Source organism: Streptomyces sp. NPDC107454, assembly GCF_055582885.1.
Genome location: NZ_JBVJPA010000011.1, coordinates 344273 through 401943 on the forward strand (window position 1 = coordinate 344273; position 57671 = coordinate 401943).

Below are 57671 nucleotides of genomic sequence, written 5' to 3' on the forward strand. Positions count from 1 at the left end.
CGCCCTGAAGGCCAAGGAGCACTTCAAGAAGGACAAGGACTACGTGGTCGTGGACGGCGAGGTGCTCATCGTCGACGAGCACACCGGCCGCATCCTCGCGGGCCGCCGCTACAACGAGGGGCTGCACCAGGCGATCGAGGCGAAGGAAGGGGTGACGATCAAGGACGAGAACCAGACCCTCGCCACGATCACCCTGCAGAACTTCTTCCGTCTCTACGAGAAGCTCGCCGGCATGACCGGCACGGCGATGACGGAGGCGGCCGAGTTCCACCAGATCTACCAGCTCCAGGTCGTGCCGGTCCCGACCAACCGGCCCCCGAAACGCGCCGACGACCCCGACCAGATCTACCGCACCGCGGACGCCAAGTACGCCGCGATCGTGGAGGACATCGCCGAGCGGCACGCCCAGGGGCAGCCGATCCTCGTCGGCACCACGTCGGTGGAGAAGTCCGAACTGCTCTCCGCGCTGCTCAGGAAACGCGGTGTCCGGCACGAGGTGCTCAACGCCAAGAACCACCAGCGCGAGGCCCAGATCGTGGCCCAGGCGGGCCGCAAGGGCGCGGTCACCGTCGCCACCAACATGGCGGGCCGCGGCACCGACATCATGCTCGGCGGCAATCCCGAGTCCCTCATAGCCGCCGAGCTGGAGAAGAGCGAACTCACCGAGGAGGAGCACCCCGACGCCTGCCGCGAGGTGCGCGAGCGCGTCACCGCCGCGGTCGCGGTGGCGTACGAGGAGGTCAAGGAGCTCGGCGGGCTCTATGTGCTGGGCACCGAGCGCCACGAGTCCCGCCGTATCGACAACCAGCTGCGCGGCCGTTCGGGGCGCCAGGGCGACAACGGCGCCTCCCGTTTCTACCTCTCCCTGGAGGACGACCTGATGCGCCTGTTCCGCGCCCAGGTCGTGGACCGCGTGATGGCCATGGCGAACGTCCCCGACGACATCCCCATCGAGAACAAGATGGTCACCCGCGCCATCGCCTCCGCCCAGGCCCAGGTCGAGCAGCAGCACTTCGAGTCCCGCAAGGACGTCCTGAAGTTCGACGAGGTGCTCAACCGGCAGCGCACCCTCATCTACGCCGAGCGCCGCCGCGTCCTGGCGGGGGAGGACCTGCGCGAACAGCTCCTGCACTTCATGGACGACACCGTGCGGGCGTACATCGGACAGGAGACCGGCGAGGGCTTCCCCGAGGAATGGGACCTGGAGCGGCTCTGGGGCGCCTTCAGGCAGCTCTATCCGGCACGGGTCACGATCGAGGACCTGGAGGAGGAGGCCGGCGACCGTGCGAACCTCACCGCCGAGGACCTGGTCGAGGCCGTGACCCGGGACATCCACGACCGCTACGAGGACCGTGAGACCGAACTCGGCCCCGAGGCCCTGCGCGACCTCGAACGCCTGGTCGTCCTCAACGTCCTCGACCGAAAATGGCGCGAGCACCTCTACGAGATGGACTACCTCCGCGACGGCATCGGTCTGCGCTGGACGCTCGGCCGGGAACCCATCGTGGAGTACGAGCGTGAGGGATTCGACATGTACGGCGCGATGACCGACGCCATCAAGGAGGAGTCCGTCGGCTACGTCTTCAACCTGGACGCCTCCAGCGGTGCGCCCGGGACCCTCGAACGCCGCGACCGGGTCGAGGACCTGCACTTCACGGCCCCCACCATGGACACGGCGGAGGGTGTGGTCGAGGGTGACTTCGCCCCGGCGGACGCCGAAGCGCCCGCGACTGCCCCCGCGCCCTCACGCGGCGGCGCGCGCCCCGGCAGGTCCAAGGCGCGGCGCCGCCGCAAGCGGTGAGGACACGGGGGCCGGCAGCGGTGGCAGGGGCTAGCAGTACTTGTCGCTGGGGTCCCGGGTCGTCCACGAGCACGCGTCGACCTTGCCGCCGTTCGCCTTGGTGAGCGTGGCGGTGTCGCTGGTGTTGTTCCAGACGTACGCGCGGCGGTTCTGGTACTTGTCCCCCGCGGTGTCCCGGCCGCTGCCCGTGTGCACCTTCATGGTCTTGTGCGCCCCGATCTTCACGTTCGGGAAGGTGTACCTGTGGTTCGAGACGTCCTTCAGGATCCAGCCCTTGAGCGAGATCGATGTCGAACTGGTGTTCTTGATCTGCACCCACTCGGCGTTGAGGCTCGCGTTGGAGCGGTTGTCCGAACCGGGGCTGTCGAACCAGACGTGGTAGATGGTCACACCGCCGGCCGCCTGCGCCGGAGTGCTGAGAAGGAACGTGCCCGTCAGTGCCACGGCGCCCGCGAGCGCGGGCAGGGCAGCGCGTATCCGCATGAGAACCCCCCAGGGTGTCGCCCCCCGGCCGGTCGTCCACCGGCCAGTGAGAGTGACGACGTGCATGAAGTGCTATCACATGATCTTCACGCTGGTTTCACAAAGGGTGATTTCGCTTCCTCCGGTACGTCGGGGTGCTAATGGGGCCAGAAGAGAGGAGAAGCGAGGAGAAGTGGGGAGCCCTGTCCTGCGCGGGTCGCGCAGCGGCCACAATGGGGGGATGAGCGACAGTCCAGCCCCCCTCGCTGATCCGCATCTCGTCTTCGACCCCGTGGACGGAGTCCGGGACGTCGTGATCCTCGGCTCCACCGGCTCGATCGGCACCCAGGCCATCGACCTCGTGCTGCGCAACCCCGACCGGTTCCGGGTCACCGCGCTCTCCGCCGCGGGCGGCAGGGTCGGACTGCTCGCGGAGCAGGCCCACCGGCTGCGCGTACGCACGGTCGCGGTCGCGCGCGAGGACGTCGTCCCGGCGCTGCGGGAGGCGCTCACAGCCGAGTACGCACCCGGCGAGACCGTTCCCGAGATCGTGGCCGGCGCGGACGCCGCCACCCAGCTCGCCGCCTCCGACTGCCACACCGTCCTCAACGGCATCACCGGCTCCATCGGCCTCGCCCCCACCCTCGCCGCCCTGGAAGCGGGCCGCACCCTCGCGCTCGCCAACAAGGAATCGCTCATCGTCGGCGGCCCGCTGGTGAAGGCGCTGGCCAAGCCCGGCCAGATCATCCCGGTCGACTCCGAGCACGCGGCGCTCTTCCAGGCACTGGCGGCCGGTACGCGCGCCGATGTGCGCAAGCTGGTCGTGACCGCCTCCGGCGGACCCTTCCGGGGGCGTACGAAGGCGGAGCTGGCGCACGTCACTCCCGCCGAGGCGCTCGCGCACCCCACCTGGGCCATGGGCCCGGTGATCACCATCAACTCCGCGACCTTGGTCAACAAGGGGCTGGAAGTCATCGAGGCGCACCTCCTCTACGACATTCCCTTCGATCGGATTGAGGTGGTCGTGCACCCGCAGTCGTATGTCCACTCGATGGTTGAGTACACAGACGGATCGACACTGGCCCAGGCGACGCCCCCCGACATGCGGGGACCGATCGCCATCGGTCTCGGCTGGCCCGAGCGCGTCCCGGACGCGGCGCCCGCCTTCGACTGGACCAAGGCGTCGAGCTGGGAGTTCTTCCCGCTCGACAACGACGCGTTCCCCTCCGTGGGGCTCGCCCGGCACGTGGGGCAGCTCGCGGGCACGGCCCCGGCGGTGTTCAATGCCGCCAACGAGGAGTGCGTGGACGCGTTCCTGGGCGGCGCCCTGCCGTTCAACGGGATCATGGAGACCGTCACCCGGGTGGTCGAGGAACACGGCACACCCGAAACGGGAACTTCCCTGACCGTCGCGGACGTCCTCGAAGCGGAGACCTGGGCGCGCGCCCGGGCCCGTGAACTGACCGCACAGACTGCACCGACAGCGCCAATGGCACAGACGACAACCGCGGAGGCTCGTGCATGACGACCCTGATGATGATCCTCGGCATAGTCGTCTTCGCGGTCGGCCTGCTCATCTCGATCGCCTGGCACGAGCTGGGACATCTGTCGACGGCCAAGCTCTTCGGTATCCGGGTGCCGCAGTACATGGTCGGCTTCGGGCCGACCATCTGGTCACGGAAGAAGGGTGACACCGAGTACGGGGTGAAGGCGGTTCCGCTCGGCGGCTACATCCGCATGATCGGGATGTTCCCGCCCGGCCCGGACGGCCGTATCGAGGCGCGCTCCACCTCCCCCTTCCGGGGCATGATCGAGGACGCCAGGTCGGCCGCCTTCGAGGAGCTCCAGCCCGGCGACGAGACCCGCCTCTTCTACACGCGCAAGCCGTGGAAGCGCGTGATCGTGATGTTCGCGGGCCCGTTCATGAACCTCATCCTGGCCGTCGCGATCTTCCTCGGCGTGATGATGACGTTCGGGGTGCAGACCCAGACCACCACGGTCGGCAAGGTCTCGGACTGTGTCATCCAGCAGAGCGAGAACCGGTCGAAGTGCGCGGCGAGCGACCAGGCCGCGCCCGCCAAGGCCGCCGGGCTCCAGGGCGGCGACAAGATCGTCGCGTTCAACGGCAAGGCGATCGGCGACTGGGCGGCGCTGCAGTCCGACATCCGCTCCAACCCCGGCAAGGACGTCACGCTCACCGTCGAGCGCAAGGGCCAGAAGGTCGACCTGACCGCTCACCTGATCAAGAACCAGGTCAGCAAGACCGACGGCAACGGCGGCTATGTCGAGGGCAAGTACGTGTACGCCGGCTTCCTCGGCTTCACGCCCGCCTCCGGCATCGTCCAGCAGTCGTTCGGCCAGTCCGTGAACCGCATGGGCGACATGATGCAGAACGGCGTCGAGTCGCTGGTCTCGCTGCCCGGCAAGATCCCCGACCTGTGGAACGCGGCCTTCGGCGACGGCCCGCGCAAGGCGGACTCCCCGATGGGCGTGGTCGGCGCGGCCCGTATCGGCGGTGATGTCTTCACCCTCGACATCCCGGCATCGCAGCAGGTCGCGATGATGCTGCTGCTGGTCGCGGGCTTCAACCTCTCCCTGTTCCTGTTCAACATGCTTCCGCTGCTCCCGCTCGACGGCGGTCACATCGCGGGCGCGCTGTGGGAGTCGCTGCGGCGGAACGCGGCGAAGGTGCTGAGGCGGCCGGACCCGGGCCCGTTCGATGTGGCGAAGCTGATGCCGGTGGCCTATGTGGTGGCCGGAATCTTCGTCTGCTTCACGATCCTCGTCCTCATCGCGGACGTTGTTAACCCGGTGAAAATCTCCTAGACGGTCTCTTGGCGGGACACCGTTCGTGGCGGCCGGGCACCCTGGGTGTCCGGCCGCCATCCGTTGGATGGGTTTAGGGGCGTGATGTGCTCGGGCGTGCGCCGGTGCCGTAATCTCGGAGCCTGGAGCCCACGATTCCGGGACCTTGATCCACAACTTGGGGTTGCACAGCAGATGACTGCGATTTCTCTCGGCATGCCGTCCGTTCCGACCAAGCTCGCCGAGCGTCGGAAGAGCCGGCAGATCCAGGTCGGAACCGTGGCCGTGGGTGGAGACGCACCCGTCTCGGTGCAGTCGATGACGACCACGCGTACGTCGGACATCGGTGCCACGCTGCAGCAGATCGCCGAGCTGACGGCCTCCGGTTGCCAGATCGTGCGGGTGGCGTGCCCGACCCAGGACGACGCCGACGCGCTCGCCACGATCGCCCGAAAGTCCCAGATCCCGGTCATCGCGGACATCCACTTCCAGCCGAAGTACGTCTTCGCGGCGATCAACGCGGGCTGCGCGGCCGTCCGGGTGAACCCCGGCAACATCAAGCAGTTCGACGACCAGGTCAAGGAGATCGCGCGGGCCGCGAAGGACACCGGCACCCCGATCCGGATCGGCGTCAACGCGGGCTCGCTCGACAAGCGGCTCCTCCAGAAGTACGGCAAGGCGACCCCCGAGGCGCTCGTCGAGTCCGCCCTCTGGGAGGCGTCCCTCTTCGAGGAGCACGACTTCCGGGACATCAAGATCTCGGTCAAGCACAACGACCCGGTGGTCATGGTCAACGCGTACCGCCAGCTGGCGGCGGCGTGCGACTACCCGCTGCACCTCGGTGTGACGGAGGCGGGGCCCGCCTTCCAGGGCACGATCAAGTCGGCGGTGGCGTTCGGAGCGCTGCTCTCCGAGGGCATCGGCGACACGATCCGGGTGTCCCTGTCGGCGCCGCCCGCCGAGGAGGTCAAGGTCGGTCTCCAGATCCTGGAGTCGCTGAACCTCAAGCAGCGGGGCCTGGAGATCGTCTCCTGCCCGTCCTGCGGGCGTGCCCAGGTCGACGTGTACAAGCTGGCGGAAGAGGTCACCGCCGGTCTCACCGGCATGGAGGTCCCGCTCCGCGTCGCCGTCATGGGCTGCGTCGTGAACGGTCCGGGCGAGGCCCGCGAGGCCGACCTCGGCGTCGCCTCCGGCAATGGCAAGGGGCAGATCTTCGTCAAGGGCGAGGTCATCAAGACGGTCCCCGAGTCGAAGATCGTCGAGACGCTCATCGAGGAAGCGATGAAGCTCGCCGAGCAGATGGAGGCCGCCGGCATCGCCTCCGGCGAGCCTTCGGTATCGGTGACGGACTGACCCACGGGCGAAACCCCGGTTTCTCGCCCCCGCCGCCCCTACCCGTCCCATCCCAACCCGGGGGCTCCGCCCCCAGTCCCCCCGCATCGGCCTGAACGGCCTCGCCCTCAAACGCCGGACAGGCTAAAGGCCAAGCAGGGTTTCCGGGGCGCAGCCCCGCCTTCAGGGGCGCGAGGAACTGCGCGCCCGGCCCCCGTGCCCCCGCAGTCGAACGATTCCGGGCGGCCGGGGTCTTCGGGGCGCAGCCCCGCCTGAAGGGGCGCGGGGAACTGCGCGCCCGGCGGTCGCGCACCCGCAGACGGGCAACTCGGGGCGGCCGGGGTTTTCGGGGCGCAGCCCCGCCTTCAGGGGCGCGAGGAACTGCGCGCCCGGCCCCCGTGCCCCCGCAGTCGAACGATTCCGGGCGGCCGGGGTCTTCGGGGCGCAGCCCCGCCTCAAGGGGCGCGAGGAACTGCGCGCCCGGCCCGTCGCGCACCCGCAGACGGACAACTCGGGGCGGCCGGGGTCTTCGGGGCGCAGCCCCGCCTGAAGGGGCGCGGGGAACTGCGCGCCCAGCCCGTCGCGCAGCCGCAGACAGGCAACCCGGGGCACGTGGGGTTTTCGGGGCGCAGACCCGTCCGTGGGGCGCGGGAAACTTCGCGAACCGTTGTCACCGGCCCGCGGCCGAAGCCCAGGCCGGTACAAGGGGCGGCGAGCCACAACCTCGCCAGGTACAGTGCGGAGATCAGCAGACCGTATGGTGAGGCCCCCGCACGTGTTGACCCAGACCACCACCAGGGTCCTCGAACCGAGTGACCTGGACGCCGCGCTCGCCGTCCTCGACCGCGACCCGGTCGCGAACGCATTCGTCGCGTCCCGGGTACAGGTCGCGGGCCTCGACCCCTGGCGGCTCGGCGGCGAGATGTGGGGCTGGTACGAGGACGGCATGCTGCGGTCCCTCTGCTACGCGGGCGCCAACCTGGTCCCGATCTGCGCCACCCCCCGCGCCGTCCGCGGCTTCGCGGACCGGGCGCGCAGGGCCGGCCGCCGCTGCTCCTCGATCGTCGGCCCCGTCGAGGCCACCGCCCAGCTGTGGCGGCTGCTCGAACCCAGCTGGGGCCCGGCCCGCGAGGTCCGCGCCCACCAGCCCCTGATGGTCACCGACCGCCTCCCCGCCGACATCGCCCCGGATCCGTACGTCCGCCGCATCCGCAAGGACGAGATGGAAACGATCATGCCGGCGTGCGTGGCGATGTTCACCGAGGAGGTGGGCGTCTCACCGCTCGCCGGTGACGGCGGCCTGCTCTACCAGGCGCGGGTCGCCGAACTCGTCGGCACCGGCCGCTCGTTCGCCCGTATCGACCAGAACGGCAAGGTCGTCTTCAAGGCCGAGATCGGCGCCGCCACCCGGCAGGCCTGCCAGGTCCAGGGGGTGTGGGTCGCCCCCGAGTACCGGGGACAGGGGCTGGCGGCCCCGGGTATGGCGGCCGTCATGCGCTACGCCCTCGCCGACGTCGCCCCGCTCGTCAGCCTCTACGTCAACGACTTCAACACCCCGGCCCGGGCGACGTACCACCGCGTCGGCTTCCAGGAGATCGGCGCGTTCATGAGCGTGCTGTTCTAGGGTCGGCAGGGGCCAGGGGGACTCCTCGACCGGCCTCGGGCCGACTCCCGATCGCCCCCCGGCCCACCCGCACCCGACACAACCCCCCGTAGTCCCGGCGCAATCCGGCGAAGCGCCCGGGTAGTCTCCCCGGCATGCTGCGCTTTCCCGGTCAGGGCCCCCGCAACCCCGACGACGTGGTCGTCGGCCCGCTGGATCTCGCGGCGCGCGTCGACGAGGCGCTCGCCGTGCAGGCCCTGGCCTTCGGGCTCGGCGCCGACGAGGTCGCCGTACGTCGGCAGATCGTGCTGCGGCACCTCACCTACCCGGGAGCCCGCGCACTCGGCGCGACGACGGTCGGCGGACGGCTCGTCGGCTTCGTCTACGGCATGCCCAACGACCGCACCCACTGGTGGTCCACCGTCGTGGAACCGTATCTGCGCGCCCAGGGACGCGACGCCTGGCTCGACCACTCCTTCGTGATCACCGAACTGCACGTCCACCCGCACTACCAGAACCACGGCGTGGGCCGGTCCCTGATCACCGGCATCACGGACAGTGCCACCGAACCCCGCTCGATCCTCTCCGCCATCGACACCGACAGCCCGGCCCGCGGCCTCTACCACTCGCTCGGGTACGAGGACCTCGCGCGGCAGGTTCTCTTCCCCAGCGCACCCAAGCCGTACGCCGTCATGGGAGCTCCGCTGCCCCTGCGCAGGCGCTGAGCGCCTGCGTCCGCCACCCCGGCCGGGCGCCAATCGATTTCCACCGGGATGGGCCGCCCGGCTAACCTCCTAGCCATCACCCTTACGCAGCAGGAGTCGAGAATCATGGCCCAGGTCCAGCGCATGTCCCGTTTGATGGTCAAGACACTGCGTGACGACCCGGCGGACGCCGAGACGCTCAACCACAAGCTGCTCGTCCGCGCCGGCTACGTCCGCCGCAACTCCGCCGGCATCTGGACCTGGCTGCCGCTCGGCAAGAAGGTCCTCGACAACATCTCCCGGGTCGTACGCGAGGAGATGGACGCCATCGGGGCGCAGGAGGTCCTCCTGCCGGCCCTGCTGCCCAAGGAGCCCTACGAGGCCTCGTCCCGCTGGGAGGAGTACGGCGACCTCCTCTTCCGTCTGAAGGACCGCAAGGGCGGCGAGTACCTGCTCGGCCCGACCCACGAGGAGATCTTCACGCTCATCGTGAAGGACCAGGTCGCGTCCTACAAGGACCTGCCGGTCATGCTGTACCAGATCCAGACGAAGTACCGTGACGAGGCCCGCCCGCGCTCCGGAGTGCTGCGTGGCCGCGAGTTTCAGATGAAGGACTCGTACTCCTTCGACACGACGGACGAGGGCCTCGCGCAGTCGTACGCGCTGCACCGCGCCGCCTACCAGAAGATCTTCGCCCGCCTGGGCCTGGACTACCGCATCGTGTCGGCCGTCTCGGGCGCCATGGGCGGCTCGGCGTCCGAGGAGTTCCTCGCCCCCGCCGCGGCCGGTGAGGACACCTTCGTGGACTGCCCGTCCTGCGACTACGCGGCCAACACGGAGGCCGTCACCTTCGCCCTGAAGCCGGTGGACGGCTCCGGCGTCGGCCCGGTCGAGGAGCTGGACACCCCCGACACCCCCACCATCGAGACGCTCGCCGCGCACCTCGGCGTCCCGGCCTCAGCCACCCTCAAGAACCTCCTGGTCAAGGTCGACGGCGAGATCGTCGCCGTGGGCGTCCCCGGCAACCGCGAGGTCGACCTCGGCAAGCTGGGCGAGCACCTCGCCCCCGCCGTCGTCGAACTCGTCACCGCCGAGGACTTCGAGGGCCGCGGCGACCTCGTGCGCGGCTACGTCGGCCCGCAGGGCCTGGAGAAGGTCCGCTACATCGCCGACCCGCGGGTGGCCCCCGGCACGGCCTGGATCACCGGCGCCAACAAGACCAACACGCACGCGAAGAACGTCGTGGCCGGCCGCGACTTCGAGGTCGACGACTACCTGGACGTCGTCGTGGTGGAAGAGGGCGACCCGTGCCCCAAGTGCGGCACCGGCCTCAAGCTGGACCGCGCCATCGAGATCGGCCACATCTTCCAGCTCGGCCGCAAGTACGCCGACACCTTCCAGCTCGACGTCCTCGGCCAGCAGGGCAAGCCGGTCCGCGTGACCATGGGCTCGTACGGCATCGGTGTCTCCCGCGCGGTCGCGGCGCTCGCCGAGCAGTCGGCCGACGAGCAGGGGCTGTGCTGGCCCAAGGAGATCGCTCCCGCCGACGTCCACGTCGTCGCCGCCGGCAAGGCCCTGCAGACCGAGCTGGCCCTCGACGTGTCGGAGAAGCTCGGCGCGGCGGGTGTACGCGTCCTCGTGGACGACCGCGCCGGGGTCTCGCCGGGCGTGAAGTTCACGGACGCCGAGCTCATCGGCGTACCGAAGATCCTGGTGGCCGGGCGCCGCTCGGCCGAGGGCGTCCTCGAGCTGAAGGACCGCCGCACCGGCGAGCGCGAGGAACTGACCGTGGACGAGGCGATCGCCCGCCTGGCGGCCGAGTAGCCAAACTGCTTGAAGTCTGAAATCAAAGACGTCTCTCAGAGACTTCTTCCGAGGCGTACGGCTGCCTCACAGACTTTCCTCAGGCTGCTCCCCGACCGTAGGACGTGACACAGCGTCATTCGGAGGGGAGCAGCCATGACAGGCAGCGAGCGGGGGGCCGCCGCGGCGGTCCGCAGAGGAGCACGGCGTACGGCAGCCGCCGCGGCGGCGGTCACGCTGGCGGCGGCGGCCGGGGTCTTCGCCCTGGTCGGCACGATGCAGGCGGACGCGGACACGACGGCGAGCGGCAGTACGACGAGCACGGGTTCGTCGAGTTCGAGCAGCGGCACGGACTCCTCGGCGACCACCTCATCCATGTCATCCGCTTCGTCTTCTACGTCATCGACGTCATCCACCTCGTCTGCGCCGAGTTCCTCCTCGGACTCGACCCTCCAGTCGCCGTCCGCCGCTCCCACAACCTCCAGCGATGGCTCGGCCGACTCCACGTCGGGGGCGTCGTGACGGCCACTGCGACCCGCCGCACCACGGCCGCCGCCGACTGGCGCGCCCTCGGCACCAGCGTCCGACTGGTCACCACCGACCCGGCCCTGCTGGACTCCTGCAACCTGCTGCTCGCCCGGCACCTCGCCGAGGTCGACGCCGCGTGCAGCCGGTTCCGTCCGGACTCGGAGCTGGTGGCCCTCGACCAGGCGCGGGGCCGCCCGGTCAGGGTCAGCCCGCTGCTCGCCGAGGCACTGGCCGTCGCCCTGCGCGCCGCCGCCGCGACCGACGGGGCCGTCGATCCCACGGTCGGCTCGGCCATCGGCGCCCTCGGCTACGACCGTGACTTCCGGCTGGTCCCGGACGACGGCCGCCCGATCCGGCTCACCGTCCGAGCGGTCCCGGGCTGGCGCGCGGTCACCCTGGACCGCGCGACCGACACGGTCACGGTCCCGGCCGGGGTCCGCCTCGACCTGGGCGCCACGGCCAAGGCATGGGCCGCCGACAAGGCCGCCGACCTGCTCGCCGAGGCGGCGGGCTGCGGAGTCCTGGTGAGCCTCGGCGGCGACACGGCCGTGGCCGGCGAACCCCCGGCGGGCGGCTGGCGCATCCGCGTCCAGGACGTCACCGGCCCGGTCGACGAGACACCCGCGCCGGGCACGTACGCCACGGTCGCCATCCGCAGCGGCGGCCTCGCGACCTCCGGCACGACGGCCCGGCGCTGGCGCCGGGGCGTCCACGACCTCCACCACATCGTCGACCCGTACACCGGCCTGCCCGCCCAGACCCCCTGGCGCACGGTCTCCGTGGCCGCCGCGACCTGCGCGGACGCCAACGCGGCCGGCACGGCGGCCCTGGTCAAGGGCGAGGGCGCGCAACGGTGGCTGGCAGGGCTCGGCCTGCCCGCACGTCTGGTGGCGAACGACGGCACCGTGGTGACGACGCCGGGCTGGCCGGCTTCCGCCCCGGCCTGGTCCGGACCCGAGGCCGCCGCATGAGCGACCCCTCCCTCCTCTGGTACGCCAACAGAGCGACCGGCGCGGTCAGCCTGGTCCTGTTCACCGTCGTCGTTCTCCTGGGCATCGCCGTACGCCTGCGCGGCAGACTCCCCGGCCTCCCGAGGTTCGGCACGGTCCAGCTGCACCGCACCCTCTCCCTCTCCGCCCTCGTCTTCCTGGCCCTGCACATCACGGCCGCGGTCGTCGACAGCTATGTGAGCATCAGCCTCCTCGACGTCCTCGTCCCGTTCGCCTCCACCTACGAACCCCTTTGGCTGGGCCTCGGCACAGTGGCCCTCGATCTGATGCTCGCGGTACTGATCACCAGCCTGCTCCGCGCCCGCATCGGGCACCGCGCCTGGCGTGCCCTCCACTGGCTGGCCTGGGCCTCCTGGCCGATCGCGCTCCTCCACGGCATCGGCATCGGCACGGACACCGGCTCTGGCTGGATGCTGTGGCTGACGATCTCCTGTGTGGCCGCGGTCCTCACGGCCCTCGGCATCCGCGTCGCCCACGCGGCCCGCGCCTCCGGGCGAACCCCGTCCACCCTGCTCCGTACGGCCGAAGCCCGTACGCCCGAAGGAGCCCGCCCATGACCGCGACCAGGACCGTGACTGCGGCTGTGACGACGACCATGGCCACCACCTCCACGGACATCTACATGCCACCGCGCCTGCTCGCCCCCGGCGGCGCCCCGGCCGGCTTCACCACCCACGAGCAGCGCTACGGACCCGTGGCGCACGGCGACCCGGCCCAACTGCTGCGCACGCTCGCCGAGTCCGGGCTCACCGGCCGCGGCGGCGCCGCCTTCCCCACGTACCGCAAGCTGGTCTCGGTCGCCGAGGCGGGCCGCCGCACCGGTCGCACCCCGGTCGTCGTCGCCAACGGCGCGGAGGGCGAGCCCGCGAGCGCGAAGGACAAGACCCTGCTGCGACTGTCGCCCCACCTCGTCCTGGACGGGCTGCAGTTGGTGGCCGAGGCGGTCGGCGCGGGGGAGGCGTATCTTGCGGTCGAGGACCACGCCACGCCCCTCGAAGCGGCGCTCGCCGAGCGACGTGACCCGCTGCGGGTGCGCACCGTACGCGTCCCGAAGCGCTTCCTGTCCGGCCAGTCCTCGGCCCTCACCCAGCACGTCTCCGGACACGCGGCCCTGCCGCGCCACCAACGGCCCCCGGTGCGCGAGCAGGGCGCGCACCGCGCGCCGACGCTCGTCCAGAACGTCGAGACGCTCGCCCACCTCGCCCTGATCGCCCGCTACGGCGCCGACTGGTTCCGCTCGGTGGGAACCCCGGCCGAACCGGGCAGCGCCCTGTGCACGGTGCATGTGCCAGGCCGCGAGGTACGGGTCGTCGAAGCCCCCTTCGGCATGCCGCTGCGCCGTCTCCTTCCACTCGACGGCATCGTCGCGGTCCTGGTCGGCGGCTACCACGGCACCTGGCTCCCGGCCGCAGACGCCGCGACCCGCACGCTGACCGTCTCCGACCTCGGCGCGGGCGTCCTCGCCGCGCTGCCCCTGAACCGCTGCGGCCTCGCCGAGACCGCCCGTGTGCTGCGCCATCTGGCCCTCGAATCGGCGGGCCAGTGCGGACCCTGCCTCAACGGTCTGCCCCGTATCGCCGCCGCCTTCCAGACCCTGGCCGCGCCGGGGCCGCAGGGCGGCACCCGCGAGGACATCGCCCGTTGGGCCGGGCTCGTCGAAGGCCGCGGCGCCTGCCATCACCCCGACGGCACGGTCCGCCTGGTGCGCAGCGCACTCGCGACCTTCGCCGCCGAACTCGACGCGCACGCCGCGGGACACTGCACGGCGACCGACCACTCCCCGCTGCTGCCCGTCCCCGCGAACAGGAACTGACATGGCCCGCCACGCCCACCGCACCGACCGTGCGGACCGCACGCACCGCCTGGATGTCGACTGGACCGCCTGTCAGGGCCACGGCCTGTGCGCGGAACTGCTCCCCGAACACATCACGCTCGACGAGTGGGGCTACCCGCTCCTGGGCGAGGCACCCCTTCCACCCGCCACCCTGAAACGCGCCCGCAGAGCCGCCGCCGACTGCCCGGTACTGGCCCTCAAACTCGCCACCGCACAGGGAAGTTAGGGGTCCGGGCGGTCAGAGCCAGCTCGCGAACTCCAGCAACAGCTCCGCGTCCTGCGGCCGCCCGACCCGCCCCGCCCGTACGCCGGACTCGACCGCCCGGAACAACGTCCAGCCCCGCAGCCGCTCCTGGTCCACCTCCAGGGACTCGGCGAGCCGCTTCACCCGCCGCCGTGTGATCGACGACCCCGAGGGGGACGCGATCAGGTCCTCGACCCGGTCCCGGACCAGCCGGGCCAGGTCGAAGGCGCACTCGCCGACCACCGGGTCCGGGCCCACGGCCAGCCAGGGCATGCGCTCACCGGCAAGCACCTTGCTCTGCCGGAAGGTGCCGTGCAGCAGCCGTTCCTCGGGCGGTCCGACGAGGAGTTCCTCGCGGGCCGCGAGCGCCGCGTCGACCAGTGGCGCGACCTCGGTGTCGACGCTCGCCGCCGCCCGCATCGCCTCGGCCTGCCGCCCGGTCCGCTCGGCGACGGTCTCGAAGACATGGGTGGCGGGCGGTTCGACCCACAGCCGCCGCAGCGTCCCGGCGGCCTCCAACAGGGCCTTCGCCTCCGGCAGCGAACGCACGGACAGATCGGGACGCAAGCGCTCCAACAGCAGTACGCCGTGGGTGTCGCCCTGCGCGTCCGCGGGGTTGAGGAGCTGTACGGCACCCCGTCCGTCCCAGTGGGCGAGCGCCGCCCGCTCGCTCTCCGGACGGGCCCGTGGCGGCGCCAGCTTCAGCACGGCGGGCGTCCCGTCGGCCTGCCGGACGAGCAGGACGAGGCTGCTGCGACCGCCGGGTGCCTGCACCCGCTCCACGGTCAACTCGCGTAGATCGACGGCCTGTTGCGCCAGCACGGGCAGCCTGTCCAGCCACTCGCCCGTCCCGTTGGACCCGCCGGATCCGTTGGACCCGCTCCGCTGCGTCTCGCCGAGTGCCCGTACCAGGCGCCGCGGCGGTTCGAAGGCCATGCGCGAATCCATTGCGCGAAGTGTTCCTTTCCAGCTGGTCCAGGTCGTCCAAGTCGTCCGGGTCGTCCGGGTCGTCTTGTCCGGGCCGTCAGGGGCGCGTCACGAGGGCGACGGCGTCGCCGCGGCAGGGGTGGCCGAGGCGGCCGCACGCTCGGCGAGACCAGGGAAGGCTACGCTCTCGCCGCGCCAGCGCACCGCCCGCACTGCCGCCTCCCGCAGCGCCTCGGCGGCCGAGCGCCGCCGATCGCCCGAGGAGGCGCGTACGAGGTCGGAGTACACCCCGGCCACGCGTTCCTCCAAATCGGCGGCGAGCTGGACGGCCGCGGCGGCGTCCTTCACGTCGAACGGCAGCGCGTACGCCGCCGCGGAAACCGCCGGCTTGCCCCCCAGGTCCCGTACGGCGCGCGCGAGTTCGTCGCGCCGCGCCCGATGGGCGTCGTACGCCGACCGGGCCTCGCCCCGGCGTGCCTGGTCGATCCTGCCGCCGACGACTCCGTACCCGTAGACGGCGGCGTGCTCCGCGGCGAGAGCGGCCTGCAACGCGCCGAGCTCGGCCTGCTCGGCGTCCTTGGTGCTTTTCGTGTCCTCGGTTGTGCTCACTTGGCACCCTCCGTCAGCAGGAACGCGTGTGCGGCTCCGGCCGCGGCCACCGAGGCGAGCAGCCTGGCCAGCTCGCCCGGGACCGTCAGCAGGGCCTTCGTCCGCTGGTCGGCCAGGGCGCGCTCGGCGGTCGCGAGGTCGGCGAGGGCGTCCTTCTCCTGGGCGGGCACGGTGGGGGAGGAGCTGGGGTGCGCAGAAGCAGAAGCAGAAGCAGAAGCAGAAGCAGAAGCGGAAGCGGAAGCCGAGGGCGAGCCGGAGGGCCGGCTGCCGGCGGTGCCGCTGCCCCCGAACGCCTGCATGTGCCGTACGACCTCCGCCCGCAGTGGCTTCAGCCGGGCCGCCAGCGGGGGATGGGCGGTGATCACGGCGGCGTAGCGCGCCGCGAGCGACTCGCTGTCGCGGGCCGCACGTGCGCGTGCGAGGTCCGCGGCCGAGGGGCTGTGGACCGTGGATTCGGTGGACGGCTCGGGGGCGGAACAGCCCACGAGCACGAAGGCGCCCGCGGCGGAGGCGAGCAGGCTCCTTCGGCGCGGCCCCGAGGGGGTACGCGGCGGCAGGGTGAACGGCACGGCAGACGTCCTCGGAAGGCTCGTACGAAAGGGAGGGCGGCACGCCCGTGATCACGGTACCCGTGCCCCACGCGATCGACCCCCATGGGCTCGCCACCGCCGCTCGGCCCCGGACTCGGCCGGTGCGCGGTTCCCCGCGCGCCTCGGGAGAGCCCCGTCGGGAGCGGCAGACGGTGGACGGCAACACCCTCCGCGACCGGATACCCTTTGACCAGACACACGACCAACCCACAACAGCACACGCGGCCGAGGAGTCACCCGGATGAGCACCACCCAGAGCGAGAGGCTGCGAGTACTGCTGGAACCGCTCGTCAGCTCTCAGGGACTCGACCTCGAAGAGGTCGAAGTGGACTCGGTCGGACGCAAGCGTGTGCTGCGTGTAGTCGTCGATTCGGACGAAGGCGCCGATCTGGACGCGATCGCCGATGTGAGCCGCGCGCTCTCGGCGAAGCTCGACGAGACGGACGCGATGGGCGAGGGCGAGTACACCCTCGAGGTCGGAACCCCCGGTGCCGAGCGTGAGCTGAAGGAGCACCGTCACTACGTACGCGCCACGGACCGCCTGGTGAAGTTCCAGCTGGGAGACGGCGGCGAGTTGGTCGCGAGAATCCTCGACGTGGACGAAGAGGGAGTCGATGTCGAGGTGCCGGGCGTGAAGGGGCGCAAGCCCACCGCCAAGCGGCTCGTCTTCCAAGACATCGCCAAGGCCCGCGTCCAGGTCGAGTTCAACCGTAAGAACAAGAACGAAGAGAACGCAGAGGAGGCGTAGCCGTGGACATCGACATGAGTGCCCTGCGGGGCTTGGTACGGGAGAAGGAGATCTCCTTCGACCTGCTGGTCGAGGCGATCGAGTCGGCCCTCCTCATCGCCTACCACCGCACCGAGGGAAGCCGCCGCCACGCGCGCGTCAAGCTCGACCGGGAGACCGGCCACGTGACCGTGTGGGCGAAGGAGGACCCCGAGGACCTGGAGGAGGGGCAGGAGGCACGCGAGTTCGACGACACCCCGTCGGGGTTCGGCCGGATCGCCGCGACCACCGCCAAGCAGGTCATCCTGCAGCGCCTGCGGGACGCCGAGGACGACGCGACGCTCGGTGAGTACGCCGGGCGTGAGGGCGACATCGTCACGGGTGTCGTGCAGCAGGGGCGCGACCCCAAGAACGTGCTCGTCGACATCGGCAAGCTGGAGGCCATCCTGCCGGTGCAGGAGCAGGTCCCAGGAGAGACGTATCAGCACGGGCTGCGGCTGCGCTCGTACGTCGTTCGGGTGGCGAAGGGCGTACGCGGTCCGTCCGTCACCCTGTCGCGCACGCACCCCAATCTGGTGAAGAAGCTCTTCGCGCTGGAGGTTCCGGAGATCGCCGACGGGTCCGTCGAGATCTCCGCGATCGCACGCGAGGCCGGTCACCGTACGAAGATCGCCGTCCGGTCCACCCGTTCGGGTCTGAACGCCAAGGGTGCCTGCATCGGCCCCATGGGCGGCCGGGTGCGCAACGTGATGGCCGAGCTGAACGGCGAGAAGATCGACATCGTCGACTGGTCGGACGACCCGGCCGAGATGGTGGCGAACGCGCTCTCCCCGGCCCGCGTCTCCAGGGTCGAGGTCGTGGACCTCGCGGCCCGCTCCGCGCGCGTGACCGTCCCGGACTACCAGCTGTCGCTGGCGATCGGCAAGGAGGGCCAGAACGCCCGCCTCGCGGCCCGCCTCACCGGCTGGCGCATCGACATCCGTCCGGACACCGAGCAGCCGTCCGACGAGACCGCTCGGCGCGGCGCGGACCAGCACCGGGAATAGTTCTGAGCCGTAGGTGGCTTAGATCACGTCAGTTCTATGCGCGGCAACTGTTCGATTCTTGCCCCAAAGGGGTGAGGTCGGTGCGGGGAGGTAGACTTAAGGGTGTCTGGCCGGACGCGAGCCCGCGCATGCCCTGAACGCACCTGTGTGGGGTGCCGGGAGCGAGCGGCCAAGACTGATCTGCTGCGGACCGTGGCGGTCGAGGGCGAATGCGTCCCCGATCATCGCGGTACGCTGCCCGGCCGGGGCGCTTATGTGCACCCCGCCCTGGTCTGTTTCGACCTGGCGGTACGCCGCCGGGCGTTCCCAAGGGCGCTGCGTGCCCCGGGACCGCTCGACACAGCGGCGTTGCGCCTCTACGTCGAGCAGGCAACACCGTAAGGAGCGTCGTACGGAACCCCCGTGCGGCCCTGGTACCCCGCGAGTTGGAAGTAGGTCGAGATTGCGATGAGCACTCGATGAGCACGCGATGAGTACGCCCATGAAGTAGCGACGGTCCGGACGCAACCCGGACCTAAAAGGAGCGAAGTGGCTAAGGTCCGGGTATACGAACTCGCCAAGGAGTTCGGGGTTGAGAGCAAGGTCGTCATGGCCAAGCTCCAAGAGCTCGGTGAATTCGTCCGTTCGGCGTCCTCGACGATCGAGGCGCCCGTTGTACGCAAACTGACTGACGCCCTGCAGCAGGGCAGCGGTGGCGGCAAGCCCGCCCCCGCACGTAAGGCTGCCCCGGCGAAGCCGGGTGCCCCCTCTCCGGCGCAGGCTGCCCGTCCGGCCGCCCCGCGCCCGCCGGCCCCGAAGCCGGCCGTGGCCGAGCGTCCCGCCGCTGCTCCGGCAGCTCCGGTGGCTCCCGTCACCCCGGCTGCCGCAGGTCCGCGCCCGACCCCGGGTCCCAAGCCCGCCCCGAAGCCCGCTCCGGCGGCTCCGGCTCCGGTCGCGGCCGAGTTCACCGCGCCCCCGTCGGCTCCCGCGGCTCCCGCCGCAGGTCCCCGTCCGGGCGCCCCGCGTCCCGCAGGCCAGGCCCCGCGTCCCGGCGGTGCCCGCCCGGCCGGTGGTCCCGGCCAGGGTGGTCAGGGTCGCGGCGACCGTCCCGAGCGCGGCGACCGTCAGGGCGCCCCGCGTCCCGGCGGCCAGGCCCCGCGTCCCGGCGCTCGTCCGGCCGGCCCGCGTCCGGGCAACAACCCGTTCACCTCTGGTGGCTCCACCGGCATGGCGCGCCCGCAGGCGCCCCGTCCGGGCGGTGCCCCGCGTCCCGGTGGTGACCGTCCCGGCGGCGCTCCGCGTCCGCAGGGCGCGGGTCAGGACCGTGGTCCCCGTCCCCAGGGCGGTCCCGGCGGCGCTCCGCGCCCGCAGGGCGGTCCGGGCGGTGCCCGTCCGACTCCGGGCGGCATGCCTCGTCCGCAGGGCGGCGCTCCGCGTCCCGGCGGTGGCCCCGCCGGTAACCGTCCCAACCCCGGCATGATGCCGCAGCGTCCCGCTGCGGGCAGTCCGCGTCCCGGCGGTGGCCCCGGTGGCCGCGGTCCCGGTGGCGGCGGCGGTCGTCCCGGTGGTCCCGGTGGCGGCGGCGGTCGTCCGGGTGGCGGCGGCTTCGCCGGTCGTCCCGGTGGCGGCGGTGGCGGTTTCGCCGGTCGTCCGGCCGGTCCCGGCGGTGGCGGCGGCGGTTTCGCCGGTCGTCCCGGTGGTCCCGGTGGTGGCGGCGGTGGCCGTCCCGGCTTCGGCGGTCGTCCGGGTGGTCCCGGTGGCCGTGGTGGCACGCAGGGTGCGTTCGGCCGTCCCGGCGGTCCGGCGCGTCGTGGTCGCAAGTCGAAGCGGCAGAGGCGCCAGGAGTACGAGGCCATGCAGGCCCCGTCGGTCGGCGGCGTGATGCTGCCTCGCGGCAACGGACAGTCCGTCCGCCTGTCGCGCGGTGCGTCCCTCACCGACTTCGCGGAGAAGATCGGCGCCAACCCGGCGTCGCTCGTCGGCGTGATGATGAACCTCGGCGAGATGGTCACTGCCACGCAGTCCGTCTCCGACGAGACGCTGAAGCTCCTCGCGGACGAGATGAACTTCGTCCTCGAGATCGTCAGCCCCGAGGAGGAGGACCGCGAGCTGCTCGAGTCCTTCGACATCGAGTTCGGTGAGGACGAGGGTGGCGAGGAGTTCCTCGTCGCGCGTCCGCCGGTCGTGACCGTCATGGGTCACGTCGACCACGGTAAGACCCGCCTTCTCGACACCATCCGCAAGACGAACGTCGTCGCGGGCGAGGCCGGCGGTATCACCCAGCACATCGGTGCGTACCAGGTCACGACTCAGGTCAACGACGAAGAGCGCAGGATCACCTTCATCGACACCCCGGGTCACGAGGCGTTCACCGCCATGCGTGCCCGTGGTGCGAAGTCGACCGACATCGCGATCCTCGTGGTGGCGGCCAACGACGGTGTGATGCCCCAGACGATCGAGGCGCTGAACCACGCCAAGGCGGCCGACGTGCCGATCGTGGTCGCGGTCAACAAGATCGACGTCGAGGGTGCCGACCCGACCAAGGTGCGCGGTCAGCTCACCGAGTTCGGTCTGGTGGCCGAGGAGTACGGCGGCGACACGATGTTCGTCGACATCTCCGCCAAGCAGGGCCTCAACATCGAGGAGCTGCTGGAGGCCGTGGTCCTGACCGCGGACGCCTCGCTCGACCTGCGGGCCAACCCGGAGCAGGACGCGCAGGGCATCGCGATCGAGTCCCACCTCGACCGTGGCCGCGGCGCCGTCGCGACCGTCCTGGTCCAGCGAGGCACCCTGCGGGTCGGCGACACCATGGTGGTCGGCGACGCGTACGGCCGTGTCCGCGCGATGCTCGACGACAAGGGCGAGAACGTGGAAGAGGCGGGTCCCTCGACCCCGGTCCTCGTCCTCGGTCTCACCAACGTCCCGGGCGCCGGCGACAACTTCCTGGTTGTCGACGAGGACCGCACGGCGCGTCAGATCGCCGAGAAGCGCGCGGCGCGTGAGCGCAACGCCAACTTCGCCCGCCGGGGTGTCCGGTTCTCCCTGGAGAACCTGGACGAGGCCCTCAAGGCCGGTCTGGTGCAGGAACTCAACCTCATCATCAAGGGCGACGCGTCCGGTTCGGTGGAGGCTCTCGAGTCCTCGCTGCTCCAGCTCGACGTCGGCGACGAGGTCGACATCCGTGTCCTGCACCGCGGTGTGGGTGCGGTCACCGAGTCGGACATCAACCTGGCGACCGGCTCCGACGCGATCGTCATCGGCTTCAACGTCCGCGCTGCGGGCCGCGCGGCGCAGATGGCGGAGCGCGAGGGCGTCGACGTCCGGTACTACTCGGTGATCTACCAGGCCATCGAGGAGATCGAGGCGGCCCTCAAGGGCATGCTCAAGCCGGAGTACGAGGAGGTCGAGCTCGGCACGGCGGAGATCCGCGAGGTCTTCAAGTCGTCCAAGCTGGGCAACATCGCCGGTGTCCTGGTCCGCTCGGGCGAGGTCAAGCGCAACACCAAGGCGCGCCTCGTCCGCGACGGCAAGGTCATCGCGGAGAACCTCAACATCTCCGGGCTGCGTCGCTTCAAGGACGACGTCACCGAGATCCGCGAAGGCTTCGAGGGTGGTATCAACCTCGGAAACTTCAACGACATCAAGGTCGACGACGTCATCGCGACGTACGAGATGCGCGAGAAGCCGCGGGCGTAACGCAGTGGCTCGAGCTGGCCGACGGTGATTACTCATCGTCGGCCAGCTTGCCGTTTGGAAGATCGCGCAGTTCCCCGCGCCCCTTTCAGGGACGCGGGGAACTGCGCGAACGGCCCTCGCCGGTGCGGGGGCGAAACTCCGTCGAGCGAGCCAGGGGTTCGTTGTACGGTTCTGATGTCCCTGCCAAGCGCATTGGCAGGCCATCTATCCCGTACCGGCGGGACATCCGGTTACACATGTATGTGGGGACGCTGTCCTTCGATCTGCTCCTCGGCGATGTGCACTCGCTCAAGGAGAAACGCTCTCTCGTCCGGCCGATCGTCGCTGAACTCCAGCGGAAGTACGCGGTGAGCGTGGCGGAGACGGGCAACCAGGACCTTCATCGCAGGGCCGAGATCGGCCTGGCGGTGGTCTCCGGAGACACCGAGCACCTCACCGACGTACTGGACCGGTGCGAGCGGTTCGTCGCGGCGCGACCGGAGGTGGAGCTGCTGTCGGTACGGCGCAGACTTCATACAGACGAAGACTGACGGAACAAGCAAGGCGAAGAAGGAGACGGACCAGTGGCCGACAACGCGCGTGCCAAGAGGCTGGCGGACCTCATCCGAGAGGTGGTGGCCCAGAAGCTGCAGCGTGGGATCAAGGACCCGCGGCTCGGCACCCATGTCACCATCACGGACACCCGGGTCACCGGGGACCTCCGGGAGGCGACCGTCTTCTACACGGTCTACGGGGACGACGAGGAGCGCGCGGCCGCGGCCGCGGGCCTGGAGAGCGCCAAGGGCGTGCTCCGCTCGGCGGTCGGCGCGGCGGCGGGCGTGAAGTTCACACCGACGCTGACCTTCGTCGCGGACGCCCTGCCGGACACCGCCAAGACGATCGAGGACCTGCTCGACAAGGCGCGGGCCTCGGACGCGAAGGTGCGCGAGGTCTCGGCCGGTGCCACCTTCGCCGGTGACGCGGACCCGTACAAGAAGCCGGGCGAGGACGACGAGACGGACGGCGACGCCGCGGAATGACGCAGAAGACCAAGACGCCCGACGGGCTTGTCATCGTCGACAAGCCGTCGGGCTTCACTTCGCACGACGTGGTCGCCAAGATGCGCGGGATCGCCAGGACCCGCCGCGTCGGACATGCCGGCACCCTCGACCCCATGGCGACGGGCGTGCTCGTCCTCGGCGTCGAGAAGGCGACCAAGCTCCTCGGGCACCTCGCGCTCACCGAGAAGGAGTACCTGGGGACCATCCGGCTCGGCCAGGACACGCTGACGGACGACGCCGAGGGCGACATCACCTCGTCCACCGACGCCTCGCGGGTGACCCGGGAGGCCATCGACGCCGGGGTCGCCAAGCTCACCGGCCGGATCATGCAGGTGCCGTCCAAAGTCAGCGCCATCAAGATCGACGGTGTGCGCTCGTACAAGCGGGCGCGCGAGGGCGAGGACTTCGAGATCCCGGCCCGCCCGGTGACGGTCTCCTCCTTCGCGGTGTACGACATCCGGGACGCCGTGGCCGAGGACGGCACGCCGGTGCTCGACCTGGTCGTCTCCGTGGTCTGCTCGTCCGGGACGTACATCCGGGCGCTCGCCCGGGACCTGGGCGCGGACCTGGGCGTCGGCGGTCACCTCACCGCTCTGCGCCGCACCCGCGTCGGCCCGTACAAGCTCGACTCCGCGCGCACCCTCGACCAGCTCCAGGAGGAGCTGACCGTGATGCCGATCGCCGAGGCCGCCGCGGCCGCGTTCCCGCGCTGGGACGTGGACGCCAAGCGGGCCCGGCTGCTGCTCAACGGCGTACGCCTGGAGATCCCCGAGGAGTACGCGGGGGTCGGCGCGGTGGCCGTGTTCGACGCCGAGGGCCGGTTCCTCGCGCTGGTGGAGGAAGAGAAGGGCAAGGCGAAGAGCCTCGCCGTGTTCGGCTGAGGACGAGGCTGAGGCTGAGGCCGAAGCCCCTTCATGCTCGGGCGCCTGCCCGTGGAGCGGCGGTCACGGGGTTTCGTGCCCGCCGCTCCACGGTCCCCCCTCGGTTCCCCCACCCAAGGGTGTATCCATCCGCCCTGCCCTATTCACCCCTTCGGGCAGGCGCTCGGAGTGAACCGAGGGAGCAGAAGGGGGCGCGTTTCTCGCGTGATCTGTCCCGCTGATCATTTGGCGCCTACCGTCGGAAGAAGGAGCACGGCGGGGAGGTTCGAGCATGGCGGGACGGGGCCCGCGGAGCGGGCACGAGCAGACACCGGACGACGCCCGCCGCGCGCGGGAGGAGACTCTGGTGCGCGTCTGCGACCTGGCCGGACGTCCGCGCGGTACGGGTTTCGTCGCCGACCACCACGGCACGGTGATCACCAGCCACGAGGCCGTCGACGGTCTGGGCCGCCTCGTGCTGCACGCGCCCGGCGGCCGGAGCTGTGTGGTGACCGCCGGCGCCGTGACCCCGCTCCCCGAAACCGATCTGGCGCTCGTACGCACCGAGGGCCTCGGTCTCGACCCGCTGCCCGTCACCGTGCGCGAGCGGGTCGAGACCGGCACGTATGTCCGCATCCCCGCGGGCGGCTGGCGCGAGGCCCGGGTGCTGGGCAGCACCACCGTGACGTACACGGCGACCGATCGCTTCCATCTCCTCGACGAGGCACTGGAGTTGGCGATCGGCACGGCCGGCGCGGACGCGCTCCGGCTGGGCGGCGGGGCGGCCGGGGGGCCGGTCCTCGACGCCGCGACCGGAGCGGTGATCGGAGTGCTCGGCACCGCGCTGCACACCGAGCACCGGGCCGCGGGTTTCGCGGTCCTCCTGCGCACTCCCGGCGTCACGGGTCCGCTCGCCGAACTCCTCGACCGCAACGCCACGACCGTCCCCGCGTACGGGGCCGATCTCAATCCGGCAGGCGTACTCGAACTCACGGCGACCTCGGTGGGCTCGGACGGCCCCGGAGCCGCGACCTCCCCGGGCCTCGACGGCGCGGCACCCGTCACCGTCGAACGGGCCGCCCTCGTAGGGGAGTTCGCGGCCTTCGAGAGCGGCCCGGCCGCCGTCCTCGGACTCGTCGGCCCACCCGGCAGCGGCCGTACGACGGAGCTCGCGGCGCTCGCCGCCCGCCGCACCCGCAGCGCCGAGCCGGCCCCCACACTCTGGCTGCGCGGAGCCGACCTCCTCGCCACGGACACCTCCGTCGCCGACGCGGCCACCAGGGCGCTGGAGCGGGCGGGGCGGATCGTGGCGGCCCCGCAGGAGGGGGCGCACCAGGAACCGGGAGTGCTGCCGCCCGGCGGGTACGACGGAGAGCTCGGCGACATCGGTCCCGACCGGCTGGCCCGGCTGGCACGGGCCGCCGGACGGCCACTGCTGCTCCTGCTCGACGGACCGGAGGAGATGCCGCCCGGCCTCGCCCACCGGCTGCCCGAGTGGACCGCGGGCACGGCCGAGTGGCTGCGGGCGAGCGGGGCGCGGCTCGTCGTCGCCTGCCGCGCCGAGTACTGGGGGCAGGCGGGGACCCTGTTCCCGGCGGAGTCGCTGCACCGGGCCGGCGCCGGCCCGGAGCCGTCGCTTCCGCCCTGCGTCCGGCTGGGCGAGCTGACCGAGGAGGAGGCGCGGCGGCTGCGGTCGCGGGCCGGGATCCCCGAGGACGCGCTGGTGGCCGCCGACGCCCGGCATCCGCTGACGCTGCGGCTGCTGGCGGAGGTGCGCGCCGCGCTCCCGGACCAGCCGACCCGGCCACTCGACCGGGACGAGGTCTTCGCCGCCCATCTGGACCTGATGTGCCTGCGCGTCGCGGTCCGGCTCGCGGCGGCGAACGGACTGCGCGGCACGGCCGTACGAAGGCTCGCAGCCCAGGTCTCCGGCCAGGTGCACGAGGCCGCGCGGCGCTGTCTGGGGCCCGGCCAGGGCCGGCTGGACCGCGTGTCCTTCGAGGCCGTCTTCCCCTGGGGCTCCGCCCCGGGAGGCCGCCCCGGGCGTATCTCCGGCTGGGCCTCCGCCGTCCTCACCGAGGGCCTCCTGGTCCCCGCCGGGAGCGGCTACCGGTTCGCCCACGAGGAGCTCGCCGACTGGATCCAGGGCACCCACCTGGACCTGGACCCGGCCCTGCACGCCCTGGTCCACCGGCGCCGCGAAGCCTGGCGTTCCGAGCGTGTACCGGCCCAGCGCACGCCCGTACGCCCATCCGCCCAGAGCGGATCCGTGCCCGTCCCGCGTCACCGCATCGGCCCCGTCGTGCAGGCCCTCCTCCTGCTGGCCCGGCACCAGGGCGCCGGTGCGCTGGCCCGCCGCCTCGAAGACCTCGTCGAGGCCGTCGAGGACCTGCAGGCGCAGGAGTCGGCCCCGACCGAGGACGGTGGCCCGGCGAGGGACGGTGGCCCGGCCGGAGACGGTTCCCCGACCGCGGACGGCACCTGGTGGGCCACCCACCTCCTCGCCGACGTCCTGGTGCGCGTGCCCGACGCGACCCCGTACACCCGGGTGCTGAGGCTGCTCGCCGAGCGGATCGTGGCGTGGCGGACCGAAGGCCGGGGTGTGCCGGCGGAGTTCGGGCCCTCCTTCTGGGAGGCGCTGTCGTTGCCGGAGGCGGAGCGGTTCGACCTGCTCAGGCGCCTGGTCGTGGTGGACGGGGCGCCGCGACAGACGAGCCCGGCCGAGGGGTCCCGCACCACCTCCGGCGCCCACCGCCGCCGTCCCCCGGAGGCTCCGCGCTACCTGGACGCCGTCGCCCGGCTCCTCGCCGCCGACCCCACCGCCGTACAGCCTCACCTCACCCCCTGGTTCGACGACGACCGGCCGCTGCCCGCGACGCCCCACGCGACCGTGGCGACCGCCGCGCAGGCCCTGCTGTACGCGCATCGGCGGCGCGCCCTGGACGACCTCGCGGAGGCCCTGGTCGACCGCGCCCACCGGCGCGGGGACGAGCTGCTGGCCGCGCTCGCCGAGGAGGAGCCCTCGGCCGTCTGCCGGGCGGTGGACCGCTGGGCGCACGACGAGCGCCCGGCCCGGCGGGTTGCGGCGATGGCGTACGGGCTGCGCGCCGCGCCGCATGTGCGCACCGAGGCCGACCGCGAGCTGCTGCGGTACGCGGCGCTGACCCTGCTCGCCCGCCCCGCCGACTGCACGCTGCACGGCGGCGCGCTCGCCCTGCTCGTACGGGACCCGTGGACGCGGGCCCGGTACCTGCCGCAGGCGCTGGAGCGCTTCGCCGCGGGCGATCCGCGGCTGCCCGCCAGTGCGCTGGTCGCGGCGCTGAACACGCATCCCGACCCGGTGCTCGAAGCCTTCCGGGTCCGGCTGCGACAGCCGGGCGCGGACACCTCGGAGGCGCTGCGCACGCTCGCCGACGTCACCACGCCCGCGCTCGCCCGCCGCGTCGGTGTGCTGGTCAGGGAAGTGGTGGAGCTGTGCCCCGAGGCCGCCACGCACGTGGCCGCGTATGTCGACCGGCGCCTCGAACACGGTTCCGCGGCACGATCCGTCCTCTTCCCGCTGGTCACCGGACTGCTGGTGGGCTGCCCGGCTCCGGTGCGGGCGGCCCTCGCGGGCGTCCTGGCGGCGCCGGGCAGCCGGGAGTGCGGCCCGTTGCGGCGCGAGCTGCTGGACCTGCTGCTCGCGCACGAGCAGGACCCCGCCGTTCTCGACACCCTGCTGCGGGCCGCCGCGGACGGCGCGGCCCGCCGGGGCGAGGAACCCACCCGGGAGCTGGTGTACCGCACGGGCCTGCTCCTCGTCCGCGCCCCGGCCGGAGCCACCGGATTCGACCGCTGTCTGGTCGAGCTGGCACGTCAAGTTCCCGGCTTCGCGACCCTGGTGGTGCGCTGGCTGACCGGCTCTCCCGACGAGTGGGCCGGGGTGGTCGGCCCGAGCACCCGTCGCATGATCGAGAACCTCGCCGGGCCACGGGTTCCGGCCTGAACCGTGCGCGATGCGTCACACCCCGATGCCGATGCGAACCGAGCGCACTCGGCATGGCACCCTTAGAGCTGCGAATGAGGCAATCACGGACACGGGTTCGACAAGGAGCGGTCACAGTGCAGCGCTGGCGTGGCTTGGAGGACATCCCCGAGGACTGGGGGCGCAGCGTCGTCACCATCGGTTCCTACGACGGGGTGCACCGCGGACACCAGCTGATCATCAAGCATGCCGTGGACCGCGCCCGTGAGCTGGGCGTTCCCTCCGTCGTGGTGACCTTCGACCCGCACCCGAGCGAGGTCGTGCGCCCCGGCAGCCACCCCCCGCTGCTCGCCCCGCACCACCGCCGCGCCGAGCTGTGCGCCGATCTGGGCGTGGACGCGCTGCTCATCCTCCCCTTCACCACCGAGTTCTCGAAGCTGTCGCCCGCCGACTTCGTGGCCAAGGTGCTCGTCGACAAGCTGCACGCCAAGGCCGTCGTCGAGGGCCCGAACTTCCGTTTCGGCCACAAGGCGGCCGGCAATGTCGACTTCCTGCGCGAGCAGGGCAAGACGTACGACTTCGACGTCGAGGTGGTGGAGCTGTACGTGAGCGGTTCCGCCGGGGGCGGTCAGCCGTTCTCCTCCACCCTGACCCGGCGGCTGGTCGCCGAGGGCGATGTGGAGGGCGCGCGCGAGATCCTGGGCCGCCCGCACCGCGTCGAGGGGATCGTCGTGCGCGGCGCCCAGCGCGGCCGTGAGCTCGGCTTCCCCACCGCCAACGTCGAGACCCTCCCGCACACCGCGATCCCTGCCGACGGCGTCTACGCCGGCTGGCTGCACGTCGAGGGCGAGGCGATGCCCGCCGCGATCTCCGTCGGCACGAACCCGCAGTTCGACGGCACCGAGCGCACGGTGGAGGCGTACGCCATCGACCGCGTCGGCCTCGACCTGTACGGCCTGCACGTCGCCGTTGACTTCCTCGCCTACGTCCGCGGCATGGCCAAGTTCGACTCCATCGAGGCGCTGCTGGAAGCCATCGCCGACGATGTGAAGCGCTCGCGCGAGCTGATCGAGGCGTACGACGGGCAGTGACCCGTCGTACGCGACAGGGGCGCCGGTGCTCTCAAGGGCACCGGGCGCCCCTTTTCACGTACCGAGGGTCCGTCTTTCACGTACGGGGCGTCCGTCCCCGCGCCGCCCGCTTCACGTACCGAGCCGTGCCCAGTGGCACGCCACCTGTGCCTCGCCGCTGCCGTTCAGTACCTCCAGGTCCTCGCCCCGGCACGCGTCCGCGACGCCCGCCCGTTCGGCCTCTCCGCTCGCCAGGATCTGGCAGCGCGCGTGGAAGCGGCAGCCGGTGGGGATGCGGGAGGGGTCCGGGGGTTCGCCGGTGAGGACCACGGGGTCGCCCGGGGCCTCCGGGAGGACGGACAACAGGGCCTGGGTGTACGGGTGCCGGGGCGTGGTCAGGACCTTCTCCACCTCGCCGGTCTCCACGATCCGGCCCAGGTACATCACCGCGACCCGGTCGGCGATGTTCCACGCCAGCCCCAGGTCGTGGGTCACCACCAGGGCGGACAGGCCGAGTTCGGTGCGCAGCCGCAGGAGCAGGGCGAGGATCTCGCCGCGTACCGACGCGTCGAGGGAGGCCACCGGCTCGTCGGCGACGATGAGTTCGGGCTCCAGGACCAGCGCGCCCGCGATGACGACGCGCTGGCGCTGGCCGCCGGACAGCTCGTGCGGGTAGCGCAGGAAGAAGCGCTCCGGCGGGCGCAGACCGGCCCGGGAGAGGGCTTCGGCGACCGCCGCCCGCTCGTCGCCGCCGTACCTGTGGATGCGCAGCCCCTCGGCCACCGCGTCGTACACCGTGTGCCGGGGGTTGAGCGAGCCGCTGGGATCCTGCAGCACCAGCTGCACGCGCTTGCGGTAGGCCTTGAGGGCGCGTGCGGAGTAGTCGAGCGGCGCCCCGTCGAAGGTGACGCGGCCGTCGGTCGGCGGGACCAGACCGAGCAGGGAGCGGGCCAGCGTCGTCTTGCCGCAGCCGGACTCACCGACCAGGGCGACGATCTCGCCGGGGCGGATGTCGAGGTCGACCCCGTCGACGGCACGCGCGCGGGCGGCGCCGTGACGTCCGGGGAAGGCGATGTGCAGGCCCTCGGTCCGGAGCAGGGGAGCCGCGGTCACGGGGGGCGGGGTCACGGGGGTGGTGGTCATGGGGCGCTGCTCCTGGCTTCTTCCGCCGGGGTGCCCGGCTCGTGGACGGTCGCGCCGGCGTGCACACAGGCGGCCCACCGCCCCGCACCCGCCTCCCGCAGTGCCTGATCCTCGGTGGCGCAGCTGTCCAGGGCCACCGCACAGCGGGGATGGAACGTACAGCCGGACGGCAGCGCCGACGGGTCCGGTGGATCGCCCGGCAGTCCGCGCGGCGCGAACCGCGAGGCGGCGTCGCCGATGCGCGGGAACGCCGCCGACAGCGCCTGGCCGTACGGGTGCCGGGCCGCCTCGTACACCGGCCGGGCCGGGCCCTCCTCGACGACGCGGCCCGCGTACATCACCGCGAGCCGGTCGCAGGTGTCGGCGAGCACGGCGAGGTCGTGGCTGATCATGATCAGGCCCAACTCCTGCTCGGCGACGAGCTGTTCGATCAGGCGCAGGATCTGGGCCTGGATCATCACGTCGAGAGCCGTGGTCGGTTCGTCGGCGATCACGAGCCGGGGGTCGCAGGCCAGGGCCATGGCGATCATGACGCGCTGGCGCTGCCCGCCGGACAGTTCGTGCGGATAGGCGTTCGCGCGGGCGGCGGGCAGACCCACGTGCTCCAGCAGCTCGCCGGTCTTCTTCTTCGCGCCCGCCGGGGTCGCCTTCTTGTGGAGCAGGATCGGCTCGGCGATCTGATCGCCGACGCGGTGCACGGCGTTCAGGGAGTGCATCGCGCCCTGGAAGACGATCGAGGCGCCCGCCCAGCGGACCGCCCGCACCCGCCCCCACTTCATCGTCAGCACGTCCTCGCCGTCGAGCAGGATCTCCCCGCTCGTACGGGATCCCGTGGGCAGCAGCCGCAGCAGCGCGAGCGCCAGCGTGGACTTCCCGCAGCCGGACTCGCCCGCGATACCGAGCTTCTGGCCCGCGTCGAGGGAGAGGTCCACGCCGCGCACGGCGGCCGCGCCGCCCGCGTACGTCACCTCGAGGTTCCTGACCTCCAGCAGACGCCGCTTCGCCGGAGTGCTCATCGGGTCACCCCCAGCTTGGGGTTGAGGACCGACTCGACCGCGCGTCCGCACAGCGTGAACGCCAGCGCCACCACCGCGATCGCGACCCCCGGCGGCACCAGGTACCACCACTTGCCCGCGCTGACCGCGCCCGCCTCCCGCGCGTCCTGGAGCAGTCCGCCCCAGGACACGACCGTCGGATCACCGAGGCCGAGGAAGGCGAGGGTCGCCTCGGCGAGGATCGCGGAGGAGATGATCAGGGTGGTCTGCGCCAGCACCAGTGGCATCACATTGGGCAGCACGTGCCGGGACATGATGTGCCAGTGCCCGCCGCCGAGCGCCTTCGCCCGCTCGATGTAGGGTCGTGACTCCACGGCGAGGGTCTGCGCCCGCACCAGCCGGGCCGTCGTCGGCCAGGTGGTGACGCCGATCGCCAGGATGATCGTGCCGATCGAACGCGACATCACGGTCATCAGCGCGATCGCGAGCACCAGCGTCGGCATCACCAGGAACCAGTCCGTGATCCGCATGATCACGGTCGCGTACCAGCCGCGGAAGTGGCCCGCGGTGATCCCGATGAGCGCGCCGATCGCGACGGAGAGCACGGCCGCGAGCAGCCCGACGAGCAGCGAGACCCGGGCACCCCACACCACGAGCCCGAGCAGATTGCGCCCGAACTGGTCGGTGCCGAGCGGGAATCGGGCGCTGGGGCTCTCCATCGGGCCGCCCGGCGCGTCGGTCACGCTCTGCACGTCGGAGCCGACGGTCAGCGGCGCGGTCAGGGCGATCAGCGCGAAGAGGGAGAGGGCGGCCAGTCCGAAGACGCCCGCCCGGTGGGTGCGGTACTGCCGCCAGAAGCGGGCTGCGGAGTGGCGGCGGCGCCGCCAGGCGAGGGTGCGCGGGCCGACTGCGGCCATCTGCGGGGTTGCTTCGGTCGTCATCGGCCCGTCCGACTCGGTCGTGGTCATCGGCCCACCCGTGGGTCCAGGAGCGGATAGATCAGATCGGCCAGGGTGTTCATCACGATCACCGCCGAGGCGAAGACGAAGAACAGCCCCTGGACCAGTGGCAGATCGGGCACGCTCAGCGCCTGGTAGAAGAGCCCGCCCAGGCCCGGCCAGGAGAAGACGGTCTCCACGAGGATCACTCCCGCGACCGTTCGGCCGAGGTTGATGAAGATGAGGGTGACGGTCGGCAGCAGCGCGTTCGGCACGGCATGCCGACGGCGGACGAGATCGTCCCGAAGGCCCTTCGCGCGCGCCGTCGTCAGATAGTCGCTGCCCATCTCGTCGAGCAGCGCCGAGCGCGTGACCAGCAGGGTCTGCCCGTACTCGACGGCGACCAGCGTCACCACCGGCAGGATCAGATGGTGGGCGACATCGAGGACGTACGCGAAGCCCTCCTTGCCACCCGACTCCATGCCGCCGGTCGGGAACAGGCCCGGGATCGGCCCCATGCCCACCGAGAAGACGATGATGAGCAGCAGACCGAGCCAGAAGGACGGGATCGAGTACAGCGTCAGGGCCAGACCGGTGTTGAGGCGGTCGCTCCTGCCGCCGTTGCGCCAGGCCGAGCGGGTGCCGAGGAAGATGCCGAGCGCGGTGTACAGGACGAACGCCGTGCCGGTCAGCAGGAGGGTGTTCGGCAGCGCTTCGGAGATCTTGTCGATGACGGGGGCCCGGAACTGGTACGAGGTGCCCAGGTCGCCGGTGAGGGCCTTGCCGCAGTAGTCGGTGAACTGCTGCCACAGCGGCAGGTCGAGCCCGAACTCCTTGCGGTAGTGCGCGAGTTGCCCGGCGGAGACCTGGCGGCCGCCCGTCATGTACTTCACCGGATCGCCGGGGATGAGCCGGAAGAGGAAGAAGCTGGTGACGAGGACGGCCAGCAGCGAGACGGCCGCGCCGCCCAACTTGCCCGCCACGTACCACAGATACGCGGTGGTGGTGCGCGCCCGTGGTCCGCGGACCGACGGCCCGGCCTGGGCCGGACCGTCGGTCGCCTCGACCAGCGAGGGTGTTGCCTCAGCGGTCATGAACTACTCATTCGCTCGTACGTTCATGGGGTCCCCGTGGGTGTCGGGCGACGGGATACGGGGACGGCGGACGGGGAGGTCTACTCGCGGTCCTCGGCCGTGGCGCGGCGTCGCATCGCGAAGAACGCCCCGACGCCCACGAGAACGACGACGCCCGCAACGATGCCGATGATGACTCCCGTCGAGCTCGAACCGTCGGAGGACGCACCGGAGGCGTCGGCCGGAACCGCCGACCACCAGCTCCAGTAACCGTCCTGGCCGTAGATGTTGCCCGCGGCCTTGGGCATCGTCTCGATCGACTTGATCTGGTCGGTGCGATAGGCCTCGACCGCGTTCGGGTACGCCATGACATTCATGTACCCGGTGTCGTAGAGCCGCGACTCCATCTGCTTGACGATGTCCGCCCGCTTGGCGGTGTCGTACTCGGCCAGCTGCTGGTCGTACAGCTCGTCGTACTTCTTGTCGCAGATGAAGTTGTCCGTCGCCCCCGTGTCCTTGGGGGTGGCGGGCAACGCCCCGCAGGTGTGGATGGACAGCACGAAGTCCGGGTCCGGGTTGACGGACCAGCCGTCGAAGGCCAGGTCGTACTTGCCGGCCAGCCAGGGGTCGGTCACGTTGTCGAGGCAGTTGAGAGTGACGCCGATGCCGAGCTTGCCGAACCACTCCTTCACGTACTGCCCGACCGCCTTGTCGTTCGGGTCGGTGGCGTGGCAGAGGATCCGGTAGTTGATCGGCGTGCCGTTCTTCTCGACGCGCTTGCCGTCGGCGTTCTTCTTGTAGCCCGCCGCGTCGAGGAGCTGGGCCGCCTTGGCCGGGTCGTACGCGAGCTCCTGGCTCGCCGACGGCTTCCAGTAGTACGTGGAGAAGCGCGGCGGGACGTATCCCTCGCCCTCGACGGCGTGGCCCTGGAAGACCTTGTCGATGATGGTCTTCCGGTCGATCGCCATGAAGAGCGCCTGGCGCACCTTCTGGTCCAGCAGCGACTCGGCGCCGTCACCGAAGTGCTTGCCGTCCTTGGACTGGGCGCCGGGGTTGGTGGCAAGGGCGTAGAAGCGACGGCCCGGAGCGTCGTTGACCTTGATGTTCGGCTCGCCCTTGAGGGACGCCGCCTGGGCCGGGGTCAGCGCGGGGGAGCCCGCGACGAAGGAGACCTCGCCCTTGCGCAGGGCGGCCACCGCGGCGTCCTGGTCCTTGAAGTACTTGAAGACCAGCTCGTCGAACTTGGGGGCGCCGCGCCAGAAGGTCTTGTTCGGCTTCAGCCGTACATAGCTGTCGGGCTTGTAGTCGGTCAGGACGAACGGACCGTTGCCGACGATCGGGAAGCTCTGGTCGTTGTTGAACTTCGAGAAGTCCTTGACCTTCTCCCAGATGTGCTGAGGGACGATCGGCACATCGAGCGCGCCCATGGTGGCCTGCGGCTTCTTCAGCTCGATGACGAGCTGGGTGGGGCTCGGGGCGGTGACCTTCCTGAAGTTGGTGACGAAACTGCCGTTGGCGGTGGCCGCGCCCTGGTCCGTCATCATCTTGTTGAACGTCCACGCCGCGTCCGCGGCGGTGGCCTGCCGGCCGTCCGACCACTTGGAGTTCGAGCGGATCGTGTAGGTCCAGGTGAGCTTGTCGGCGGACGGCTCCCACTTGGTGGCAAGGCCCGGGACGGTGTGGTTGTCCGCGGGGTCGTAGTTGGTCAGGTACTCGTACATGAGCCGGTGGATGCTCGTACTGAGCAGGCGCGAGGCCAGGAAGGGGCTCAGCGAGTCGACGCTCTGCGCGACCGCGACGGTGAGGACCCTCTTGCTCTCCTTGGCCTGCTGGCTCCCCTTGGCCTGGGCCTGTTGCGGGGCCGGGTTGAGCGGGGTCGCGAGACCGGCGGTGAGGGTGAGCGCGGCGGCGGCTGCGGCGGCGAGGAGCCGGGGGCGCAGACGTCCTCTGTTGGGCTGATCGTGTCTGTTCATGGGTCGGTGACCTCGCGTCATCGCTCGCACAGGGATGGCTGGTTGACCTACTGGATCAGGGTGATCGGGGGGACGCCGGCGGGATTGATGTGTGTGTCTATCAGCGGCGGTCTCGGCGCGTCAACGGCGCGTGAACCCCGTGTGGCCTGCGGAAATAACGAGTTGGCGCGTATTTTTCGCTCATTGGTTCAGACCGGTGAAGCCCTCCTGGCCAGGGGGTGACGCCCTGTTTCGTGCCTGGACAGGCGAAGGCCCGCACCCTGGGGGCAGGGCGCGGGCCTCGGCGAGAAACGGTGCCCCTGAAGGGCCCGATCGGGTTATTGATGTCCGGTTGTCGACGTCCGGCGTCGATGTCCGGTTACTGCTGTGGGGGTGCGGGCGGGGGAGGGGTCTGAGGGGGCTGGCCCTGGTACGGCGGAAGGGGCTGACCAGGCTGCCCCATCGGACCCGGCTGACCGGGCTGGCCCGGGTGGAACTGCCGGCCCGGCTGCGGAGGCTGGGGAGGCCCCGGATAGTGCTGGCCGGGCTGCGGGGGTCCCGCGTACGGCTGGCCCGGCTGCGGGGGATGAGGCTGCTGCCCGGGCATCGGTGCCCCCGGCACTCCCGGCGCGCCCTGGCCCTGCGGGTAGGGGTACTGACCCGGCATCGGCGGGGCGGCCACCGGCGGCGGGTTGCCGTCGTTCGTCCACAGCCCGTGCGACTGCTGGTGCCGCACGATGTCCTCGGCGACCATCGCGGACAGGTTGAAGTACGCCTCCCGCACCTTGGGCCGCATCATGTCGAGGTCGACCTCGGCGCCCGCGGCCAGATGCTCGTCGAACGGCACTACCACGACACCGCGGCAGCGCGTCTCGAAGTGGCTGACAATGTCCTCCACCTTGATCATCTTGCCGGTCTCGCGCACCCCTGAGATGACGGTGAGGGACCGCGAGACCAGATCCGCGTACCCGTGCGCCGACAGCCAGTCCAGTGTCGTACTGGCACTGCTGGCACCGTCGACGGACGGCGTGGAGATGATGATGAGCTGGTCGGCGAGGTCGAGCACCCCGCGCATGGCGCTGTACAGCAGACCGGTGCCCGAGTCGGTCAGGATGATCGGGTACTGCTTGCCCAGCACGTCGATCGCGCGCCGGTAGTCCTCGTCGTTGAAGGTCGTGGAGACGGCCGGGTCGACGTCGTTGGCGATGATCTCCAGACCGGACGCGGCCTGCGAGGTGAACCGCCGGATGTCCATGTACGAGTTCAGGTACGGGATCGCCTGCACGAGGTCGCGGATGGTGGCCCCGGTCTCGCGGCGCACCCGGCGCCCGAGCGTGCCCGCGTCCGGGTTGGCGTCGATCGCCAGGATCTTGTCCTGTCGCTCGGTGGCCAGCGTGGAGCCGAGCGCGGTGGTGGTCGTCGTCTTGCCGACACCGCCCTTGAGGCTGATGACGGCGATCCGGTAGCACGACAGCACCGGCGTGCGGATCAGCTCCAACTTCCGCTGCCGCTCGGCCTCTTCCTTCTTCCCGCCGAGCTTGAACCGCGAGGAGCCGCCGGAGGGGCGGCCGCTCTTGGCCTTCTGCTTCTTGTTGTTGAGCAGCCGGTCGGAGGACAACTCCACCGCGGCCGTGTACCCGAGCGGGGCGGCGGCCGGGTTGGTGGGCTGACGCTGGTCGTGCTGGATGGGCTGCGGCCAGGCGGCTCCGGTACGGGGGTCCACCGGCGGCTGGGGCTGCGCCTGCTGCGCGTCCGGCTGCGGTCCCGGGTGGGGCTGCTGCGGGAAGCCGTAGCCGCCCTCCTGAGGCGCGTTGGGAGCCGGGGGCTGGGGGAAGCCGTAGCCCGACTGCGGGCCGGGGGCCTGCGGTGCGGGGGGCTGGGGCGGGCCTGCCTGCGGTGCGCCGGTCTGTGGCGCGTTGGGCTGAGATGGGGTCGGCTGGGGAGCGGGCGCGCCCGTCTGCGGGAATCCGTAGCCGCTCTGCTGCGGTCCCGGCTGGGGCGGGATGGGGGCGCTCGGCTGCGGGAAGCCGTAACCGGTCGGCGGGGCCGGGGGGTTGGGTGCGGCAGGAGCCGGAATCCCGGGGTGCGGGAAGCCGTAACCGTCCTGCGGCGCGGGCGGCGCGGGTACGGGAGCGTCGGCGACCGGAGGGGTCACGGGGCCCGGCGCGGGCGGCGTGCCCTGCGGATGCCAGGCGGCGGGTGCGGGCTGCGGAGCCTGCGGCTGGAACGGCGGCTGCGGCTGGGCGACCGGCTGCTGCGGGACCGTCGGCTGAGCCGTCGGCTGGGCGGGCGGCGGCCCCGGGTAGGGCTGCTGCTGGGGCTGCTGATGAGGGAAGCCGTAGCCACCCTGCTGCGGCGGCAGGGGCGGTTGTCCCTGTGCGGCGGCGGTCGGCTGCGGCGGGATGGTCGGCTGTCCCTGCGCGGCGGTCGGCTGTGGCGGGGTGGTCGGCTGTCCCTGTGCGGCGGCGGTCGGCTGCGGCGGGATGGTCGGCTGTCCCTGCGCGGCCGAGGGCTGCGGCGGGACGGGTACCTGGCCCTGGGCGGCCGTCGGTTGCGGCTGCTGAGGGGGCCCGGGCTGCGGTGGCACGACCGGCTGGGGGGAGGGCCACTGGGCCGCTGGGGCAGGGGCTGCGGGCTGGTAGGCGGGCGGCAGCGGCGGCAGTCCGCCCTGAGGCATCGGTGGGGGAGCCCAGGCGGGAGCGGCCGTCTGCGTGTCCTGCGGTACGTCGGTCCCGGCGTCCGGCGAGGTGTCCGGCGCGATGTCCTGGGGCCAGTCGTCGAAGTCATCGGCTTCGTGCGCCGCCGCGTCCTGGGACACGGGGGCGTCGGGAGCCGTCGCGGCGGCAACGGGCCGCTCGCCCTCCGCGTCGGCGGCACCCTCGGCACTCTCGACGTCGCCGTCAGGGGTACCCGCGGGCTCCTCGAAGCCACCATCGGCTGCGGCTGCGGCTGCGGCTGCGGCGTCCTCGGTGTCGGCGTCGCCCCCGGCGGCCGGAACCTGCGACGCCTCGGCCTCGCCGTGCGGGCCGTCTTCACCGGTCGGGTCCGTCACGTCGGCCCCGACGTCCGCGGGCTCCTGCCCGTGCCCCGCGGCGGCGTCGGTGCGGTCGCCCACGGAGCCATCGCCCGCAGCCGCGGCGCCGGTGCCGTCGTGCTCGCTCGTGCCCGCGTTCGCGTCTTCCGTCGGAGAGGGCGCTTCCCCGCCTGCCGCGGCCTCACTGGAGGCCTCGGCGGACTGCTGCTCCCCGGCCGGTACGGCGGGCGCGCTCAGCTCGAAGTCACCGCCGGTCTTGTCCTTGCTGTCCGGTCCGTCACCGACCGGCGCGCCCTCGGCGACAGCGGCGTCCCCGGCCGGGCCTGTGGACGTGTCCTCGGCGGCGCGGGCCGCGGCCTCCCGCTCCGCGAACTCACGCTTGAGCGCGGCGGCGGAGAACCGCATGGTCGCGCCGCTCTCGATGTCACCGTTCCCGGGACCCGCCTCGTCGGCCGGTGCGGTCGGCGGAACGTGCGCGGCCGGGTCGAACGACACCGGCGGAGCGGACGGCGCGGGGGGAGCCGGGGGAGGTGGGGTCGGCGAGGCCTGGGCCGAATGGCCCGACGCGTTCTGCGTGTACCAGGCGGGCGGCGCGTAGTCGATGGTGAACTCGCCCGTCGCCTCGACGGCGGACTCCGCGTCGGACTGGTCATCGCCGGGTGTGGCCCAGCCCCCGCGGATCCCGTCCCGATCGCTGTTCACAATTCCTCCTGGTGTGGTCAAGCACCCTCAATGCCGTGCCGGCGCGACCGTTCGCTTCGCGTCTGTCTTCGCGTCTCTTCGTGCGAAGCGCGGGCGGGTCCGTCGACGGGTGGGTCGAGGGATACGGGTCGCGCCCGGTCCCAGCCTAATCACCACGAGCGCCACGACGGCAGGCCCGTCCGCCCCTCCGCACAGGTCCGCTCCGTCACACCTTGCCCAGAAGCGGAGTCCGCACGCGCCAAGGGAGTTGACAAACCGGGCAATCGTGGTGAACAAGCCGGGCACGACAAGGGGGAAATCATTCCCAAAGGTCCAATTACGGACCGATGTTGAGTCGGCGATGCCCGGGGGCGCTCGGTCAGTCCATCCTGCGCGGCGTACCGAACAATCCGGTCTCGGCGTCCGTGGGCTGAGTCATCACGTACTGCCGGTCGCGGTCCGCGCACCAGAGCGTGACCCCGTCGGCGAGCGTGGGCAGTGAGTCCACATCGCCTCGGGGCAGCGCCAACGCCCGCCCTATTTCGGCGGCTTCGTCCGGTGAGACCCGCTGCACGCCGACGAGCCGCGCCTGCCGCAGCAACCGGGGGGCCACCGGGCTGAGATACGGCAACAGCGTCAGCACCGACTGCCAGGGGCCGGAGACCACACGCCCGCGCGGCGGCCGCATCCCGCAGTCACGCACCACCAGCACCGGGTTGCCGGCCGAGGAGCCCTGTGGCGGTACCCGCCCCACGTCGTGCACGCTCATGCCGTTCTGCCCGCCGCCCATGGCGTGCACCATCTGCATCCAGGCCGGCGCCCGCCCCGTCTCCACGGCCACGCGCGCCCCGGTGGCCGCCGCTCGCAGCGCGAGCACCTGCGCGGTCCAGAGACCGCCGATCAGGACGACGTCGTACGCCGTCGGCCGGTTGAGACCCAGCACGGCGGGCTGTCCCTCGGCGTCCACCCCGATGACGACCCCGTCGTCCCCGATGGGCAGCGCGAGCGAGTCGATCTGCTCCACGGACAGCGAGTGCCGTCCGTGCCGAGGCCCGAGCAGCCCGAACCCGCTGCGCAGACGCCCACGCCCCGGCTCCGGGACCGGGCCGGGGGAGCCGGCCGATCCGGCCCCCGAAGCCCCGAACCCACCCGGATTCCCGTTCCCGTACGCCCCCGAGGCGGTGGCTCCACCTGTGGTCATGGCCATCAGCGAACACCCCCGAGAGGCAGCGTGGCGAGCACACCGGGCAGCTGCTCGCGATCGAGCCGGGCCAGCCCCGTGCCGGCCTGGCGGGCGGCGTGCTCCAACGAGCGGCGCGCCGCGACCAGTTCGTCGTCACTGCGGCCGGTCACCCGCATGTGCCCGCTCAGCGACACCTCTTGGCGCTCTCCGCGCCGCAACGTCAGGCTGAAGGTGGTGGCCAGTGCGGGCACGGCCGTGAGCAGCGCGACGAGTTGCGGCAGGGAGGGCCCGCCGCCACCGCCCAGTTGGGGCCAGCGCCGCACCCAGTACGTCGTGTGTCTGCGGTTGTCGCAGCGCCAGCTGCGGCCGGACTCCTCGGTCCGCCGCGCGGGCAGGTCGGTGCGCCCCGCCTCGGCCGTCACCAGAGGGTTGGCACACGCCGAGGTCGCCACCGCGGCCGTCAACTCCTCCTCATTGAGCACCGTGGTACGAAAACCCGCCCCCGTGAGCCGACTCGCGAGGTGGTCCGCGGCGCGCACGACGCACTTCTGCGCGCCGACGAGTCCACCCCCGCGCGCGGCCACCGCCTCCGGGCACAGCTCCGGATCGAGCTTCAACGCGATCCAGGTGATGCGCACGGCGGGTGCACCGGTCTGCTCCTGGAGCGGCGCGTAGTTGCTGACGGCCACGGACTGCTGTGGCAGGTGCAGCGCGGGTGCGGGCTGCGTGTGCAGCACGATCTGGGCCGACTCCAGATGGATGTCGTCCACGTCCAGCGTGTCCCGCACCAGCCCCAGGGGGAGCGGCTGCCGGCTCCGCTCGGCGCGCAGCGCGGTCGCGTCGGCCTCCACCTGAAGGACGGCGGTTACGAACGTACCGTCCCCGATCACGCCGACCGGCCGTCGGTCCCGCGCGCTGTACGCGGAGGTTTGCAGGCTCGGGTCGCACTCCACGGCCGGGGCGAGACCGGGCTCCGTCCCGGGCGGTATCGGCGTACTCGCGGCGCGGCGCTGCCGCGCCCGCAACGCCCGTGCCGTGGCGAGCCATTCGGGCAACGAGCGGCCCCGGCGCCGCACGAAGGCGAGGAGGACGAGTGCGACCGCGACGACAGCGGCCGGCATCAGTGCGAACGGACCGACGATCCACCCGACGAGCAGCGCGGCGGCGGCGATTTCCAACAGAACGATCCGTTGCAACCGGAACGACCCCGACTGCCCGGGACGCACCTTGAGATGCAGCGCCCCCGTCTGTCCCTGCGCCCGCGAGGGCGGCGCGGACCGCTGCGACCGGGGTGCCGAGGAGCCCTGCTCCCGCGACCGGTCACGCGACCGGAACCGCGTTCCGGAAGCCATCACTGCATCCCCCCGTTTTCCTCACAACTCATTGGAACAACGCCACCACACAGGGCCCTTGAAGGCCCCGATACCCTACCCGCTCCACGAGACCGATCCCTTACCAGGCATAGTAGGGGGCCGGTCTGACAACGGAGGGCGGGGGACGGTGTACCCCCCAGCGCCGCCAGGCGATACACGGGGAGAATCAGGCACACATGGCATCTCGGCGGGACCAGCTCAACGCCTACACCTTCGCGAAGCGACGCATGCTCGCGTCCTTCGTCCAGTCGTCTCCCGACGGTTCGGAGGAGGGGGCGCCGCGCCCGTTGCGCGCCGTGCTGCCGGGCACCCTCGTCGGCGTGATCATCATGGCCGCGTTCGGGGCGTGGGGGATGTTCAAACCGACCGCGCCGCAAGGCTGGAACGCCGTCGGCGAGAAGGTGATCATCGCCAGCAAGTCCACCACCCGTTACGTGGTCCTCAAGACCGACGGCAAGGTCCAACTGCACCCGGTCCTCAACATGGCGTCCGCGAAGCTCCTGCTCAAGACGGGCAAGGGTGACGTCGTCACCGTCGACGAGTCCATCCTCGACAGGGGCACCATCCCGCGCGGGGTCACCATCGGCATCCCCTACGCCCCCGACCGCCTTCCCGCCGCGTCCGAGGCGGGCTCCGCGAAGCGCTGGGCCGTCTGCGAACGCCCGAGCGCGGGCGGCAGGTCCATCCAGAAGGCCGCGTTCGTCCTGGCCTCACGCGACATGGGCAAGACCGAGGGCAGCAAGCAGAAGCTGGGGGGCGGCGAACTGCTGTACGTCGTGGGCCCGGACAAGACCCGCTACATCGTCGACGCGAGCGGAACGTCGTACGAGGTCGACAAGAACGACGAGTTGCTGCTGCGCACGCTTGTCGGTTCCGGCCGCGAACCGCAGCGGGTGTCCAAGGAATGGCTGGAGACCCTGCACTCGGGCGACCCCATCACCTTCCCGAAGGTCGAGGGGCAGATCGGCACCGCCGCCGGTGTCCAGGGCAGCCTGTCCGCCGAGGCGAACAAGGTCGGCATGGTGCTCAAGGCGCCCAACGGCGCGACCGAGCAGTACTACCTCGTCGAGCAGGGCAAGGTGGCTCCCGTCTCGGACTTCACCGCCAAGCTGCTGCTGAACAGCAGCGACCTGGTCGGCCTCGGCCAGGCCGGCACGGCTCTCGACGTCAGCGCCGGAGCCTTCGTGCCCAGTACGGCCGGGTTCGCCGCGGACCACACCTGGCCGAGCCGCATGCCCGTTCCCGTCAACGAGGCGGACGCGTCGGAAGGGCACCGCAACACCGTCTGCAACGTCCTGCGCGACGTCGACAAGGGCAAGGGCGGGACGACGCTCAGCACTTGGGCGGGCACGGATTTCCCGGCCACCCTCCCGACCGGGTCCTCCAGCGCGTACGTCACGCCCGGCTCCGGGCAGCTCTACCGCCAGTTCCAGGGCGAGGAGACCACGGCGGGCGGTGTCTTCCTGGTCACCGACACCGGACTGCGCTACGCGATGCAGTCCAACGACGACAGCGCCACGAACGACGCGGGCATCGGCACCACGGCCAAGGAGCGCAAGCAACTCGAGCAGGAGGCTCACCTGGCCCAGATCAGCCTGGGCTACTCCGACGTGGACCCGGCGCCCATCCCCGCCGCCTGGTCCAAGTTCCTGCCCACGGGCCCCCGTCTGTCGACTTCGGCGGCACGCCAGCCGCAGGGCTCGTAAGGGGAGTCATGTCGTACGCACCGGCCGCAAGGCCTCTTCGTACCGCGGTCGTCACGGCCGCGACGCTGCTCGCTTCCACTGCCACTGTCGCCCTTGCACCGCTCGCGGCCGCGGACACGTCCACGGACCAGTGCACCTTCCCGAACAAGAAGTACGCGGGCCGCCCTTGGGCGCTGCAACGCGTCCTGCTGGACGAACTGTGGAGCCAGTCCAAGGGCAAGGGCGTGCGGGTGGCTGTGATCGACACGGGTGTGGATGTGAAGAACCCGCAGCTCACCCACGCCGTGGACACGGCGGCCGGTCTCAACCTCCTCCCGAAGAAACTGAAGGACGACAACGGAGACCCGATCGCACGCGGCAAGGAGAACGGCACGACGGACACCGTCGGCCATGGCACGCGCGTGGCGGGCATCATCGCGGCCCGGCCCATGTCCGGCACCGGATTCGTGGGCCTGGCTCCCGAGTCGACGATCATCCCGATCCAGCAGAACGACGCCGAGGGCCACGGCACGGCGGACACGCTCGCCAGGGCCATCCGGGACGCGATCCGGGCCAAGGCCGACGTCATCAACATCTCCCAGGACACCTCGAACGCGGTGAAACCGGCCCCGGACCTGAAGCGGGCGGTGGACGAGGCGCTGGCCGCCGGCGTCGTGGTCGTGGCCTCGGCGGGCAACGACGGCCTGGGCGGCAATGACAAGGACACCTATCCGGCCTCGTACCCCGGCGTCCTGGCGGTCGCCGCCTCGGACCGCAACAACGAACGGGCCTCCTTCTCGCAGTCCGGCGACTTCGTGGGCGTGGCGGCCCCCGGCGTGGACATGATCTCCACCGTCCCCAAGGGCGGCCACTGCTCCGACAACGGCACCAGCTTCTCGGCCCCGTACGTCGCCGGAGTCGCCGCTCTGATCAAGGCGAAGCACCACGACTGGACCCCACAGCAGATCGTGGCCCAGATCGAACAGACCGCCGAACGTTCGGTGGCGGGCCATGACCGTCTGGTCGGCTGGGGAGTGGTCGACCCGGTCCGCGCCCTGACGGAGGACGACCATCCCATCGAGTCCCCCGACCCCCATGACGGCCTCTCGAAGGCCGAGGCCCCGACCCCGGCAAAACTGCAACTCGGCGAAACCCCGGACGAACGGAACGCGCGCCTGGCTACGTATGTGGCTGTGGGGGCGGCGGTTCTGCTGGCGGGGCTCAGCGGGACAGCGGTGGCGGTGCGGGACGCGCGGCGGAGGAAGCGGCGGGTGGCGGGGGCGGAGTGACGGCCCGGGACATGGCTGTTCCCGACATCTCCGTTGCCTGGTCACTGACTTGACAGACCTGTATCGCGGTCATCGAAAGGACCATTCCGCGTGAGCTTCGGCCCACCTCCTTCCATGTACACACAGTCCGCTGTGACAGCGGACGGCATACAAAAGAAGCGCCGCCTGAAACTGTTCGGTGGCGTGGCAGCCCTCCTGATCGGCGCGCTGTGCGTGGGTAGTTGGCTCCTCTGGCACGGCGACGACTCGGCCGTGGCAGCCGCCAAACAAGGCGTCCCCGCGGAACAAGGCCCCCTGGACATCAGGGAGACGGTCGAGAAGCGCCCCGCGAACGTAGCCGGACGCATGGCCTTCAGGTTCTCCGCCGACGACATGCAGGCCGGCGAGTCGCACGAGATGCCGGGCATGTGGGCGACGGACAAGATCCTTGCCAAAGGCATCAATAGAACCCTTGTGGGTTTCAGGATCGGTGCGGATGCCGCTGCGGGTGACGCAAGCTGGCGCATCAGACTTGCCGGACCCATCTGTGGGACGACGCGTCATGTGACCGTTGGGGACCGCACGGCGGTCCTGTTCCGGTCCGGTGTCGACACCCATGCACCGTGCGATCACGTGGCCTTCGTCGACCTCGACACGGGCAAGAAGCTTTGGGAGGCCCGGTTCGCCAAGGTGAACGCCCTCTACGACACGCCGAGTGTGACCATGACGCGTGCCACGGTCGCTGTGGCGTGGGGCAAGGGCTCGCAGGCGTATGACATGGACCAGGGAAAACTCCTCTGGACGAGTACCCCTCCCCCTAAGTGCAAGGACGGGGGCCTGGTCGGCGGACGTGCCCTGCTCATCCGGACCGACTGCTTCGACGAGAAGAGCCTCGCCTCGTCGTATCGGGTCCGGAAGGTCGACCCCCGCACAGGCAAGGTCAAATGGACGTATCAGGTCGCCAAGGGCGTCCAGAGCGTCTACCTGGTGTCCGCCGAACCCGCCGTCCTCGCCGTGGCGGCGGGCGACGTCGAGATCACCGACCTGATCTCCCTCGACGAACACGGCAAGTACCGCGTCACGATTCGCGTCGAAGGGGGCCACTACGTCGCCGACTGTGTCGATGACGAGGAGGACGGGGCGGTGGACAACTGCCCGACGATCGTGGTCGGAGACGGTCAGGTCTTCCTGACGAGCAGGGAGGACCCCGACGGAACCATCGTGAACAACTCCAACTGGATCATCGGATTCGACCTCGTGACAGGGAAGACGGTCAAGAAGTTCGAATCAGGTCATGACCAATTGCTGCATCCCCTACGGATGAGTGGTGACCAGCTCCTGGCACTTCGCGAGAGCAGCGACCACATCACGCCCATGGGACTCGTCAGCCTGAACCCGCGAACCGGCAAGGAAACCCCGTACCTCTACTTCGATCTGCCCTCCGAAGCCTGGACGCTCACAGACCCGACACTGAACGACATCATCGTGCAGAACGGGCGGATCTTCTTCGGCACGAAGCAGGCGAGCGGGCCGAGCGACGCCAAGAAGAAGGTTTGGGAGTGGCTGGTTCTTGGGGTGGGGAGTGCGGGGTAGATCGTCGAACGGGTGCCCGTCCCTTGCGAGTTCGCAATGGCTACACAGCAACGCCGAATGAGTATGAGTACTCAGGTCCGTCGCCCTGTGGGCCACGTAGTGTCGAGTGGCGGCACGGGCCCAGGCGGGCGCGAGGGCGCGGTGAAGAAGCCGTGAAGCTTCGCTGAGCGGTAGCACAGCTGTTGCATATAGCAGTTGGGGCTGTCATAGGAAGCGACTAGAGTGATGTCGTTGCGGATATGAACGCTTGAGGGGTGCAGTCGCCCGGAGCGGGCGACAAAACGGGGAGGGAAGGCGTCATGCTTCCTGCGGACATGACAGGTGGGGCGTCGCCCAGCACAGCTGCGGACCTGAAGGTCGGCGCCGGCGTGCTGATGACGTTCAAGCAGCGCATCGACAAGCTCTTGTCCGAGTTCGAGGACTCGGCGGGCAGCGCGTCCAAGGTGGGTGCGCACCGCCTCTCGCGCACTTCTCTCAGCGGGCACGGCAGCCCCTTCCATGAGGCTGACGCCCTGTTCGCTCAGTACGAACAGGTTCACGAGCACATCACGCAGCTCTCCAAGACGCTGGGGCTCCAGATCGAGGCCATGGGCATCGCGACGCAAGGCGCGCAGAACGGCTTCGACAGCCTCGATGGCGACCAACGCCGCCGTTTCTGGGAGATCCAGGTCGAGACCGACCGCCTGTACAGCGAAGCCCAGCAGGAGAAGTCCGGCGAGGGTGAGAAGAAGCTGAGCGACGCCAAGAAGTCCACGAAGGGACTCCAGTAGTGAGCGGGGACGACAAGGCGCCGAAGGAGCTCACTGACCAGCAGCGCGTCGACGCTCAGGTCGGCCAGGTCGACGCGGTGTCCGGGGTGTCGAACGTGATGCACGACGCGTTCGGATTCAGGCGCGTCCGCCTGCTGACGTACGGGAAGGTCACGGACTTCGAGGACCACAAGCTCAACGCCATGATCGACCTGGTCCATCAGGCGAACCCCGCCGATCTGGAGCATGCCGGCGAGACGTTGGCGAAGGCGAGCAAGGCGATCAACGAAGCCGCTGCGGAGCTCCGACGTCACCTCAAGCACGCGGGTGAGGACTGGCAGGGTGAGGCCGGCAAGGCGTTTCAGAAGTGGGGAGAGGGCCTCGCCACGCACACCGAGAGCCTGGCCACGTACGCCGACGGCGCCGGGGTGCAGGTCACGGCCGCCGCGACGGGGCTCGCATCCGTGCGCAGCTCGCTGCCGCCCCGGGACTCCCGCCCTGCCCTCGACCAGAAGAAGCCGGGGCAGCTCCCGCTACTCCAGCAGTTCGAGGGCAACAAGCAGTATGCCGAGGCGGTCCGGGTCGAGAAGGACCGGCAAGAGGCGATCAACCAGATGAATCGCCTGGCGTCCTTCTACTCAGTGTCCGGGGCGGAGCTGGCGAAGCTGCAGAAGCAGGACCCGCCGGTATTTGAGGCGATGCCTTCTGTAGGGGTGCCGGACCCGTACGGGTCCCAGGGTGGCGGCGCCGATGGTTCCACAGGTAACTCCAACCCAGGTCCAGCCCACCGAGCAGTTGCCAGTGCGAGTGGAGGCGGCCACCTCGGCATGTCAGGCGACGCTTCTGGAAACAGAATTCTGGCTTCTGGACATCCGGGTACAGACGCGAACGTCGAACTGCATCGGCCCACTGTCGGTACAGAGATCAACAGCGTTGGCACGCTGCCGCCGGAAACCGCGAAGCCGACGACTGTGACTCCCACTCCGTCTGTGACGGGGCCCAACGGACCTTCCGGGCCGATGGCCCCTCCCATGGGCATGGGAACCGGTACGGTACCTCCCGCCTTCGGAGGCCCGGTCGCGCGCGCTGTCGGACTTGGCGGAGCGGCGGGCGGCAGGACTCCCGGTTCGGCTCAAGGGCGGGTTACCACCTCTGAGGGAACCACTGCCGGAGGCCGCACAGGACGCGGCCCCGCGGGACCGATCGGCCGCGCATCCGCGGTTGGCCAGCAGGGTGCCCGTGGGCCTGCATCTGCGACGGGCAGGTCGCCCATGGGGCGGGGTGTCACCGGCGGCATGCCCAGAAGCGCGGGTGCGGCTGGTTCACGCACCGGCGGTACACCCGGCGGGCGTGTGGGCGGCCTGCCTGGTCAGCCTGCGGCACGGACGGGCCCCGGAGCCACGGGTGCTGCGCGTACGGGCGGCGTGGTCGGTGGCAGGCCCACTTCTGAAGCGGGCCCGAGTGGGACTGGTGCCAGGGTTCCGCGTGGCACGGTCATCGGCGGCGAGGGCGCAACGGGTGGTCGCACAACGGGAGAAAGGCCGGGGCAGCGCGGAGTGATCGGCGCGAACAACCCGGCGTCGGGCACGGGGGAGGGACAGCCTCAGCGCCGGTCTCCAGGTAATGCGGACGGTGTGGTCGGCGCGCCCGCGAGTCGGGCCGGCGGCAGGGGCAACGGAGCCGTGTCCGGTGGTTCTGGCCTGGTGTCCGGTTCCGCGGAGGGCCGCAGCCCTGATCGTGCCGCCGGCGGGAGAACGCAGCGCCGGCAGCACTCAGCCGAGGACAAGAAGCGCTCACGTGATGACGCGCGGCGCGGCGATGCGCCGTCGGCGACCGACTGACCGAAACGACCGAGGACGTACAGAAGCATGAAGTCAGGGACTGGCGTACGCCGCATGCGGGCCGCACTGTGGGCGAGGCGTGCCCGGAGACAGGTGACCACGGTGGGCGCGGCGCTCGGCGCCTTGGCCGTCATGTCTGCTGGGCTGGCCCCTGCCGCGGATGCCGACGACATCCAGTCGCAGCAGTGGTACTTGGACGCGATGAACGCCCAGGGACTGTGGAAAGTCAGCACGGGCAAGGGAATCTCGGTCGCCGTTGTCGACACTGGCGTGAACCCGGACACGAACGCGTTGAAGGGCCAGGTGCTACCCGGAGTCGACGTCACGGGAACCACAGGCGACGAAATGGACGACTACGAAGGCCACGGCACGTCGATGGCCGAGCTGATCGCAGGGACGGGCAGTGGGGGCGGACTCAAAGGAGTCGCACCCGGAGCCAAGATCATCCCGATTCGCACGGTACTCGCTGGTATCGGCAAGAAGGGCGAGAAGCAGGGCGACACTTCCGCGAAGGCCATCCGAGCCGCTGCCGATTCTGACGCGAAGATCATCAGCATGTCGTTCGGTACGGATTTCCCGATCGATGGCGGACTTGAAGCCGTGCAGTATGCGCAGAGCAAGGGGAAACTGCTCATCGCAGGTGTGGGTAACGGCGCCGAAGACGCGAACTACATCGGATATCCCGCCAAGTACCCCGGAGTGGTCGGAGTCTCGGCGATCAACGAGAACGGTGAAGTAGCCAAGTTCTCGGAGAACGGCGCGTACGTGGACCTGGCCTCGCCAGGCGTGGACGTGCCGACCTGGTGCGACAAGACCTTCAAGTCCTACTGCCCCCAGAGCAATGGCACCAGCCAAGCCACCGCCATCACCTCCGGCGCCGCCGCCCTCATCTGGTCCGCCCACCCCAAGTGGACTGCCAACCAGGTCCTCCGCGTGATGATCGACACCGCCGGCCGGGACTGGCCGAAGAGCACCCCGAGCCGGTATCTCGGGTACGGCACGATCCGCCCTGCGCAGGTTCTCCTGAAGGGCAAGGGGGTTCCCGGAGCCGCCGACGTCGACCCCGTCACGAACAAGAAGACGCCCGGCCTGTCCGCCGACGCTTCGCCGTCCGCTTCCGCATCAACCTCGTCACAAGCCTCGAACTCCACTTCAAACGTCCAGACTTCAGCGGCAGGATCAAGCTCGGATTCGTCCGGCAACACCACGCTTTGGGTCGCTCTCGGAGCTGCGGCGGCGGTCGTGGTGATCGGCGGCGGGGCCTTCGCGGTGATTCGCTCACGGCGAGGCGTATGACTGTCATGGCCCACCACCCGTGATGGACAACGGGTCGCGCGATGAACGAGCGCCTCACCACCCGGTGCAGCGCCAGGAACACAATCCTTCTCACGAAAGGCAGTGCCGAGATGACTGACGGCCGCAAGCTAGATGACGCACACGTACAAAAGCTCCAGACGAACGTCATCGACCGGTACGACAACGTCAAGAAGCACCTTCAGAAGCTCCAGGGATGCATCGACATGATCGAGGCCAACTGGACGGGCTTCGGCGCCAACGCGTTCAAGACTAAGCAGCACGAAATCAACGAGCACATGGCCGGGATCGGCCGCATGCTCGACGACTTCCTGAACGGAATCCAGCTCACCAAGCAGGACAAGAACAAGCTCGAGGACGAACTCCACTCCACGATCTCCAGCATCGAAGTGGACGCCGGCGCGAAGACCTCGGCGCTCAACCTTTACTGACGGGCCCCGAGTCCCGCCCCCGGACCGTGAGGTCCCTCTCACATCGTCAAGGAGATGAGGAAATATGACCGGCACGCCACACCTCCAGGATCTTGCCGTCAAGTACGGCGTCCTGGACGCACTCGCAACTGAACTTGGCGGCTTGGCCAAGCAACTCGAGAGCGATCTCACCGAACTGAAGCAGGGCGTACACAACGCGGCAGAGGGCTGGGCCGGCGACGCATACGACGCCTTCCAGCGGAAGTCGAGGGAGTGGGACAACCACACCAGCGCCATCCATCAGGCACTGCTCTCCATCACGCAAAAGGTGCACCAGGCCGGCGGCGACTACCGCGGCGGCGACAAGAAGGCGGCCAGCTTCTTCGACTGAAACGGGCTGGCTTGGAAGCACCGGGGTGGGCACGCACGGGAGGTGCCCACCCTGCGTTGCGTCATCGAGACCCCTTCCAGACAAACTGTCACCTTCGAAACATCATGAGGATCCGCACGTGGCTTGGGACGAGTGGGAGCAGCTGAAGAAGCAAGCCGCTGAGCGCGCCGAACCCGGCCTGGACCATGTGACCGGTGCCATGCGGAAAGGCGCCGCCGAAGAGTCCGGGGACGCCCGGCGGCAGCCGGAGGCGCACCTCACGGGCGACTCCCCGGAGGCCGAGGCAGCCACCGGACCCGTCCACTCCGACACGGCCGAACCCGACGGTTTCGGGGCAGCGCGGCGGATGGACCGGATCAGGCACACGATCGACAGCTTCCGGGACACCACGGTCCTGGTCCCCCTCGTTCCGCTTGGCGGCGGCCGGGGATTCCTGACTGCCGACTTCGGCGGCGTGCGGTGGATCCATGTCTTCACCGACGAGTTGGCCGCCGTCAGGTTCGACGAGGCGCAGGACGCCCCGAAGGGCCGCCGAGACTTCATGGCGGTGCGGGGGTGGCGCCTGCTGGACGTGGTGATCCCGGCAATGGGCGTGCCGTGCGGTGTCGCCCTGGACGTAGGCAGCGGCGACGACGGCGTGCTCCTGCCGCCGGTGGTGGGCATCGTGCCCGACGCGGCGGCGGTGGACGCGGAAGCGAACGGAAGCGGTGAACGACCGTGGTGAGCAACGGCGGCGGCAAGGACATCAAGGCGACCGGGCTGAACGAGATCGCGCAGGGCATCACACTGACCCTGAGCGAGCTCAAGGAAATAGGCATCGACAGCGCGGCCGGGTTCGGCCGAGGGTTCTCCAACCTGGAACTGTCCGGTCTGGAACTGGGCCACGACGGTCTGACATCGGCCTTCAAGTCGTTCTGCGAGCGTTGGGAATGGGGTGTGCGGGCGTTGGTGGGAGAGGGCAACTACTTCGCCCAGGCCGTGGGTCTTTCGGCCGGCACCTTGTACGAGACTGACCAGTACGTCGAGGGCACGTTGAAGATCGGCGCGAACTCGCTGATGGGCAACCCGAACGCCTCCGAGGACGAGATCACGCGGATGAGCTGGGGCGAGCTGGCCCAGAACAACGCGCTCGCGCACGCCGACTACAGCAAGGAGTCCTTCGATCAGGCCCTGCAGAACAGCGAGCAGGGCTGGAAGGACGCCGGCCGGGATGTGATGACCTCGCACACGCTGGGGCCGATGGGACTGAACCCTGAGAACCTGCACAGTGCGTTCGGGGTGAGCGACAGCGAGTACAACCAGGTGCTTGACGACACCTTCGGCCCGTCGCCCGAGGAACGGGCCCAGGCGGCGGCTCAACAGCAGGCACAGCAGGGCGGGAGCGGCGGCTGATGGGGCTCGGTGATCTGGTCAACGCCGGGCTGGGCAAGCTTGAGGACGGCGTCGACGCGGGCAAGAAGCTCGTCGGTGAGGGCGTCGAGTGGGGCGCCCACAAGGTCGGGGACGGTCTGGAGGCCGTCGGGGCCGACGGGTGGGCCGACAAGGTCGAGGACCTCGGCGACAACATCGCCTCCGACCTGGGCGCGAGCGTCGGAGAGCAGCAGCTCGGTGAGACCGACCAGGCGAACGAGCTGGTACACGGCAATCCGGCGTCCATCCGGGCCGCCGCCAAGCACCTGACGGGCTTTCACACCGCCTTCGACTCGGTCGGCCAGGGAATGCGCTCGCTGGACTCCTCGCACTGGCAGGGCGAGTCCGCCGACACCTTCCGCGAGAAGTTCGCCATGCATCCCCCCAAGTGGCTGCACGCCGCGGATGCCTGCGAGGCCGCCGGCAAGGCGCTGGACAGCTACGCGGACACGGTCAAGTGGGCGCAGGGTCAGGCCCAGAACGCCATCGGCCTCTACAAGAAGGGCAAGAAGGCCTCCGAGCAGGCGGTGGAGGCCTACAACAAGCGCGTCGACGCGTACAACGCCGCGATCAAAGCGGACAAGGACCCCGGACCCCCTCTGGAGCAGTTCAAGGACCCCGGCCGCAGCGACATCCAGAGCGCCCGCCAGATCCTGGCGGACGCGCGCCGCCAGCGGGACGAAGCCGGTCGTGTCGCCACGCAGGGGGTCACCGCGGCCCTGAAGCACGCCCCGGCCGAGCCGCCGCCGCTCGACCGGCTGGAGTCCGACGCGCTCGACGGCTACGGCGCGGTCAACACCGAGGTCCTTCACTTCACAGGGGGAGTGATCAAGGGGAGCGCGGGGTTGATCAACTTTGTCCGCGGTCTGAACCCCGAAGACCCTTACAACATCACTCACCCAGCCGATTACCTGCAGCACGTCAGCATGACCCTGTCCGGTCTGGTCTCGACGGCCGCGCACCCGGAGCGCGTTCCCGAAGCCCTCATCGACAGCTTCAAGAAGGACCCCTCGGAAGCCCTCGGCAGGCTCGTTCCTCAGCTCATCGGCACCGACGGGGCGGGGCTGGCGGTAGGCGGTCTGCGGACCGCTGTCAGGGAGGGGGTGGAGACCGGTGCGGCGAACATGGCCACCAACGGACTGAAGTACGGCGACGAACTCGCCGCCGCGCCGAAGGACTGGAGCAATCTCGCCCGCAGCACGGACCATGTTTCCGAGAAGGCGATCCACGCCGACTCGGTGGATCCGAAACTCGCCCGGGAATTCACCGACGATCAGTTTCCCTGGCTCAAGGACGTCAATCAGACGGGACATCCCGGCTACACCCAGAACTGCAGTCACAATGTGGATGCCGTGAACAGGAACCTGGACGGCGAACAGGCCAGCGCGGCCCCGAAGCAGAGTCCCGATCACGTGCCGCCGGAGGTGCTCGGGCTCAAGGACAGGCCCAAGGGTCACTACGACATGGTCAAGAGCTACGATGACATCATTCGCGACCTGCAGGCCAGGGGCGAGGGTTCGAGGAGCGTCATGTACATCAGCCGTTCCGATGGTTCGGCGCATGTGTTCAACGCGGTGAACACCCCGCACGGAGTGGTTTTCCTCGACGGCCAGTCCGGGACCCTGGGAGTACTCGAAAAGAATGTGTCGTCGATCGGCCATATTCCATATCGCGACGGAGTCAAGTAAATGAGCAAATCCGAAGCAGTCGAATTGGCCGCCGAATTCGTCAAGGCGATGTATCCGGACAAGGTGGTTTCCTTGGTCATGCTCCCGGACAAGTGCGAGGAATACGGCTTCGGCTGGGCCATTCGGTTCGACTGGAAGGAGCACCTCGAGACAGGAAATCCCATGGATGCGCCGTTCACCTCCGTCGTCGTCGTGCCGCACCATGGTGAGGCGGCGCATTGGCCGCCGACCGCACTTCCAGTGGCCGAGTACATGCGCCGACGCGAGGTGGGCGACTGGCCGAACGCCGACCGGCGCTCCGGGGGCTACTGACATGGACCGCCCCGACCAGCGGGCCGCGGCCTGGCTGGCCCACACCTACCGCGGCCTCGTCGAACTGTCCGTCCCCCATCCGGTGCACGAGACCTCCACCGCCTGGATGTTCGCCTGCCGCACCCTGGCCCAGCCGGGCTACCCCGCCACGCCGATGCTGGCGGCCTCGGTCGTCGTCCCGAAGGACGGGAGTTCGCCGTTCCACCCTTCGGCCAGCGATCCCCTCGCGGACCTGGACCCGGCCGGTCAGCAGAAAGTAGCCGCGAGGGTCGCCGACCAGGCCCGTAGGATCAATGCGCGCGGTTGCGTGGTGACCGTGCACTCCGCCATCGACGGCGCTCAGTCGACACCGTTGCCCTGGCAGCCGTCCGACGAGGCCCCCGGCTGGTGGCCCAGGCTCACGCGGCGCTACTTCCCGGCCTTCGAGCAGGTGGCAGTGAGCGACTGGGACTCGGTGATCAGGGCGGTGGCCGAACCGGGCCCGGACACCCGCGGTCTCGTCTGGGTTCGTCGGGAACTGGGCGGCGCCGAGGCGACCGGCAATCTGCTGTACGCGCACAACCACAAGGGCCAGGTCGTGTTCCTGGACGCCCAAGTAGGGGGTCTGGCGAAGCTCGACCCGTCCGCGCTGCGCGACTTGGTCCTCATGCGAGCCGTACCTCGGGCACACCCTCCGCGCTGGCCCTGGGAAGCGGAGGCACACGACTACCCGTCCGCGCTCCGCAAGGCGCAACTCTGGCTGGACCAGGCGTATCACGGGGAGGCCGAACTGGTCGATCCCGCACCGCAGGACGAGATCCGGCGAGGCTGGGTCTTCGCGTGCAACACAAAACGCTATCTGCGCGACGGGCGCTGGCAGGACGCCATGCTCGATGCCGCGCTGGTCGTACCCAGGGAAGCAGCCGCTCCGCTCGGCCTTCCCAACTCTGACCCATGGAACTGGCTGCAACGCTGGGACGACGGCGAGACTCCCGGATCCGCGGGATTCCCCGTCTCGCCGCCTCCCGGTTACGCGGCATGGTTCGAACCCACGCTGTCCGGCCTGGGCCCCGTGCTCTCCGCGACCGAACACGCGGACTGGGCAACGGTCATGGACGAACTCTCGGGTTTCCCGGTCGAAGCCCGAGCCGTGATCTGGGCCCGTCGAGTCGACGCGCGCGGCCGGGAGTCCGTCGGCCGGCTGCTGAACGCGGTGCACACGGCGCACGGCGTGATGCTGGTCGACGGTTCCACGGATTCTGCCGTGGCGTTCGACCAGGTCGGAATTCGTGGCCTGCACGTCATCCGTTATCGCTGACGCCCACAGCGGCAGCCACGGGCGCTCACACGGACACAGCCGAGATGGGTCCTTTGGCCAGGGCAAATTACTGTGACCTGCAGTGACACCCAGGTGATTGAGTCTTGACGTCGTCGGCCTGCACTCAGCCATGGTGCGGCGGCACCTTCCTGGCCTGTGCCCGTGCGAACGGTGGAAGCTCGGTAAGGCCGCCCAGCGGGTTCCCGCTCGACGTGGACGCCAGGTCGTAGTCGTCGTCGACGACGTACACCGTCGGACCTCGCCACCAGCCGCCCTCCCGCAGCTCCTGTGCGGTGACGTAAGCCGTGGGGCGCGGCGCTGCATAGCGCTGTGCTACTGGCAGCCCTGCTTCTCCATGGCCTTCGGGAAATAAGAACGGAGGAAGGAGCGCAGGGCATCGCGCCGTTCCGAAACCTTCTCAGGAACGTTCTTCTGCAGCTGAACCAGCACGGCGAACTTTTGCTGCTTTCCCTTGTAGGTGCAGCCGGCGACCGCCATCGCTCCACGGTCGGCGATCACGGCGTCGTCGCCGATGTCGGCAGCGGCGGGACTCCCCAGGCGTACGAGTGCCCGATCCTGGACCTTGATGGGATCGGTGTCGCCGGCAACGACATCTCCCGAGAGATAGACGACCAGCTTCTGGTCCACCAGCAGACGGCAACGCGGACTCTCCGGGCCGGCGTCGTACGACTTCTCGGTGAGTTTCTTCCCGTCGGGAAGGAGGGGAGACAGCGAGTCGGAGTCGACGGTCACACCGCATGCCTTGTCCGGGACCGCGTAGTCGCGAGATCCCGAACAAGCTGTCGCCGTCAGAAGGACCACGGTCGCAGCGGCAGCGGCGGCGACACTTCGCGTACAGCGCTGAGATCCCCCCGTGCGTACGGCGGTACGTACCGCCGTACGCACCGCGAGCCGACCCAGAAGCAGAGAAGTACCGTTGTTCACTGATCACCTGCCAGTCCCTGAGCACGGCCGTTGCCGTCGAAGGCGGCGCCGTTGATCTCGGATGTAATCGTGTACCTGTTGTTGCCGTGGTTCGGGTTGGCGTCCATCCACAGGTCGGCCAGCTTCTGCAGTTGGTTCTCCCGTGCGGTGAAGACTTCGCCGTTCTGCCGGGCGGTCTCCTCGTTGATGCGCGCCTGCTCGTCCAATTGCCATTGGTAGGCCAGGGCGTCGACGCCTCGCTGCGCGGCGTCACCGACAACCGGGATGAAGTTCACGGCACCACCGAAGCCGTGATAAAGCCACTTGGCGTCCCATGAAGGGTCGTGCTTGTCCGTCTTCAGGGCCTGATAGCGGGCCTCTTCGAGGAAGCCGACGGTGTGGCCTGCCCGGAGCAGCGTTTCCTTCGGGTCGCTCGGATGGTCCGTGTAGATGTCGCGCACCATCTCCCGGTTCAGGCCGTCGTTGAGAATTCCGTAGGCGTTCTGATCGCGTGACACCTGCTTCGTCACTTCCAACAACTGATGGCGATCGAGCTGTCTCGGGTCGCCGTGATCGTCCGCGAGGGAACTTGCGGTGTGATTGACCTCGTCGCCGTAGTTCACCAGCACTTTGGCCATGTCGTCGCGCATCTCGGGAGCGAAGTCGTCGCCCACACCCGAGATGATCTGCAGTGAGCGATCGAGGACGTGCCGGTTCTCGGCCGTGTGCTCCACGGGAACGGCGTGGGGGTCGTTGGGATTGACGCCCGTGGCCGCAGCGACGAGAGCATTCCCTGTAGCGTCACGCGACTGGTTTGCGTCGTGGCTGTTCAGGGGGGTGTCGTCGAATGTGGGGCGGTCCTTGAGGACCCACTCGGCGTTGTCCTGGGGGTCAGTGCTGTTGAAGAAGTCGGTGGCGGCGTCAGGGCTGTTCGAGAGAGCTGTCATGAATCCGGTCATCGGATCCCGGCCGAACTCGTCGCCCATGAAGTTCATCTTGGGCATGGCAGGTCCGCCCACGCCACCGTTCCAGTAGTGGTCCGGCAGCTTCATCTTCTTCTCGGTCGACACCAGGGCGTCACCGTACTTGTTCAAGAACGCGTCGTTGTAGTCCCCGACTCGCATGAGGTTGCTCATCAGCTGGAAACCGTAGACCCGTGTTCCACGGGTCTGGATGGGATCGTCACCCAGCTGGACCATGTCGTTCTCCCAGTTCCGCATCGCGGGGGAATCCGACTGTGTCGCTCCTGCGAGAGTGAGGCTGAGATTCTTTTGGAAGTCGCCGAGTTGATCGAGGCGTGCCCGCTGCAGATCGCCGCCGTCCGAGGGATCGGAGAGGTCGGCCCAGAAATCCAACGTCCCCTTCGGGCCGAGGGTGGTGGCGAACTTCTCCTGGAAGAGCGGGTCGTTCTTGTAGCCGGCGAGATTCCGGTTGAGTTCATCAAACTCCTCGGGAGACATCGAATCTCCCTTGCTCTTGATGAGATTCGCGTACTTCTCGGCGTCCTCCAGGGCCTTGGTCGCCGAATCCCGGTCACCGTACGAGGCGCCGGAGAACCCGTACTCGGCTTGCTCGACGATGGCGCGAAGCGCCTCGGACGCGGTCTCGTCGCTGTGCGTGGCTCTGCCGAGAATGCGCTGGACGTCATCGCGCAGCTCGGTCACATCCTGTTCGCTGTGATCAGGGACCGTGGTTCCCTTGGCCGCACGATCGGGATGGACGTTCATGGTGACGGTGAAGGAGCCGTTGCCGGTGTCCATCACCGTGAGGTTCTTCTTGAGCC

At 70.2% G+C, this 57671-nt stretch carries 48 protein-coding genes (2 of these 48 running past the window's edge); 33 read left to right on the top strand and 15 right to left on the bottom strand.

The genetic code is table 11. The features are described 5' to 3' along the window. Positions 1-1801: the 3' portion of a preprotein translocase subunit SecA gene (secA, locus tag ACZ69M_RS28945; RefSeq protein WP_470054300.1), read on the top strand. It extends 959 nt beyond the left edge of the window; the window shows 1801 of its 2760 coding nt (coding positions 960-2760); the start codon falls outside the window, past its left edge; its stop codon occupies positions 1799-1801. A gap of 30 nt (positions 1802-1831) precedes the next feature. Here secA and ACZ69M_RS28950 read toward each other — a convergent pair whose 3' ends face one another. Next, positions 1832-2284: a lamin tail domain-containing protein gene (locus tag ACZ69M_RS28950; protein WP_101400973.1), complete on the bottom strand. Its 453-nt coding sequence runs from the start codon at positions 2282-2284 to the stop codon at positions 1832-1834. Between the two features lie 220 nt (positions 2285-2504). On the opposite strand from ACZ69M_RS28950, the gene dxr reads away from it, so the two are divergent. From dxr to ACZ69M_RS28980, 6 genes are all read left to right on the top strand, one after another. Continuing rightward, the gene (dxr, locus tag ACZ69M_RS28955) at positions 2505-3788 is read left to right on the top strand and encodes a 1-deoxy-D-xylulose-5-phosphate reductoisomerase (RefSeq protein WP_470054302.1); all 1284 of its coding nucleotides are present in this window, start codon (positions 2505-2507) and stop codon (positions 3786-3788) included. Further along, entirely contained in the window at positions 3785-5089 is a 1305-nt protein-coding gene (locus ACZ69M_RS28960) for a M50 family metallopeptidase (RefSeq protein WP_470054304.1), read from the top strand. The genes dxr and ACZ69M_RS28960 overlap by 4 nt, the downstream gene beginning before the upstream one ends. A gap of 174 nt (positions 5090-5263) precedes the next feature. After that, entirely contained in the window at positions 5264-6421 is a 1158-nt protein-coding gene (gene ispG / locus ACZ69M_RS28965; protein WP_403693417.1) for a flavodoxin-dependent (E)-4-hydroxy-3-methylbut-2-enyl-diphosphate synthase, read from the top strand. Positions 6422-7175: 754 nt separating this feature from the next. Next, on the top strand, positions 7176-8024 hold the full coding sequence (locus ACZ69M_RS28970) for a GNAT family N-acetyltransferase (RefSeq protein ID WP_470054306.1): 849 nt from the start codon (positions 7176-7178) through the stop codon (positions 8022-8024). Positions 8025-8158: 134 nt separating this feature from the next. Further along, on the top strand, positions 8159-8728 hold the full coding sequence (locus ACZ69M_RS28975) for a GNAT family N-acetyltransferase (protein WP_470054308.1): 570 nt from the start codon (positions 8159-8161) through the stop codon (positions 8726-8728). Between the two features lie 105 nt (positions 8729-8833). Continuing rightward, positions 8834-10531, top strand: a complete 1698-nt coding sequence (locus ACZ69M_RS28980; protein WP_470054310.1) for a proline--tRNA ligase — start codon at positions 8834-8836, stop codon at positions 10529-10531. A gap of 35 nt (positions 10532-10566) precedes the next feature. Here the strand turns inward: ACZ69M_RS28980 and ACZ69M_RS28985 are convergent, their stop codons facing one another. Beyond that, positions 10567-11016 carry a hypothetical protein gene (locus tag ACZ69M_RS28985; protein ID WP_470054312.1) on the bottom strand — a complete coding sequence of 150 codons (450 nt, stop codon included), beginning with the start codon at positions 11014-11016 and terminating at the stop codon, positions 10567-10569. Positions 11017-11028: 12 nt separating this feature from the next. Here ACZ69M_RS28985 and ACZ69M_RS28990 point away from each other — a divergent pair, with 12 nt between their 5' ends. From ACZ69M_RS28990 to ACZ69M_RS29005, 4 genes are read left to right on the top strand one after another with little or no spacing between them, the layout of a single operon-like run. Beyond that, positions 11029-12009 carry an FAD:protein FMN transferase gene (locus ACZ69M_RS28990; RefSeq protein WP_470054314.1) on the top strand — a complete coding sequence of 327 codons (981 nt, stop codon included), beginning with the start codon at positions 11029-11031 and terminating at the stop codon, positions 12007-12009. Beyond that, complete coding sequence (locus tag ACZ69M_RS28995) at positions 12006-12605, top strand: ferric reductase-like transmembrane domain-containing protein (RefSeq protein WP_470054316.1); 600 nt, start codon at positions 12006-12008, stop codon at positions 12603-12605. The genes ACZ69M_RS28990 and ACZ69M_RS28995 overlap by 4 nt, the downstream gene beginning before the upstream one ends. Beyond that, complete coding sequence (locus ACZ69M_RS29000; protein ID WP_470054318.1) at positions 12602-13861, top strand: NADH-ubiquinone oxidoreductase-F iron-sulfur binding region domain-containing protein; 1260 nt, start codon at positions 12602-12604, stop codon at positions 13859-13861. Before ACZ69M_RS28995 ends, ACZ69M_RS29000 begins: the two co-directional genes overlap by 4 nt. 1 nt (position 13862) lies before the next feature. Then, complete coding sequence (locus ACZ69M_RS29005) at positions 13863-14108, top strand: ferredoxin (protein ID WP_470054320.1); 246 nt, start codon at positions 13863-13865, stop codon at positions 14106-14108. A 12-nt stretch (positions 14109-14120) separates the two neighbouring features. On the opposite strand, the gene ACZ69M_RS29010 is transcribed toward ACZ69M_RS29005, so the two are convergent. The 3 genes from ACZ69M_RS29010 to ACZ69M_RS29020 all read right to left on the bottom strand — a co-directional run bounded on the left by ACZ69M_RS29010 (position 14121) and on the right by ACZ69M_RS29020 (position 16231). Continuing rightward, positions 14121-15062, bottom strand: coding sequence for an aminoglycoside phosphotransferase family protein (locus tag ACZ69M_RS29010; RefSeq protein WP_470054322.1), 942 nt, complete (start codon positions 15060-15062; stop codon positions 14121-14123). A 99-nt stretch (positions 15063-15161) separates the two neighbouring features. Continuing rightward, the gene (locus ACZ69M_RS29015; protein WP_470054324.1) at positions 15162-15662 is read right to left on the bottom strand and encodes a ferritin-like domain-containing protein; all 501 of its coding nucleotides are present in this window, start codon (positions 15660-15662) and stop codon (positions 15162-15164) included. Beyond that, on the bottom strand, positions 15659-16231 hold the full coding sequence (locus tag ACZ69M_RS29020; protein WP_470054326.1) for a hypothetical protein: 573 nt from the start codon (positions 16229-16231) through the stop codon (positions 15659-15661). The genes ACZ69M_RS29015 and ACZ69M_RS29020 overlap by 4 nt, the downstream gene beginning before the upstream one ends. A gap of 262 nt (positions 16232-16493) precedes the next feature. Here ACZ69M_RS29020 and rimP point away from each other — a divergent pair, with 262 nt between their 5' ends. From rimP to ACZ69M_RS29065, 9 genes are all read left to right on the top strand, one after another. Continuing rightward, positions 16494-17000, top strand: coding sequence for a ribosome maturation factor RimP (gene rimP / locus ACZ69M_RS29025; RefSeq protein ID WP_067371250.1), 507 nt, complete (start codon positions 16494-16496; stop codon positions 16998-17000). A gap of 2 nt (positions 17001-17002) precedes the next feature. Further along, positions 17003-18025: a transcription termination factor NusA gene (nusA, locus tag ACZ69M_RS29030; RefSeq protein ID WP_470054328.1), complete on the top strand. Its 1023-nt coding sequence runs from the start codon at positions 17003-17005 to the stop codon at positions 18023-18025. A gap of 102 nt (positions 18026-18127) precedes the next feature. Continuing rightward, a complete protein-coding gene (locus ACZ69M_RS29035; RefSeq protein WP_082417223.1) occupies positions 18128-18406 on the top strand; it encodes a YlxR family protein in 279 nt (92 codons plus the stop codon). A gap of 147 nt (positions 18407-18553) precedes the next feature. Further along, complete coding sequence (gene infB / locus ACZ69M_RS29040) at positions 18554-21700, top strand: translation initiation factor IF-2 (protein ID WP_470054330.1); 3147 nt, start codon at positions 18554-18556, stop codon at positions 21698-21700. Between the two features lie 236 nt (positions 21701-21936). Then, positions 21937-22230, top strand: a complete 294-nt coding sequence (locus ACZ69M_RS29045) for a DUF503 domain-containing protein (protein WP_143609353.1) — start codon at positions 21937-21939, stop codon at positions 22228-22230. 33 nt (positions 22231-22263) lie between these two features. After that, positions 22264-22719: a 30S ribosome-binding factor RbfA gene (gene rbfA, locus ACZ69M_RS29050; protein WP_054232827.1), complete on the top strand. Its 456-nt coding sequence runs from the start codon at positions 22264-22266 to the stop codon at positions 22717-22719. Continuing rightward, positions 22716-23621, top strand: a complete 906-nt coding sequence (gene truB / locus ACZ69M_RS29055; protein WP_054232826.1) for a tRNA pseudouridine(55) synthase TruB — start codon at positions 22716-22718, stop codon at positions 23619-23621. The genes rbfA and truB overlap by 4 nt, the downstream gene beginning before the upstream one ends. Positions 23622-23892: 271 nt before the next feature. Next, a complete protein-coding gene (locus ACZ69M_RS29060; protein WP_470054333.1) occupies positions 23893-27585 on the top strand; it encodes a trypsin-like peptidase domain-containing protein in 3693 nt (1230 codons plus the stop codon). 116 nt (positions 27586-27701) lie between these two features. After that, on the top strand, positions 27702-28655 hold the full coding sequence (locus tag ACZ69M_RS29065; protein WP_470054335.1) for a bifunctional riboflavin kinase/FAD synthetase: 954 nt from the start codon (positions 27702-27704) through the stop codon (positions 28653-28655). Positions 28656-28766: 111 nt separating this feature from the next. On the opposite strand, the gene ACZ69M_RS29070 is transcribed toward ACZ69M_RS29065, so the two are convergent. From ACZ69M_RS29070 to eccE, 8 genes are all read right to left on the bottom strand, one after another. After that, on the bottom strand, positions 28767-29777 hold the full coding sequence (locus ACZ69M_RS29070; RefSeq protein WP_470054337.1) for an ABC transporter ATP-binding protein: 1011 nt from the start codon (positions 29775-29777) through the stop codon (positions 28767-28769). Beyond that, positions 29774-30793 carry an ABC transporter ATP-binding protein gene (locus ACZ69M_RS29075; RefSeq protein WP_470054339.1) on the bottom strand — a complete coding sequence of 340 codons (1020 nt, stop codon included), beginning with the start codon at positions 30791-30793 and terminating at the stop codon, positions 29774-29776. Before ACZ69M_RS29075 ends, ACZ69M_RS29070 begins: the two co-directional genes overlap by 4 nt. Next, positions 30790-31740 (bottom strand): ABC transporter permease, encoded by a 951-nt coding sequence (locus tag ACZ69M_RS29080; protein WP_470054341.1) that lies wholly within the window; start codon positions 31738-31740, stop codon positions 30790-30792. Before ACZ69M_RS29080 ends, ACZ69M_RS29075 begins: the two co-directional genes overlap by 4 nt. After that, the gene (locus ACZ69M_RS29085; RefSeq protein WP_470054343.1) at positions 31737-32804 is read right to left on the bottom strand and encodes an ABC transporter permease; all 1068 of its coding nucleotides are present in this window, start codon (positions 32802-32804) and stop codon (positions 31737-31739) included. The genes ACZ69M_RS29080 and ACZ69M_RS29085 overlap by 4 nt, the downstream gene beginning before the upstream one ends. Positions 32805-32884: 80 nt before the next feature. Continuing rightward, positions 32885-34756 carry an ABC transporter substrate-binding protein gene (locus tag ACZ69M_RS29090; protein ID WP_470054345.1) on the bottom strand — a complete coding sequence of 624 codons (1872 nt, stop codon included), beginning with the start codon at positions 34754-34756 and terminating at the stop codon, positions 32885-32887. A 358-nt stretch (positions 34757-35114) separates the two neighbouring features. Continuing rightward, positions 35115-38471: an SCO5717 family growth-regulating ATPase gene (locus tag ACZ69M_RS29095; RefSeq protein WP_470054347.1), complete on the bottom strand. Its 3357-nt coding sequence runs from the start codon at positions 38469-38471 to the stop codon at positions 35115-35117. Between the two features lie 358 nt (positions 38472-38829). Continuing rightward, positions 38830-39657, bottom strand: a complete 828-nt coding sequence (locus ACZ69M_RS29100) for a hypothetical protein (RefSeq protein ID WP_470054349.1) — start codon at positions 39655-39657, stop codon at positions 38830-38832. Next, positions 39657-40985: a type VII secretion protein EccE gene (gene eccE, locus ACZ69M_RS29105; RefSeq protein WP_470054351.1), complete on the bottom strand. Its 1329-nt coding sequence runs from the start codon at positions 40983-40985 to the stop codon at positions 39657-39659. Before eccE ends, ACZ69M_RS29100 begins: the two co-directional genes overlap by 1 nt. 197 nt (positions 40986-41182) lie before the next feature. Here eccE and eccB point away from each other — a divergent pair, with 197 nt between their 5' ends. The 13 genes from eccB (at position 41183) to ACZ69M_RS29170 (ending at position 54964) form a co-directional block, all read left to right on the top strand. Then, a complete protein-coding gene (gene eccB / locus ACZ69M_RS29110; RefSeq protein WP_470054353.1) occupies positions 41183-42712 on the top strand; it encodes a type VII secretion protein EccB in 1530 nt (509 codons plus the stop codon). Between the two features lie 8 nt (positions 42713-42720). Further along, positions 42721-43980, top strand: coding sequence for a type VII secretion-associated serine protease mycosin (gene mycP / locus ACZ69M_RS29115; RefSeq protein ID WP_470054354.1), 1260 nt, complete (start codon positions 42721-42723; stop codon positions 43978-43980). Between the two features lie 114 nt (positions 43981-44094). Further along, complete coding sequence (locus ACZ69M_RS29120) at positions 44095-45552, top strand: outer membrane protein assembly factor BamB family protein (protein ID WP_470054356.1); 1458 nt, start codon at positions 44095-44097, stop codon at positions 45550-45552. Between the two features lie 299 nt (positions 45553-45851). Further along, positions 45852-46322 carry a hypothetical protein gene (locus ACZ69M_RS29125; RefSeq protein WP_470054358.1) on the top strand — a complete coding sequence of 157 codons (471 nt, stop codon included), beginning with the start codon at positions 45852-45854 and terminating at the stop codon, positions 46320-46322. 182 nt (positions 46323-46504) lie between these two features. Continuing rightward, complete coding sequence (locus ACZ69M_RS29130; RefSeq protein WP_470054413.1) at positions 46505-48142, top strand: WXG100 family type VII secretion target; 1638 nt, start codon at positions 46505-46507, stop codon at positions 48140-48142. Between the two features lie 93 nt (positions 48143-48235). Then, positions 48236-49438, top strand: coding sequence for a S8 family serine peptidase (locus tag ACZ69M_RS29135; protein ID WP_470054360.1), 1203 nt, complete (start codon positions 48236-48238; stop codon positions 49436-49438). Between the two features lie 110 nt (positions 49439-49548). Continuing rightward, a complete protein-coding gene (locus tag ACZ69M_RS29140) occupies positions 49549-49887 on the top strand; it encodes a WXG100 family type VII secretion target (RefSeq protein WP_097289238.1) in 339 nt (112 codons plus the stop codon). A gap of 64 nt (positions 49888-49951) precedes the next feature. Further along, a complete protein-coding gene (locus ACZ69M_RS29145) occupies positions 49952-50257 on the top strand; it encodes a WXG100 family type VII secretion target (protein WP_319747376.1) in 306 nt (101 codons plus the stop codon). A 118-nt stretch (positions 50258-50375) separates the two neighbouring features. Beyond that, positions 50376-50981, top strand: a complete 606-nt coding sequence (locus ACZ69M_RS29150) for a hypothetical protein (protein WP_470054362.1) — start codon at positions 50376-50378, stop codon at positions 50979-50981. Then, the gene (locus ACZ69M_RS29155; protein WP_470054364.1) at positions 50975-51649 is read left to right on the top strand and encodes a hypothetical protein; all 675 of its coding nucleotides are present in this window, start codon (positions 50975-50977) and stop codon (positions 51647-51649) included. Before ACZ69M_RS29150 ends, ACZ69M_RS29155 begins: the two co-directional genes overlap by 7 nt. After that, positions 51649-53355 carry a putative T7SS-secreted protein gene (locus ACZ69M_RS29160; protein WP_470054366.1) on the top strand — a complete coding sequence of 569 codons (1707 nt, stop codon included), beginning with the start codon at positions 51649-51651 and terminating at the stop codon, positions 53353-53355. The genes ACZ69M_RS29155 and ACZ69M_RS29160 overlap by 1 nt, the downstream gene beginning before the upstream one ends. Continuing rightward, positions 53356-53667 (top strand): YrhB domain-containing protein, encoded by a 312-nt coding sequence (locus ACZ69M_RS29165; protein WP_470054368.1) that lies wholly within the window; start codon positions 53356-53358, stop codon positions 53665-53667. A gap of 1 nt (position 53668) precedes the next feature. After that, positions 53669-54964 carry a YrhB domain-containing protein gene (locus ACZ69M_RS29170; RefSeq protein ID WP_470054370.1) on the top strand — a complete coding sequence of 432 codons (1296 nt, stop codon included), beginning with the start codon at positions 53669-53671 and terminating at the stop codon, positions 54962-54964. A 333-nt stretch (positions 54965-55297) separates the two neighbouring features. Here the strand turns inward: ACZ69M_RS29170 and ACZ69M_RS29175 are convergent, their stop codons facing one another. Together ACZ69M_RS29175 and ACZ69M_RS29180 are read right to left on the bottom strand one after the other, a co-directional pair. Then, entirely contained in the window at positions 55298-55717 is a 420-nt protein-coding gene (locus ACZ69M_RS29175) for a hypothetical protein (protein ID WP_470054372.1), read from the bottom strand. 188 nt (positions 55718-55905) lie between these two features. Next, positions 55906-57671, bottom strand: partial view of a hypothetical protein gene (locus tag ACZ69M_RS29180; protein WP_470054374.1) — the 3' portion only. The gene runs 304 nt beyond the window's last position; the window shows 1766 of its 2070 coding nt (coding positions 305-2070); its start codon lies off the right edge, out of view — the gene reads right to left on this strand; the stop codon is at positions 55906-55908.

Coding starts and splice junctions, on each gene's coding strand:
- ACZ69M_RS29075 (WP_470054339.1), bottom strand. CDS start 30,793: ATGAGCACTCCGGCGAAGCGGCGTCTGCTGGAGGTCAGGAACCTCGAG.
- ACZ69M_RS29160 (WP_470054366.1), top strand. CDS start 51,649: ATGGGGCTCGGTGATCTGGTCAACGCCGGGCTGGGCAAGCTTGAGGAC.
- ACZ69M_RS29090 (WP_470054345.1), bottom strand. CDS start 34,756: ATGAACAGACACGATCAGCCCAACAGAGGACGTCTGCGCCCCCGGCTC.
- ACZ69M_RS29165 (WP_470054368.1), top strand. CDS start 53,356: ATGAGCAAATCCGAAGCAGTCGAATTGGCCGCCGAATTCGTCAAGGCG.
- ACZ69M_RS29070 (WP_470054337.1), bottom strand. CDS start 29,777: ATGACCACCACCCCCGTGACCCCGCCCCCCGTGACCGCGGCTCCCCTG.
- ACZ69M_RS29005 (WP_470054320.1), top strand. CDS start 13,863: ATGGCCCGCCACGCCCACCGCACCGACCGTGCGGACCGCACGCACCGC.
- ACZ69M_RS29080 (WP_470054341.1), bottom strand. CDS start 31,740: ATGACCACGACCGAGTCGGACGGGCCGATGACGACCGAAGCAACCCCG.
- ACZ69M_RS29085 (WP_470054343.1), bottom strand. CDS start 32,804: ATGACCGCTGAGGCAACACCCTCGCTGGTCGAGGCGACCGACGGTCCG.
- ACZ69M_RS28980 (WP_470054310.1), top strand. CDS start 8,834: ATGGCCCAGGTCCAGCGCATGTCCCGTTTGATGGTCAAGACACTGCGT.
- rimP (WP_067371250.1), top strand. CDS start 16,494: ATGAGCACCACCCAGAGCGAGAGGCTGCGAGTACTGCTGGAACCGCTC.
- ACZ69M_RS29045 (WP_143609353.1), top strand. CDS start 21,937: ATGTATGTGGGGACGCTGTCCTTCGATCTGCTCCTCGGCGATGTGCAC.
- ACZ69M_RS29000 (WP_470054318.1), top strand. CDS start 12,602: ATGACCGCGACCAGGACCGTGACTGCGGCTGTGACGACGACCATGGCC.
- mycP (WP_470054354.1), top strand. CDS start 42,721: ATGTCGTACGCACCGGCCGCAAGGCCTCTTCGTACCGCGGTCGTCACG.
- ispG (WP_403693417.1), top strand. CDS start 5,264: ATGACTGCGATTTCTCTCGGCATGCCGTCCGTTCCGACCAAGCTCGCC.
- ACZ69M_RS29130 (WP_470054413.1), top strand. CDS start 46,505: ATGATCGACCTGGTCCATCAGGCGAACCCCGCCGATCTGGAGCATGCC.
- truB (WP_054232826.1), top strand. CDS start 22,716: ATGACGCAGAAGACCAAGACGCCCGACGGGCTTGTCATCGTCGACAAG.
- ACZ69M_RS29060 (WP_470054333.1), top strand. CDS start 23,893: ATGGCGGGACGGGGCCCGCGGAGCGGGCACGAGCAGACACCGGACGAC.
- eccB (WP_470054353.1), top strand. CDS start 41,183: ATGGCATCTCGGCGGGACCAGCTCAACGCCTACACCTTCGCGAAGCGA.
- ACZ69M_RS29010 (WP_470054322.1), bottom strand. CDS start 15,062: ATGGCCTTCGAACCGCCGCGGCGCCTGGTACGGGCACTCGGCGAGACG.
- ACZ69M_RS29100 (WP_470054349.1), bottom strand. CDS start 39,657: ATGGCCATGACCACAGGTGGAGCCACCGCCTCGGGGGCGTACGGGAAC.
- ACZ69M_RS28960 (WP_470054304.1), top strand. CDS start 3,785: ATGACGACCCTGATGATGATCCTCGGCATAGTCGTCTTCGCGGTCGGC.
- eccE (WP_470054351.1), bottom strand. CDS start 40,985: ATGGCTTCCGGAACGCGGTTCCGGTCGCGTGACCGGTCGCGGGAGCAG.
- ACZ69M_RS28950 (WP_101400973.1), bottom strand. CDS start 2,284: ATGCGGATACGCGCTGCCCTGCCCGCGCTCGCGGGCGCCGTGGCACTG.
- ACZ69M_RS29145 (WP_319747376.1), top strand. CDS start 49,952: ATGACCGGCACGCCACACCTCCAGGATCTTGCCGTCAAGTACGGCGTC.
- dxr (WP_470054302.1), top strand. CDS start 2,505: ATGAGCGACAGTCCAGCCCCCCTCGCTGATCCGCATCTCGTCTTCGAC.
- ACZ69M_RS29120 (WP_470054356.1), top strand. CDS start 44,095: ATGTACACACAGTCCGCTGTGACAGCGGACGGCATACAAAAGAAGCGC.
- ACZ69M_RS28995 (WP_470054316.1), top strand. CDS start 12,006: ATGAGCGACCCCTCCCTCCTCTGGTACGCCAACAGAGCGACCGGCGCG.
- ACZ69M_RS29125 (WP_470054358.1), top strand. CDS start 45,852: ATGCTTCCTGCGGACATGACAGGTGGGGCGTCGCCCAGCACAGCTGCG.
- ACZ69M_RS28975 (WP_470054308.1), top strand. CDS start 8,159: ATGCTGCGCTTTCCCGGTCAGGGCCCCCGCAACCCCGACGACGTGGTC.
- ACZ69M_RS29170 (WP_470054370.1), top strand. CDS start 53,669: ATGGACCGCCCCGACCAGCGGGCCGCGGCCTGGCTGGCCCACACCTAC.
- ACZ69M_RS29140 (WP_097289238.1), top strand. CDS start 49,549: ATGACTGACGGCCGCAAGCTAGATGACGCACACGTACAAAAGCTCCAG.